The sequence below is a fragment of the Methylosinus sp. DMC45 genome, assembly GCF_056313885.1.
Map to the genome: position 1 here is coordinate 1 of NZ_JBQUZK010000033.1, position 56273 is coordinate 56273.

Sequence of the window (56273 nt, forward strand, 5' to 3'; positions counted from 1 at the left end):
GTTTCTTCTTCATCGTGTCCGTCCTGCAATCGGCCGGACTCTAATCGATGCTGGTGGGATTTTTCAGGGGCAGGTCACAAGTCATGCGATTGAGCCCAAGACGGCCATGGATCAGTCGGAAATCTTCGAGGAAAGGGCCGCCTAGTCCGACATAATGATAGGCCTCCAGCGCGAGCTTCGGAGCCAGTCGCATCAGAAGCGAAAGAAACAACTCGCGGTCAACCGCTTTGTTTGGCCGCAGTCGATAGGGGAGAGAAGAACCTGCGCTCATTGGTCTGGCATTCTATTTCTTTAGCTTTGGCGAGCGTCAACTCAAAGCATTTGTCCCCAACGACGCCAGGCTTCTCGTCTTCGACGTCAAACAGCATCTTAGAAACAAGACGAATGTCTTCGACTGGTCGCGAAAACACGATTCGGCGCGATGAGGGAGTTTTTTCCTTTGGCTCAGGAAGGACCTTTGATTTCAAAGGATTGAATTCCACGAAATTTTCCGCTCGTTTCGCCGCGCTACGGACTGCGACCGCGTCGATTGCATCATTGAGTGAAAGTGAACGCGCGTCCTCCCAATGATGGGATTGATCGGAGCGTGGATGATTTTTCCATTGATTGGTATACGAAACCCATATTCGCATACCTTCCTTCATTTTGACTAGCGCTTCTAGCCAAACGTTTGATGAGGTGTCGAGGGCACGCTTGGTTGTCGTGACAGGGAGCTTGTCTGCGTGTCTTGACCGGAATTCAATAATTCCGGTAATAACTGCAAATTGCGGATGATAGAGAGGGAGGCCATCGCCCCAACCCGTAAGTCGGCTCTTGTCACCAACAATAACTGCGCGGTCGTTACATAGGACGGTCCAACCAGCCGTTGCAGACGACCGATCGCGTTCAAAGCCCGCATCGTCCTCGTCGTCATTGCCAAGACTGCGGCCCGTGTTTAGCCCCACAGTAATCGAGACCAAAACTTCATCGATTTTCTTCTGAAAGATGAAGGGTGCCGGTCCATCTTCTCTTTTCGAAACAAGTACCTCTACCAGAACAGGTTGGACATCCGTACCGTTAAGCTCAATCTTAAGTCCCCATTGTAGGAACATCGTGAAGTGCTCAGATATCGCTGTGCGCACTTCATTTTCGAACGACGTATTATTGAAATGTCGTGAAACGCCGTCGTATAAGTCGCTGACGTATATTACTGTGCCTGGTTCGGTCAATTTTTCGTTAGCTCGCATAGGCTCGTTTATTGGCAGCGACGCCCAGTCCTTTGAATCGAGCCATGAGGACGTAATGGGAACTTCGAATGTATCGTTACCATGTCGTGTTCGGACGAGTGCTTCTCGGCCCATTTTGAAAATTGCGCGCTTCATACCTACGCCGTACATGCCGATTGTCTCGGTGTCGGAATCGCGCGTGTCGTCAGGCTCTCTGCCCATCTTGAATGCGTAATTTATCGCAATGTCACGAGGAATCCCGCCGCAGTTATCCGTGATAGAAAATTTGTCGGCGGTCATTTCAATTTTGACAAAGTGCAATGAATAGTCGACAGGGGAGCCTTTGGCGCTTCGAAGCGCGCCGTCAAGGCAATTGTCGAGGAGGTCAAGAATAGCATCAGCTAGGCTGATGTCGCGTGTGAGCATTGAGACGAAAAATTGTTTTGTCGGGATCGCGACGGCTTTGTCTTGAGTCATGCGATCATCCCTCTGATTTCTTTCTCTAAGTGGATGTCCGCTCGATCGGAACATTTAAGTCGCTACTGTTTCATCCCATTTTGAGGGGCCTTGGCGGAACAGAAGCGATCATGACATGACATGATATACGTATCTTTTCTGTAAAGCCCAGATGCTACCGAACGTCGGGCGCGACTGCCTGCTCGCGCTAATAAGCGCGAGCGATCAAAATCTCCTCCACCGCCGGCCGGCCGGTGAAGACGCAGACGCCCTTCGGCGCGCTCTGCTGGAGCGGAATATTGCGCAGCGTCAGCTTCAGCGCCTTCAGCCGCGTCTCCACTTCCTCGAGCTCGGCGCCGGTCGGCCGCGCCCAGGGCGCGCGCACCCAGCCTTTGAAAGCCGAGGCCGCTTCGTCGTCCTCGGCCGCCTTGCCGAAATAATCGGCGATCTCGGCGAAGCTCGTCAGATCGGAGCGGATGTTGGCTTCGAGCCGCGCCTTGGCCTCGGCGAACAGCGCCGCCTGGATTTCCGCCAGCAGGGCAGGGACCGCGCTCACGAATTCCGCGCGCGGCGTCGCGCTGGAGACGATCTTGTCGCCCTCGCGCAGCCGATCGCGGCGGATCAGCGTCACGACGTCATTGGCGGCGTCGCGCGGGCCGATCTCGAGGATGATCGGCGCGCCGCGGCGCACCCAGTCCCAGCGCTTATTGGCGGCGCGCGCCGGCTTCTTGTCGACGATGGCGCGCAAGGGGGCGCCGAGTGCGAAGAGCCCGTCCAGCTCGGCTTTCAGCCTGTCGCAGAAGGCCAGCACCTCGGCGTCCTCGGGCTTTTCGCGCAGCATGGGCACGATCACCACTTGGCGCGGCGCGATGGCGGGCGGCAGGCGCAGCCCGTCATCGTCGCCATGGGTCATGATCACGCCGCCGATGAGCCGCGTCGAGACGCCCCAGCTCGTCGTATGGCAATATTCCAGCTCGCCGCTCGCGCTCTGGAAGCGGATGTTCTGCGCATGGGCGAAATTGGTTCCGAGATAATGCGAGGTGCCGGCCTGCAAGGCCTTGCCGTCCTGCATCATCGCTTCGATGGAATAAGTGTTCACGGCGCCGGGGAAGCGCTCATTCTCGGGCTTCTCGCCGGCGATCACCGGCACGGCCAGCACATCCTCGACGATTTGCCGATAGACCTCGAGCATTTTGCGCGTTTCTTCCCGCGCGTCGGCCTCGTCGGCGTGGGCGGTGTGGCCCTCCTGCCAGAGGAATTCGCTCGTCCGCAAAAAGAGCCGCGTGCGCATCTCCCAGCGCACGACATTGGCCCATTGATTGATGAGCACGGGCAAATCGCGATGCGAGGAGACCCAGCGGCGGAAGGCGTCGCCGATGATCGTCTCCGAGGTCGGCCGCACGATCAGCGGCTCCTCGAGCTTGGAGTCGGGATCGACGACGAGCTTGCCGTCCACCGCCTTCAGCCGGTGATGGGTGACGACCGCCATCTCCTTGGCGAAGCCTTCGACATGGCTCGCCTCCTGAGCGATGAAGCTCATCGGGATGAACAGCGGAAAATAGCAATTATCGTGGCCGGTCTCTTTGATGCGCCGGTCGAGCGCGCCCTGGATCAGCTCCCAGACGCCATAGCCCCAGGGCTTGACGATCATGCAGCCGCGCACCGGGCTCGTCTCGGCCATATCGGCCTCGGCGACGATGGCCTGATACCATTGCGCGAAATTCTCTTCTCTCGTGACCGACAGAGCGCGTTTCATCTTTGCCCTTGGGGATTCGATTCCGGTGTTCGAGCGCAGAGATAGCCCAAGCCCGTCGTCATGGCGAGCGAGGCTGCGCTTTTCCGCCTATTCCGGCGCCGGGCGCGAGCAGGGACGTTGCCTTGCGCCGGCGTTCCGGTCGAAACTCCGCGCCGCGGACAAGAGTCCGGGGAGGGCGCGTTGGTCTATCCATTGGGCATGATCGGCATTGGGATAGGCCTCGCCTATCTCGCCGCCTTCGCTGCGGGCGGCCTCCTCCTTCGCTGCGGCTTTCCGCTTCCTTCGTCGTCCGGGCGGATCGGGCGAATAGATGGTCTGCGAGGCCTGCTGGCGCTCTCGGTGATGATGCATCATTTCGTGATCTGGATGCAGGCGACGAGGCTCGGCGGGAGCTGGGAGCGGCCGACGGTCCTGTTCCTCGAAAATCTCGGCGGCGGCAGCGTGTCGATATTCTTCATGATTACAGGGTTTCTATTTCATCGCGTCGCGCTGGAAGGATTTCACATTTCCAGAATAGCCGCTCTATGGCTCGGTCGTTTCTTCCGCTTGACGCCGATGGTCGCCGCTTCCGTCGTGGCGACATGCCTGATCATTCTGTGGACGCAGGATTATTCCATTCGGCCGGAAACGGTTTTCACGCCATTGTTCTCATGGGTGGCGGCCCTCGGCCAGCCTCCGCTTCTCGGCCATGCCGACAGCGGCCGCATCGACGCCTATGTGCTGTGGTCGCTGAAATATGAGTGGGCCTTCTATCTTTTCGGCCTGCCGCTGATGGCGATCACCTATGACCTTCTGCGCGGCAAGGCGCCGAATGCGACGCTTCCGCTGGCGCTCATTTTCGGCAGCCTGGCGATGGCGCGTCTGGCGGCGCTCGATTGGCTCGCGTTTCCGCCATTATTTGCGATGGGGATGCTGGCCAGCGAGGCGACGAAGCTCGAAAAGGCGCGGATTTGGTCGTCATCGCGCGGAGGAATGCTGGCGGCGTCGGCCTGTCTGCTCGCGGCCCTGGCTTGCGCGCCCAAGCCTTATGGGACGCCGTGGGATTTTCTTCTCGGACTCTTCTTCGCCTCTGTCGCCTGCGGCAATGATGTCTTCGGCATTTTGCGGAGGCGGGCGCTTCTGGCGCTCGGGGAATGCTCCTACGGAATATATTTATTCCATGGAGTCATTCTCTTTGTTCTCTTCTATTTCGGGGCGCCCGCGCTCGCGGCGCTCGACGCGGCCAGCCTGCCGCTGCTCTTGCCCTTGGTCGCGATCGTCGTCGTGGCGCTGACGGCGGCGACCTTCATCGTGATCGAGAAACCTGGGGTCGCTTTCGGTCGAGCGATTATCGCTTCATTTTCGTCCGCGGCCCCGGCGATGTCCAATGATAAGGCGATCGGGTGAAGCTTCGCCGACGCTCAGGCGACGGCGCGGGGCTTCAGCGCTTTCAGCTTCAAATGGAGCTCTAAAATCAATTTCTCGTTGTTTTGAATGAATTCCGGCGAAAGCATCAGCTGCTCGCGCAATGCGCGCGCATCGTCGAAGCTGCTCGCGCTGTCCAAATTCACTTCCTGTTCCGGGTCGCGGTCGAGAATGAGGCGGTAGCCCCAGAGCAAATGATCTTTCGTCAATGACATGCGCAGCCTCCCTGCATTCTGTCGCCTCAGTATTAGTTTTGTGCGCCGCACAAGGTCAACTGCCTTTTTTTCCGGCGGCGCGCTGTTCGGGCGCGCTGTTCGGCCGTCCTCGCGCGTGCATCGTTCGACCGAGCGATGAATTCGCCGCGCCAAGCCTTTAGGTATATAGTTCCGCGAGCGTCCCATTCGGTCCTTCGAGGGCGCGAAGAGGGAGTTTGGGCGCGAAGTGATCGACAAGCTGGAATTTTTCATCACCGTCGCCAAGGAGCGCAGCTTTTCCCGCGCCGCGGAACTCTGCGGGGTGACGCAGCCGACGCTCTCCGCCGGGATCAAGCAGCTCGAGGACAGTCTCGGCGTCCTGCTCGTCAATCGCTCCTCCCGCTTCCACAGCCTCACCGCCGAGGGCGAGCGCGTGCTGGAATGGGCCAAGCGCATCGTCGCCGACGCCCGCGCCATGCGGCAGGAGGTGCGCACGCTGAAGGAGGGGCTCGGCGGCCAGCTCAAGATCGCCGCCATTCCCACGGCGCTGACCATGATTCCCGCGCTGACCACGCCGTTTCGCGAGAAGCACCCCGGCGTGCGCTTCACCATTCTCACCAGCTCCTCGACCGAGATCTTGTCCATGCTGGACAATCTCGAGATCGACGCCGGCCTCACCTATCTCGACAATGAGCCGCTGGGGCGGGTGCGGACAGTGCCGCTCTTTTCCGAGCGCTATCGGCTGCTGACCGCGGCCGACAATCCGCTCGGCAATCGGGACAAGGTGACCTGGGCCGACGTCGGCCGCATCCCGCTCTGCCTGCTGACGCCGGACATGCAGAATCGCCGCATCGTCGAACGGCTGATCCGCGACGCCGGCGGCGAGCCCGAGCCCGCGCTCGAATCGAATTCGGTCATCGTGCTCTTCGCCCATGTGAAGACAGGGCGTTGGGCCACCATCCTACCCGAAAAGCTGGTCGACTCGCTGCGAGTCGCCGCCCCCTTGCGCTCTATTCCGATCGTCGAGCCGGAGGCCGTCCACGAGATCGGATTGGTCGTTCCGCTGCGCGAGCCGACCATCCCGCAGGTCGCCGCGCTCGTCGCCGAGGCGAAGAAGCTCGCAAAGAATCCGCTAGTTGGCGATCTATAGGATTCGCCTATCGTATAACCGTTCCAGATTATTGATCCCGCCGATTTTTTGGCGCACTGTTGGGGCAATTACCTAAAATGGGCGGCTGTCGCTCAGAAAGGCCCGCTCTCTAAGAACGGGCTCGCTCGATAAGAACGGGGAAGAAATGTCTGGCGCTGTTCCGTGGAACGAGGCGCGGGCGCAGGAGATCATCGACGCCCATCTCGGGCTCGAGGGTCCTGCCCTGCCTATCTTGCATGCTATCCAGGAAGAATTCGGCTATGTGCCCGAGGCCGTCGTGCCACAACTGGCGCAATCGCTGAACATCTCCCGGGCCGAGATGCATGGCGTCGTCACTTTCTACCATGATTTCCGTCATGCGCCGGCCGGCCGCCATGTGCTGAAGCTGTGCCGGGCGGAGTCCTGCCAGTCCATGGGGTCGGAGAAGATCGCCAAGGACTTCCTCGAGCGCATCAAGCTCGAATGGGGCGGGACCGCCAATGACGGCTCGCTGACGGTCGAGGCGATCTATTGCCTCGGCCTGTGCGCCCACAGCCCCGGCGCTCTCTACGACGGCGAGCCGATCGGCCGCGTCGATGCGGAGATTCTGGACGAGCTGGCGTCGGAGGCGCAGAAATCATGACCAAGGTTTATGTGCCCCGCGACATGGCCGCGCTCGCGGTGGGCGCCAAGCGCGTCCTCGCCGCCATAGAGAAAGAGGCCGCCGCGCGCGGCGAGACCATTCAGATCATCCGCAACGGCTCGCGCGGCCTGCTGTGGCTCGAGCCTCTGGTCGAGGTCGAGACGCCGGACGGCCGCATCGGCTACGGCAATGTGAAGCCCTCGGACGTTCCGTCGCTGTTCGACGCCGGCTTCCTGAAGGGCGGGGCGCATCCGCTCTCGATCGGCAAGGTCGAGGAGCATCCCTATTGGGCCAAGCAGACGCGCGTGACCTTCGAGCGCGTCGGAATTATCGACCCCGTGAATCTCGATGATTACGTCGCCCATGGCGGCGGGCAGGGCCTCGCCAAGGCCTTCGAGATCGGCCCGGCCAAGGTGATCGAGGAAGTCACCAAATCCGGCCTGCGCGGCCGCGGCGGCGCGGGCTTCCCGGCCGGCATCAAATGGAAGACGGTCGCCGACGCTCCGGCCGACCGCCGCTATGTCGTCACCAACGCCGACGAGGGCGATAGCGGCACTTTCGCCGATCGCATGGTGATGGAGGGCGATCCCTTCGTCCTCATCGAGGGCATGACGATCTGCGGCTACGCCATCGGCGCGAGCAAGGGCTTCATCTATCTGCGCGCGGAATATCCGCAATGCGCCGAGGTGCTGACCGAAGCGCTGGAGGCCGCCCGCAAGGGCGGCTGGCTCGGTCCGAATGTGCGCGGCTCCGGCTTCGCCTTCGACATAGAACTGCGCATCGGCGCCGGCGCCTATGTCTGCGGCGAGGAGACCTCGCTGCTGGAGAGCCTCGAGGGCCATCGTGGCATCGTGCGCGCCAAGCCGCCGCTGCCGGCGCATGTCGGCTTCATGGGGCGTCCGACGGTCGTCAACAATGTGCTGACGCTCGCCACCGCCCCGGCCATTCTCGCCAAGGGCGGCGAATATTACGCCTCTTTCGGCGTTGGCCGCTCGCGCGGCACCATGCCGCTGCAGATCGCCGGCAATGTGAAGTTCGGCGGCCTCTATGAGACGCCCTTCGGCCTGACGCTGGGCGAGATCGTCAACGACATCGGCGGCGGCACGCTGACCGGCCGTCCGGTGCGCGCCGTGCAATGCGGCGGCCCGCTCGGCGCCTATGTGCCTCCGTCGCTGTTCGACACGCCCTTCGACTATGAGGCTTTCCAAAAGCACGACAGCCTCATCGGCCATGGCGGCCTCGTCGTTTTCGACGACACCGTGGACATGGCGCAAATGGCGCGCTTCGGCATGGAGTTCTGCGCCATAGAGAGCTGCGGCAAATGCACGCCCTGCCGCATCGGCTCCACCCGCGGCGTCGAGACGATCGACAAGATCGTCGAAGGCGTCGATGTGGAGGCGAATATCGAGCTTTTGTCCGACCTCTGCAACACGATGAAGTTCGGCTCCCTCTGCGCGCTCGGAGGCTTCGCCCCATATCCGGTCGAGAGCGCCCTTCGTCATTATCCAGAAGATTTCCGCAAAGCGACGCTTCCCGCCGCCGCCGAGTGAGGAGCAAAGCCATGAGCCTCGTCAAAGAAATCGATTACGGCACGCCCGCGTCGAAGTCCGAGAAAGAAGTCACTCTGACGATCGACGGCGTATCGGTCACCGTGCCGGAAGGCACGTCCATCATGCGCGCCGCCATGGAGCTGGGGACGGAAATCCCCAAGCTCTGCGCCACCGACAGCCTGAAGGCTTTCGGTTCCTGTCGTCTCTGTGTCGTCGAGATCGACGGCCGTTTCGGCACGCCCGCCTCCTGCACCACGCCGGTGCTGCCGGGCATGAGCGTGCATACGCAGACGCCGCGCCTCAAGGCGATCCGCCGCGGCGTGATGGAGCTCTATATCTCCGACCATCCGCTCGACTGTCTGACTTGCGCCGCCAATGGCGATTGCGAGCTGCAGTCGATGGCGGGCGCGGTGGGCCTGCGCGACGTGCGCTACGGCTATGACGGCGCCAACCATGTGTTCGCCCGCAGCCGCGCCGACGGCAAGGCGAATTTCGATTGGATGCCGAAGGACGAGTCCAATCCCTATTTCACCTATGACCCGTCGAAATGCATCGTCTGCAATCGTTGCGTCCGCGCCTGCGAGGAGACTCAAGGCACTTTCGCGCTGACGATCGACGGTCGCGGCTTCGACAGCCGCGTCTCGCCCGGCATGGCCGAAGCCTTCATGGATTCGGAATGCGTCTCCTGCGGCGCCTGCGTGCAGGCCTGCCCGACCGCGACCTTGACCGAGAAGTCGGTGATCGCCGTGGGCCAGCCGGAGCATTCGGAAGTCACCACTTGCGCCTATTGCGGCGTCGGCTGCACCTTCAAGGCGGAAATGCGCGGCGAGGAGATCGTCCGCATGGTGCCGTGGAAGGACGGCAAGGCCAATCACGGCCACAGCTGCATAAAGGGCCGCTTCGCTTACGGCTATGCGCTGCACAAGGAGCGCGTCACCTCGCCGATGATCCGCGACAAGGCGACCGATCCCTGGCGCGTCGTGTCCTGGGACGAGGCCATAGCCTTCGCCGCCGATCGCTTCAAGAAGATCATCGAGAAGCATGGCAAGCGCTCGGTCGGCGTGATCACCTCCTCGCGTTGCTCGAATGAGGAGACCTATCTCGTCCAGAAGCTGACCCGCGCCGGCTTCGGCAACAACAACACCGACACTTGCGCGCGCGTCTGCCATTCGCCGACCGGCTATGGCCTCAACCAGGCTTTCGGCACCTCGGCCGGCACGCAGGATTTCGACTCGGTCGACGAGTCGGACGTCATTCTCGTCATCGGCGCCAATCCGACCGACGCGCATCCTGTGTTCGGCTCGCGCATGAAGAAGCGCCTGCGCGAGGGCGCCAAGCTGATCGTCGTCGATCCGCGCCGCATCGATCTGGTGCGCTCGCCCCACATCTCGGCCGATCATCATCTGGCCCTGAAGCCCGGCACCAATGTCGCCGTCGTCACCGCTCTGGCGCATGTGATCGTCAAGGAAGGCCTCGTCAATGAAGCCTTCGTGCGCGAGCGTTGCGATTGGGACGAGTTCCAGGATTGGGCGGCTTTCGTCTCCGACGATCGCAACAGCCCGGAAGAGGTCGAGAAGCTGTCGGGCGTCCCGGCGGAAGAGATTCGCGCCGCTGCGCGCCTCTACGCCACCGGCGGCCGCGCGGCCATCTATTACGGCCTCGGCGTCACCGAGCACAGCCAGGGCTCGACGACGGTCATGGCCATCGCCAATCTCGCAATGGCGACCGGCAATCTCGGCCGCCGCGGCGTCGGCGTGAACCCGCTGCGCGGACAGAACAATGTGCAGGGCTCCTGCGACATGGGCTCTTTCCCGCATGAGCTGCCGGGCTATCGCCACGTCTCCAACGACGATGTGCGTCACAGCTTCGAGCAGGCGTGGGGCGTCGAGCTCGACAATGAGCCGGGCCTGCGCATCCCGAACATGTTCGACGCGGCGATCGCCGGCGAGTTCATGGGCCTCTATTGCCAGGGCGAGGACATTCTGCAGTCCGACCCGGACACCAAGCATGTCAGCCGGGCGCTCGAGGCGATGGAATGCGTCATCGTGCAGGACCTTTTCCTGAACGAGACCGCGCATTACGCCCATGTCTTCCTGCCGGGCGCGAGCTTCCTCGAGAAGGACGGCACCTTCACCAACGCCGAGCGCCGCATTCAGCGCATTCGCAAGGTGATGAGCCCGAAGAACGGCTATGGCGATTGGGAGATCACCCAAATGCTCGCCAAGGCCTTCGGCCTCGATTGGAACTATTCGCATCCGAGCGAGATCATGGACGAGATCGCCGCTCTGACGCCGACCTTCAAGAATGTCTCTTACGAGAAGCTCGAGAAGGACGGCTCGGTGCAATGGCCGTGCAATGACGCGTCGCCGGAAGGCATGCCGATCATGCACATCGACGGCTTCACACGCGGCAAGGGCAAGTTCGTCATCACCGAATATGTCCCCACCGACGAGAAGACCGGGCCGCGCTTCCCGCTGCTGCTGACGACGGGCCGCATCCTGTCGCAGTACAATGTCGGCGCGCAGACTCGTCGCACCGAGAACAGCCGTTGGCACGAGGAGGACGTGCTCGAGATCCATCCGCATGACGCCGAGCTGCGCGGCGTGCGCGATGGGGATTGGGTGCGCATCGCCAGCCGCGCCGGCGAGATCACGCTGCACGCCAAGGTCACCGATCGTGTGGCGCCGGGCGTCGTCTACACCACCTTCCATCACCCGCTTTCGCAGGCGAATGTGGTCACCACCGACAATTCGGATTGGGCCACCAATTGCCCCGAATATAAGGTGACGGCGGTGCAGATCTCGCCCTCCAACGGTCCAACCGAGTGGCAGGAGCAATATCGCGAGCTTTCCGTGAGCGCCCGTCGCATCGCGACGGCTGCGGAGTAGGACAGGGCGGTATGGATGGGCGCGAATCCTTCTCCCGCTCGGCGGGAGAAGGTGGCCCCGCAAAGCGGGGGCGGATGAGGGCGCTCATCGTTTTGCGATTGTTTTGATCGGGCCGACGTCCAAATCGGCCGGTCATTTCCAGGGTCCCTCATCCGACCCGGCTGCGCCGGGCCACCCTCTCCCGCAAGCGGGAGAAGGGACGCGCGCTGGAGATAGAATCTGGATGAACGAGGACCTCCCCGCCGCCGGCATTCGCGTTCCGTGCATCGCACGGCGCAATGAGGCTCTGTCGGACAGCTCCCGCACCATCCCGGAAGAGACCCCCATCGCCTTCACCTATGGCGGCTCGACCCATGCGGTGATGATGGCGACGCCGGCCGATCTCGAGGATTTCTCGATCGGCTTCGCGCTCACCGAAGGCCTCATCGATTCGATCGACGAGGCCGGCGATTTCGAAATCGTCGCCTCCGAGGCCGGCATAGAGCTGCGCAGCTGGCTCGCCGGCGGACGGCAAGAGGTCTATGCGGCGCGCAAGCGCTCCATGGCCGGGCCGACCGGCTGCGGCCTCTGCGGCATAGAGAGCCTCGAGCAGGCGAGCCGGCCGCTGCCGGTTCTCGCCAATGCGCTGCGCGTCTCATCGACGGCGCTGATCGCCGCCATGGACCGCTTGCCCGGCGCGCAAACGCTCAATCGCGAGACGCGCGCCGTCCACGCCGCCGCCTTCTGGGCGCCGGAGTCGGACGCGCTGATCGTTCGCGAGGATGTCGGCCGGCACAATGCGCTGGACAAGCTCGCCGGCGCGCTGGCGCGCCAGGGCCTGCCCGCCTCGCAGGGCGTCGTGCTGATGACGAGCCGCATTTCCGTGGAACTCGTCCAAAAGGCCGCCCGCATCGGCGCGTCCATTATCGCCGCAGTCTCTGCGCCCACGGCTCTGGCCGTGCGCACGGCGGAGAAATGTGGCATGACCTTGGTGGCGGTCGTGCGCGGCCGCGACTTCGAAGTCTTCACCCACCCCGAACGCATTCTGGAACAGGTCTCTACCCATGTCGCATAATTCGGCCGACCGGCTCGTCAAAATGGCCAATCAGATCGGCAAGTTCTTCGCCGCGCAGAGGCATTCCGACGCGGTGGCCGGCACGGCCGAGCATTTGAAGAAGTTTTGGGATCCGCGCATGCGCGCCGGCATCATCGATCACGTCGCCCATGGCGGCTCCGGCCTCGACGAGGTGCCGCTGCAGGCGGTGCAGAAGCTCGCCGCAAAATAGAGCCGAGCGGCGGGCCGCCGCCGCGTCTTCTCCGCGAGAAGCTCTTCGGCTCAGGCGCCGACATCTTCCGTCGTTCTATTCCAGGCGACGGCTTCGAGCTGCTGCGTGTTCGCCTGACAGCGTCGAACGATCAGCCGAATGAGATAGAGCCCGAACTGTGGGTTCTGAAAATAAAGCTGCTCGAACTCCTCATAGGAGATCGACAGCAGCCGGCAATCGGTGAGCGCGCGCGCCGAGGCCGTGCGCAGGCCGTCCTCGGTGAACAGGGCCATTTCCCCGAACAGCGTTCCCGGCGGCAGCCGGATTCCCACTTCTGGAAGCTCGATCTCGCCTTCGATCAGCATATAGGCGCGGTCGGCCTCCTCGCCTTTGCGAAACAAAAGCGCGCCGGCCCTCACGTTGCTGGGATGCATGAAGGGCTTCAGCCATTCGACCTTCAGCTCCCCATCCGCCGCGCGCTTGACGCTGGCCACCAGCTTTCGCATCTCGCGCAGACGAATGAGGTCGAGCGGAAACAGAATGACGTGGCGGGTCAACACGGCCATGTTCCCGCTCGCAGCGCCGACGACGACGCCGAGAAAATTCGCGATCGTGGATGCGATCCGCAAGCGGATCATCGTCTTCGAATAGGCGGAAGCCACAGCCGCCACCGATTGCATCCACGAGGCCGCGATCACCAGATATAGAATATGATCGCTCGTCACTCGAGTTTCTCCAGGGAAGCGGAGCTTTTCTCGCCGATGACGAGCGGCTCGACGCCTCTTTGGCGTCACAGATAGCTCATTTCTCACGCGGAAGTCAGCAGCTACAGCGTTTCGTTCCGAGTATTGCCGCTGCGGCTCAGCGCGCGAGCCGCTGCAGCACGTCCTTGGTGGCGAAGCCGTCCGCCGGCTGCATGCCTTCGCTCAGCTGAAATGCGTGCACGGCGTTGCGGCTGGTGCGGCCGAGCTTGCCGTCTATGGCGCCGCGATAGAAGCCGCGCGCGGTGAGCAGGCGCTGCAACTCCTTGCAATCGGCCGTGGAGAGCGCCGCGATTTTCTTCGGCCAAGGGGCGACGGGCGCGCGCCGCCCGGCGATGCGGTCGGCGAGCAGGCCGATCGACAGCGCATAGGCGTCGGATGTGTTGTATTTGCGAATCACCTCGAAATTATCGGTGATGAGAAAGGCCGGGCCGGCCGCGCCGGCGGGCAGATAGAGGCTCGCCGGCCCGCTCGTCGGCAGCGCTTCGCCATTCGCCGCGACAACGCCCAGCGCCCGCCATTGCGCGAAGTCGAGATCGAAGTCCGCATAGTCGAAATTCTTGGGAAGGACGACCTCGACCGCCCAGGGCAGGCGCGGGTCCCAGCCTGAGAATTTCAGGAAATTGGCGATGGAGGCGAGCGAATCGAGCCGGTTCGTCCAAATGTCCGGCGCGGCGCCGCCCGCATAGCTCGCGGCGTATTTCAGATAGGCGGAGGGCAGGAATTGCGGCTGGCCCATCGCTCCCGCCCAGGAGCCGCGCAGCCGCGCGCGGGTGACGTCGCCCCTCTGCAGCATGACGAGCGCCGCGACGAATTCATCCGCGAAGATCGCGCCCCTATGGCCGGCATAGGCCAGCGTCGCCAGCACGCGCAAAGTGTCGGCGGCGCCGGTCGCGGAACCGAAATTGCTTTCCACCCCGAGTATGGCGAGAGCGATCTCGGAAGGGACGCCGCTGCGCTCCTCGATCGTCGCCAGCGGCGTCGAGAGCTCGCCGGCGAGCGCGCGGCCCCGCGCGACTCGCGCCGCGCTCACCGCGCCGGAGACATAGGAAGGGATGGAAATGGTGAACTCGGCTTGAGCCTGTGGGCGCCGCAGCAATCCGGGCTCGGGCGAGAGGCCGGCGATCGCCGAATCGAAAATCTCGCGCGAGACGCCGGCGTCCCGCGCCCGAGGCCATAATTGCTGCAGGAAAAGGTCGAGACCGGAACCGGCGACGTTTTCCTGCGCGAGCGCGCAAGGACTGAAAAAAGCCGTCAGGACAAAGAGTAGGAAAGTGACCGGCAATGTTTGGAACACATCGCGGCGATCGGCGCGAGCGTGGCCGAAAGCTTGTCGCAGAATTGCGCGCGAGCTTGGCCATTCTTTGGAATCTTTACACTTTTGGCCATTTTGTTTGACACTTCGCTGCGCTGCGTTTTCAATCGGCATGTCTCGACTTCCACAAGGAGCCGCGAGCAGGACAGGATCTGAGGCGAAACGGAAATGACGCATCACCCCATGATTACGAATTTTCGTGCGCCGATCCAACTCGGAAAAAAGGCGGCCCCCATCAAGGACGAGCATGAGCTGAAGGCCAAGCTGAGAGCCGCCGGCCTTCGTCCCACCTCGCAGCGCATCTCGCTCAGCAAGCTGCTCTATGGCAATGGCGACCGCCATGTGAGCGCCGAAGCGCTCCACGCCGAAGCGCACGAGGCCGGCCTGCAAATGTCGCTCTCGACGGTCTACAACACGCTCAATCAATTCGCCGACGCCGGCCTGCTGCGCGAGATCGCCGTGCAGGGTCCGCGCACCTATTTCCACACGCGCACCGCGCCGCATCACCATTTCATGGATGAGGTCAGCAAGCGCATGTTCGACGTGGTGGACGGCTCCATCGAATTCGCCAAGCTGCCCGCGCCGCCGGAGGGCATGGAGATCGTCGGCTGCGACGTCATCATTCGCCTGCGGCCGAAGCGGAAGGCGTAACTTTCGAGGCTGGGGGCGCCCCCCTCACCATCCCCCGCTCGCGCGGGAGAGGGAAGGCGGCGGGCGTTACGCGAAATCTCGATGTAACGCCGGGTCTGCCCCCTCTCCCGCGAAGCGGGGGAGGTTGGGGAGGGGGCCTTCCGATCAGCCGAGCAGCTTGGCGATCTCCGCCCTCAGCCCGTCGGCTATGTCGGGACGCGTCAGGCCGAAGGCGAGATTAGCGGCGAGGAAGCCGAGCTTCGATCCCGTGTCATAGGTCTTGCCGTCGAAGCGCACGCCATGGAAGGCCTGCGAAGCTGCGAGCGTCACCATGCCGTCGGTGAGCTGAATCTCCCCGCCCGCGCCCTTCTCGCCCTTGGCCAGAATGTCGAAAATCTCCGGCTGCAGAATATAGCGGCCCGAGATCATCAGATTGCTCGGCGCGGTTCCCTTCGGCGGCTTCTCCACCATTCCGGTGATCTCGAAAGCGGCGCCGAAATCCTTGCCGACCGAGACGATGCCATATTGATGCGTCTCCTCCGGCGGCACTTCCTCCACCGCGATGATATTGCCGCCATGCGCCTCATAGGCCGCGACGGCCTGGGCGAGGCAGCGGCTTTTCTGCGGGCCGTTGCCGAGCGTCACCATATCGGGCAGCAGCACGGCGAAGGGCTCGTCGCCGACGATCTCGCGCGCGCACCAGACCGCATGGCCGAGGCCGAGCGGCGCCTGCTGGCGGGTGAAGCTGGCCGCGCCGGCCGGCGGCAGATCGGCGATCAGCGCGTCATATTCCTTGATCTTGCCGCGCTTCTTCAGCGTGTCCTCGAGCTCATAGGCGATGTCGAAATGATCCTCGATGACGCCCTTGTTGCGCCCGGTCACGAAAATGAAATGCTCGATCCCGGCCTCGCGCGCCTCGTCCACCACATGCTGGAGCACGGGACGATCGACGACGGTCAGCATCTCCTTCGGCACCGCTTTGGTCGCCGGGAGGAAGCGCGTGCCGAGGCCGGCCACGGGAAAAACAGCCTTGCGAATGCGTTTGCTCATGATTAGTCCATTTCGAGCGAGTGTGACCCGAGCGCGAGAGCGCGACGCCCGAGCAGGGTTTCGGAAAGAGCGCCAGCGCTTTTCCGAGAATATCCCGCAATGGCGAAAGACCAACGCCTAGACCGAGCCGGGCCAGGAGTCGTCCTTAACCATTGCCCGTTAATTTCCCGTGATGACGTCTTCAGCAGGAAGGGCGCGGAATGACCATCCTCGTGACCGGCGGCGCCGGCTATATTGGAAGCCATATGACGCTGGAGCTGCTCGACGCCGGCGAGAAGGTCGTCGTGCTCGACGATCTCTCCACGGGGTTTCGCTGGGCGGTTCCGCAAGAGGTTCCGCTCATCGTGGGCGATTTCGGCGACGCCGCGCTGCTGCGCGATATTTTCGCGCGGCATGATATTCAGTCGATCATTCATTTCGCCGCCAAGATCGTGGTCCCCGAGTCCGTCGCCGATCCTCTCGGCTATTATCTGAACAATACGGCGAAAGCGCGGGCTCTGCTGGCGGCGGCGGTGGAAGCGGGCGTGAAGCGCTTCATCTTCTCCTCGACCGCGGCCGTCTATGGCGATCCCGAGCATAATCCGGTGACGGAGGACGAGAGCCTGAAGCCGGTCTCGCCCTATGGCCGCTCCAAGCTGATGGTCGAGTGGATGCTCGAGGATGTCTCGCGCGCGCATGATCTCTCCTATGTAGCGCTGCGCTACTTCAATGTCGCCGGCGCCGATCCTCTCGGCCGCTCCGGCCAATCGACGCCCAAGGCGACGCATCTCATCAAGGTGGCGGTGCAGGCGGCGCTGGGGCTGCGCCCCGGCATGCAGGTGTTCGGGACCGATTATCCGACGCCGGACGGCACCTGCCTGCGCGACTATATCCATGTCACCGACCTCGCCCGCGCCCATCTCGACGCGCTGCGCCATCTGCGCGGGGGCGGGGAGAGCCTCGTCTGCAATTGCGGCTATGCGCATGGCTTCTCGGTGCTCGAGGTGATCGAAACGGTCAAGCGCGTCTCCGGCGTCGATTTCAAGGTGGATTTCGCCGCGCGCCGGCCGGGCGATCCCGCCGCCATCGTCGCCGCCAATGACCGCATTCGCTCGCGCCTCGGCTGGACGCCGCGTCACGATGATCTCGAGACGATCGTGCGCCAAGCGCTGGATTGGGAGCGCAAGCTCGCGGCCCGCAACGAAAGTGGAGCATAGCGTATATATTATAGAAATATTCCGATACTCTTCGGATAAGGGGGTAAAGCTTCCGATCTTACAAGTATTTATCGGAAATTTAGCCTCCTGGCGGCGAGAATCGGCAAGTTTTGCGTAAGGCGGCGCGTGGACAGTCGCGTGCGTCCGCTCTCCGTTCAGGATACGCAGAATGTCCATATCGAGCCTCGCCTCCAGCGCGGTGCAGACCGCCTATCACCATCATTCCCGCCACACGAAAGACGTCGACGACACCACGGCGTCGACCGCCGCGAGCGCTTCGGCGACGACCGGCTCCACCTCCACGACGCAGACGAGCGCGGTCGATCCCAGCTCGGCGATCGATTTCCGCAGCCCGAGCTCCGGCCAACTCGCCTCGCTGCTCTTCGCCAGCGACTCCGGCTCGTCCAGCGACAGCGGCGATTTGACGTCCTCCTCATCGGATTCGGGCTTCGCCTCGACGGTCGCCAATCTGCTGAAGGCTGTCGACTCGGGCGATACGGACGCCGCTAAGACCGCAGCGTCGAGCCTTCAGAGCCTGTTGCAGCAATCGTCGTCGACATCGGATTCGTCGAGCGCGTCTTCCTCGTCGGACGGCAAATCCGGCTTCCTCTCCGATTTGCAGACGCTCGTCTCGGCGGTGCAGTCGGGCGACACGACGACCGCGCAATCGACGGCCAAGACGATCGAGAGCCATTTGAGCGCGCCGCCTCCGCCGCCCCCGCCGCCGTCTTCTTCCTCTTCCGACAGCTCGAATTCGACCGCGTCCTCCTTCGTCTCCGATCTGGCGACGCTGCTGAATGCGGTGCAATCGGGCGATACGACGACGCAGAAGAGCTCCGCCACGAGCCTCGAGAGCGATCTCAACTCGCTCTTGTCGACATCCTCGACCGATTCCACGTCATCGACCGGCTCGTCGTCCTCGACGACGACCGATTCTTCCTCTTCGTCTTCGACCATCGTCGACGATCTGAAGACGCTGATCACGGCCGCCAAGAGCGGCGATTCCAGCGCCGCGCAATCGAGCGTCGAGGCGCTGCTGAAGGATCTCGTCGCTCAGCAGGGTTCTCAGTCCTCGAGCGCTTCGCAGAACGCGTAAAAGAGCAGGGGCGGCCTCACCAGACCACTTTGAGGCCGCCTCGTCCCGCATAGGATTGCGTGCGCCCGCCATATTCGCCCTCGAAGGAGGCGAAGAGCGCGACAGAGGCGCTCACATCGAGGCGCAAGCCGCCTTTCACCTGCAGATAGTTCTCGTCGGGACGCGCGCCGGCGATAGTGAAAGCCGCCGAGGGCGTCGAGGCGAAGGAGGCGAGAAGCGCACGCGTCGGCTCGAACTCATGCACATAGGCGAGCGAGAGATCGGGCGTCAGCCGCCAGCCATTGTCGAGCGCGAAGCTGCGCTTGACGCGCGCGCCGAAATAGACGGGCAGGGACTCCGTCTCGCGCGCGGCGAAGGTCAGCGCGCCGAGGCCCGCAAAGCCGGGGAAAGCCGCCGTCGTCTCGGTGAATCCGTCGGTCCAAATATGCGCCGTCTCGACAGCCGCGAAGGGCGTCGCTCTCAGCCCGAGCAGATCGACGTCGCGTCCGATCTCGACGCGCGCGCGCAGCACGCGGCTCTCGAAATTCGCATTGGCGGTCTCGCCCGTCCCGAGGCCGAAGACCGAGCGGCGAGAGTAATTGTCGAAATCGGAGAAGGTGAGCGAGGCGGAGATATAATTGGGATCGAAGGTGAAGACGCCATAGCCGCCGATGTGCCAGCCATGTGTGTCCACATGGGTCGAGCGCAGATCGGTGGAGGCGTCGCCGGCGCTATAGCCGCCTGCGAAGCCGAGCAGAAGATTGGGAAGCACGACCGCATCGAGACCGATGGCGCCGCCGCCGAGGCTGGTGCGCTGCGTCGCCGAGCCCTGCGCCGCATCGCCGCCGAGGCGCGCGCTCTGGCCGAAGCCGGAGATCCACAGCCGCCAGAGTCGCGCCGGCTCCTGCGTCGGACGCAGGGCGATCGGACCCTTTTTCGATTCCAGCGACGCATAGCCGAGGGCCGGCGTCGTCGCGGAAATGGAAACGCCATTGGCGTCGCGCGTCTCGCCCGAGCGCCAGAACTGCCCCGCGTCTGCGAGCGTGGAGCCGAACAGGCGGTTCGATTCGAGGCCCGCGTTCAGCGCGCCCGTGACGCCTTCGCCGGAGAGTCCGTCGAATGCCGTGCGCGCGCCGGCCGCCGATTTGCCGACGATGGACAGGAAGAGCGGGCTCGCCGTCGGCGTCGTGTCGAGCGCCGCGGCGACTGCGCGCTGATTGCGATTGGCCGCGACGTTCTGGAAGAACAAGCCATTGCGCGCGAGCGTCAGATAGGCGTTTTTCGCATCATAGGAGAGCGAGGGCGTCAAAAAGGCGAGATCGGTGGAGACCGAGGCGAAGGAGCCGCTGACGCCGCCCGCCGCCTGCACGATCGCATAGCTCGTCGAAGGCGCGTAATTGCCGGACGCCGCCGTCACTTGCACCGCGCCGCCGAGCGCCGCCGTTCCGCCGACGACGATCTTATCCGCCGCGCCGGCGGCGTTGGCGTCGACCTGATAGACCGAGCCCGAGCGGAAAGTGGCGTTGCCCGTCACGGTTAGAGTCGAGATCGCGCCGGCGCCCGAGCCCGGCGAGACGACGCCGGAAAGATCGAGCGCGCCCAGCGTTCCGGCGCCGGAGACGCGGCCGCCCGCGGCGACGGCGACGAGATTGCCGATCGCGCCCGCCGCGACCAGTTCCGCGCCGCTCGCGACGCTGACGCCACTCGAATAGCTCTGCGTTCCGGTGAGCGTCCACACGCCATCGTCGACGCTCAGCGTCTCGAAATTGATAGCGCCGGCGAAAGTGCCCGTTCCAGAGAGCGAGATGCGATCGAAGCCGGCGCCGCCGTCCACCGTTCCATTGATGACCGAGCCGGTGCGAATGTTCAGCGTGTCGTCGCCGGAGCCGAAGACGATCGCCTGTCCGCCGCCGCCGGTGATGGTCCCGGAATTGGTGATCGTATTGTTCAGCGTGCTGTTGATATAGATTCCGTAGCGCGTCGTTCCCTCGATCGTGCCGGCGTTGGTGATCGTCACCGCGCCGAAGGCCGGCCCTTCCGAGCTATTGTCGACGAGAATGCCATCCGCTTGGCCGATGATGATCGCGCCGGCCTTATTGTCGATGACGCCGCCGCCGATGGCGACGCCCTGGCTGGTGTTGGTCTTGCCGTCGGAGCCGACGCCCTTCGCGCCCGTGCCGCGGATGATCCCGTAATTGGTGATGTTGCCGATGTAATCGATATCGACGCCATCGCCGTCGCCATTGGCGACGCCGGCGATATTGTCGATGTCGCCCGAGATGAGGCCGTAATTGATCACCGTCCCGCCGACGTCGGAGCCGACGCCCGAGCCGTTGCGGCCGATGATCTGACCGCCGGCGTAATTGGTGACGGTGATGGAGGAGGTCGTCGCATTCGCCGTCGGATCATAGCTGATGTTGATTCCGTGGCGCCCGCCGGAGATCAGGCCGCCGGCGTAATTATTGACCGTTCCGCCCGTGCTGGTCTGGAAATCGATTCCATCCGCGCCGCTGCTGGTCTGGAAATTATTGCCGATGATCTGGCCGTAATTATTCACCGTGGCTTTATTGCCGGGGCGTATGCCGTCGGCGTCGGCGGTCTGCAGCACGCCGGTCGAGAAATTATTGATTGTGATGGAGGCCGTTCCGGCGACGATATTGCCGAAGTCGATCGCCTGGCCATTGTTGGAGCCCGTGCCCGTCGCCTGGATCAGCCCGTAATTATTGACGGTGATCGTTCCCGAGGCGACGGCGGTTCCGACTTGCAGCGCGTCGTTCTGCGATTGGATCGTCGCGCCCGCCTCATTGGTGAGCGTGAAGCTCATCGCGGTTCCGCTGTTGAAGCGGATGGCGCGCGTTCCTGTTCCTGTCGATTCGATCGTGCCGAAATTGTCGATGGAGACGCCGGTGGAGGTCGACGTCTGATTCAGCGTCGGATTGGCGGAGGAGGTGAGCTTGCCGCCGGCGCCAACGGTGATCTTGTCAACGCCGCCGAATGTCTTCTGGCCGGAGACGGTCGTATTGGCCGGGACGTTGATGTCCGCTGCGATGGCCGCCGAGGAGAGCGAGAGAGAGGCGAGAAGCGCGAGAGGGCTGACGCGCGAGAGAAGAGGCGACATTGCGGTTCCGTTCCAGCTGGATCGGAACCCCTAATGGCGGCGGCGCATGACGGTTTGACGACGGCGCCGCAATGTCGCCCACTTCTGTTCACCCCGTGTTGCGCAGGCCCGCGGCGACGCCATTGATGGACATGAGAATGCCCTGGCGGATATCGTCGCCGGTCTGGCCGCCACGGAAACGACGAATGAGCTCCACCTGCAGATAGTTGAGCGGCGCGATGTAGGGGAAGCGATGATGCAGCGAGCGCGCCAGCGCCGGATTGTCGGCGAGACGCTCGCTCGATCCGGTGAGATCGGCGAGCGCGGCGTTGGCTCTGCTCCACTCCGCCTCTATCTCCCCATAGATACGGTCGGCGAGCGCGTGATCCTGCACCAGGCCCGCATAGTGACGCGCGATCGAGAGATCGGTCTTCGACAGGATCATGTCGATGTTCGACAGAAGCGTGCGGAAGAAGGGCCATTCGCGATACATGCGCTTCAGCAGCTCGAGCTTGGTTCCGTCGTCGCCCTCGCGGAAGCGCGCGATCGCCGAGCCGAAGCCGTACCAGCCGGGCAGGGCGAGACGCGCCTGACCCCAGGAGAAGCTCCACGGAATGGCGCGCAAATCCTCGATCTTGCGCGAGGGCTTGCGCGAGGCCGGCCGCGAGCCGATGTTGAGCGAGGCGATCTCGGAGATCGGCGTCGAGGCGAAGAAATAATCGACGAAGTCCGGCGTCTCGTAGACGAGGCCGCGATAGGCGTCCATGCCCCATTGCGCGAGCTGCTCCGCCACCTCGAGGAATTCCGGCGGCGGCGCCTTGCTGTGCGAGAGCAGCGTCGCCTCGAGCGTCGCGGCGACCAGCAGCTCGAGATTGATGCGGCCGATCTGCGGATTGGCGTATTTCGCCGCGATCACCTCGCCTTGCTCGGTGAGGCGGATTTGCCCGTTCACTGTCCCCGGCGGCTGCGCGAGAATAGCGTCATAGCTCGGTCCGCCGCCGCGTCCCACCGTGCCGCCGCGGCCGTGGAAGAGGCGCATGGCGATGGACGGCAGGCCCGAGAAGAAATCCGCGAGCGCGGTGGAGGCGCGATAGAGCTCCCAAATGCTGGCGAGAATGCCGCCGTCCTTGTTGCTGTCCGAATAGCCCAGCATGATGTCCTGCTGCGCGCCGGAATTGGTGACGAGCTTGACGATTCCGGGCAGCGCATAGAATTCGCGCATGATGACGGCGGCGTTGCGCAGATCGCCGATCGTCTCGAACAAAGGCACGATGATGAGATCGGCGGCGACGATATTGGCGTCGCGCGGATCGAGCGTGCCGCGCATCATGCCGCATTCCTTCTGCAGCAGCAGCACCTCGAGCAGATCGCTCACCGTCTCCGTATGGCTGACGATGTAATGGCGGATCGACTCGTGGCCATAGGTCTTGCGCATTTCCGCCGCGCGCTCGAAGATCGCCAGCTCGCTCGCCACATCTTCGGAATAGGCGGCGTCGACGAGCCGCACTGGCCGCGGATCGCTGAGCAGCTTCAGTAGCAGCGCGCGCTTCTCCTCTTCCGTCAAAGCGGCGTAGTCGGGCGCGACGCGCGCCTCGCGCAGCAGCGCGGCGATGGTCTCCTCGTGACGGTCGGAACTCTGGCGCAGATCGACCGTGGCGAGATGAAAGCCGAAGACTTCCGCCGCGCGGATCAGCGGCTCGAGCCGCTGCGTCGCGATCACATCGCTGTGGTGGCAGCGCAGCGAATCGTCGACGATCTCGAGATCGGCGAGAAATGCGCGCGCGTCGGAGTAGGGCGCGCCGGGCGCCCGCGCATGGCGCTGCGCCTGCTGGCCGGTCAGCTCCTCGAGCGTGGCGGCGAGGCGGGCGTAGACGCCGATCAGCGCGCGGCGATAGGGCTCGTCGTCGCGATGCGGATTATCGTCGCCGGAGCGCGCCGCGAGCTGCTCGAGCGCCTGGCTGCAGCCGGCGTAGCGGCGCGAGATGGACAGCTCGGCGCCGAGCTCATGCACCTCGGTGAGATAGAAGCGAAGCGCCGTCTCGCTCTGCATGCGCAGCGCATTGGCGAGCGATTCGGCGCGCACATTGGGATTGCCGTCGCGATCGCCGCCGACCCATGTGCCCATGCGCAGGAAGGGCGGAATGCGCAAGCCGCCGAGGCGCTCCTCTATGTCGGCGTAGAGCAGCGGAATCTGGCGCAGGAAGGTGCTGCGATAATAGCTCAACGTGTTGGCGATCTCGTCGCGCACGGTGAGCCGCGCCTGCCGCAGCAGCTCCGTCTGCCACAGCTGCGAGACGCGGGCGCGCAATTGCAGCTCGTTACGGGCCAGCTCGGCCTTGTTGCGCGCATGTGGGCGCGCCTGCAGCAGAGCGGAGATGGCGTGCTCGGCGTCGAGCAGGCTCTTGCGCCGCACCTCGGTCGGATGCGCGGTGAGCACGGGCGAGACCCAGCCGTTGGAGAGCACTTGCGCCACCTTGCCGGGGCCGATCGAGGCCTTGCGCAAATGGGCGAATGTGTTGGCGAGGCTCGGCGCGCCGGAGGCCTCGTCGCCCTGCAGCGGATGCAGATCCTCGGCGATATTGGCGAGATGCGAGAAATAGCTGAAGGCGCGGATGACCGTCACCGCCTCGCTGGCCGAGAGCGAGCGCAGCAGCGCATCGAGCTTGTGATCGGCCTCCATGTCGCCATTGCGGCTGACGGCCACGGAGAGGCGGCGGATCGTCTCTATGCGCTCGAAGGCGGCGACGCCCTCCTGCTCGCCCACCGTGTCGCCCAGCAGGCGGCCGAGCAGGCGAATATCGGCGAGCAGCGACTGATCGTCGAGCAGAGCGGAGGAGCTGGAATTGGCGGCGTCTGTTTCGACTTGCATATGGGGCGTCGATCCTCGAGCGGGGGCGCCGTGCGGCGCGGTAGGTCTGGCGAGCTATAGCAGATTTTGGACCGGAGGCGATGTGGGGCGAGGGGGAGGGCGAACCGGCCCGAGCTCGGCTTTCGAAACTAAGGCGGCGTTCGGGGCCGGGGCGCAGATCAAAGAGTCGAAAATCCCCCGTGCTCGGCGAGCGCAGCGGCGTCACGCGCGCCGTGCAGCACGCGCACGATGACGACCTCGGCCGTGGTCACGGCGTAATAGATCACATAATTGCCTTTGAACGTCGCACGGAGACCGCGCGCCAGTCGGTCGCGCGAAACTCCGGCGAAAGGAAAGTCGAGCAATCCAGAGCAGCTCGTCTCGATCTCCCGGAGCAGCCGTGTCGCTGAGGCTTCCGAGTCGGAAGCGATGTGAGCCCAGATTTCGGCGAGATCGGCTTCCGCCGCATCGGTCAGACGGAGGGAGAGCGGCTCGCCAATAATTTCCTCCCACGCGCAATGATGGAGTCTGCGTCGAATTTTTTCACCCGGCCTGCCGCGACGTCGGCGAGCCCTTTGTCTATCTCCGCCTTCAACGCGGCCAGCTCCTGAAGCTGCAGGGCGCGCTTTATTTTCCAGTCACGAATGGCTTCGCGGACGACCTCGCTGGTCGAGGCGTAATCGCCGACCGCGACCGCGCTCTTGACCACGGAGGCCATGTCGGACGGCAATGTAATGGTGAGACGTTCGATCTCGGCCACGGGCGCCTCCTTTTCGAGAGAGTCATACTTTATCATACCTTGCGCGGAAAACGAGGGGAGCGCCGGAGAGGCCGGCGTCCGACCCGGCCCGCCCCCTCCCTTGTCGCCTCCGCTCGTCCGACTTATAGACCTCGCTGCGGCCGTACCCTCAGTGAGCTCACGACCATGGAAGACGCGTCCTCGATTCTGATTCCCGCCGCTGTCGGCGCGCTCATCGGCGTGGCTTTCGCCTTTTTCGCGCGCTGGTCGGAGCGTTATCCGCAGGCGGGCTCCCGCCGCGCGCTGGCCTATGGGCTCATCGCCACGGCTGCGCTCTATGTCGGCTTCGCCTTCGCCTCGGACAATGCAAAGGCCTGGTTCGGCATAGAAATGACCGGCCTCGCTATTTTCGGCTCCTTCGGGCTGCTGGGCCTCGTCGGCTCGCCCTGGTGGCTCGCCATCGGCTTCGCTCTGCATCCCTTCTGGCATTTGCAGTTCCATTATCTCGGCACGGGCTCGGAGTTCACGCCGGCGTGGTTCACGCTCGGCCTCACCGGTTTCGATCTGGCCGTCGCCGCTTATGTCGTCTATGCCATTCTGCGCGGCGCCGATCCGCAGCTCCAGCGCAAGCCGCGGCCCTCCGCGCCTTCCGCCGCCGGCGGCGAGGAAGAGGAGCCGCAGCGTCCGCTCACGCGCAATGAGCGCCGCGTCGCCAAAAAGTCGCGCTGAAACCACGCCGCAGAGAGGCATTGATCGATGAACGCTCCCGCCGATTTCACTCTCCGTCACGATTGGACGCTGGAGGAGATCGTCGCCATCCACGACGCGCCTCTGCTCGAGCTGATCGCGCGGGCGAGCGCGCTGCACAGCCGCTTCTTCGATCCCAATGACGTGCAGAAGGCGGCGCTGCTCAGCATCAAGACAGGCGGCTGCCCGGAGAACTGCTCTTATTGCTCGCAATCTGCGCATCACCGCGAGGTCAAGCTCGATCGCGTCGAGCTGCTGCAGGTGGACGAGGTTCTGGACGCCGCCGCGCGCGCGAAGGAGGCGGGAGCCGATCGTTTCTGCATGGGCGCGGCCTGGCGGCAGGCGCCCAAGGGCGAGCGTTTCGACGCCGTGCTGGACATGGTGCGCGGCGTGCGGGCTCTCGGCATGGAGGCCTGCGTCACGCTCGGCATGTTGGACGACGGCCAGGCCGAGCGCCTCGTGGAGGCGGGTCTCACCGCCTATAATCATAATCTCGACACGGGGCCGGAATTCTACGGCGAGATCGTCACCACCCGGACCTATGAGGACCGGCTGCAGACGCTCGCCGCGGTGCGCCGCGCCGGCATAGAAATGTGCTGCGGCGGCATTATCGGCATGGGCGAGAGCGTGCGCGACCGCGCCCATATGCTGCAGGTTCTCGCTTCCTTCGATCCGCATCCCGAGAGCGTGCCGATCAATGCGCTGGCGGCCATAGAAGGCACGCCGCTCGAGGGCCGCCCGCCGGTGGATTCGCTGGAGCTGGTGCGCATGATCGCGACGACTCGCATCCTGATGCCGAAATCCCGCGTGCGCCTGTCTGCCGGCCGCTCCGGCCTCTCGCGCGAGGCGCAGATCTTGTGCCTCGTCGCCGGCGCCAACTCCATCTTCTATGGCGAGAAGCTGCTGACGGCCGGCAATCCCGGCCTCGACGCCGACGCCGCGCTCTTTTCGGCGCTCTCCGCGCAAGGGCAGGGGGCGCTTTCTGCGCAAGGGCAGGTGGCCTGCGCGGCGAAGCAATAGGCGCCGCGGGCGGGAGAAAGAGCGGGGAGAAGCAGATGCATGGGCAGGACCGCTTTCTCCTCGCCGGCGTGATGGGCTGGCCGATCTCGCATTCGCGCTCGCCCAAAATCCACAATTACTGGCTCGCCCGCTATGGCCTCGCCGGGACCTATGCGCCGCTCGCCATAGAGCCGGGGCGGCTCGCGGCGGCGCTTCGGGCTCTGCCGGCGCTGAACTTTTCCGGCTGCAATCTCACCATCCCGCATAAGGAGGCGGCGCTCGCCATCGTCGATGTCCTCGACGCCAGCGCGACGCGCATCGGCGCGGTCAATTGTGTGGTGGTGGAGGAGGACGGAACTCTCGTCGGCCGAAATTACGACGGTTTCGGCTTCACCGCCTCGCTGCGCGCCGCCGCGCCCATGTGGCGGGCGGACGCCGGACCTGCGGTGGTGATCGGCGCGGGTGGGGCGGCGCGGGCGGTCATCGCCGGGCTCATCGATTCCGGGGCGGCGGAGGTGCGGCTGTTCAATCGCACGCTCGAGCGGGCGCAGAAGATCGCCGCGGATTTCGGCGCTCCGGTCACGGCGCATCGCTGGGAGGAGCGCGCCGAGGGCCTCGCCGGCGCCGGCCTGCTGGTGAACACGACGAATCAGGGAATGGTGGGTGAGCCGCCGCTCGATCTGCCTTTGGATCGTCTGCCGGCGGAAGCGCTCGTCTCGGACATTGTCTATGCGCCCCTGGAGACGCCGCTGCTGGCCGCGGCCCGCGCCCGCGGCAATGTCGCGGTCGATGGGCTCGGCATGCTGATTCATCAGGCGCGGCCGGCGTTCCGCGACTGGTTCGGCGTCATGCCGGAGGCGACGCCGGAGCTGCGCGCGCTGATCGAGGCGACGCTTTAGAGATCAGAGCGCTCCGCCCGGCGCATTCGGCCGGGCGAGGAGCATTTTCGCGGGGCTCACGCCACAAAGGCGGAGACGGCGAAGCGGAAGGGCGACCAGCGGCTCGACAATTCCACCAGCTCATTGGCGCGCTTGAGGAAAGTCGTGTAGCGCTCGCTCGCGAAGCGCGATTGCGCCTCCAGCGCGTCGCCCACCGAGCGCGCCTGGCCGAGGGCCAGCGCCAGATCGAAGACGGCGGCGGCGTTCTCATTCACGAGATCGAAAGTCTTCAGCGACCAGAGGCTCGGGTCTAGCGGCTCGGCCTTGGCGGGCGCGGCTTCGATCGTCGCGGCGATAATGGCCACGGGCGCGGCCGGCGCCTCGGCGATCGGCTCTGCGACGACCTCGAGGACGGGCTCCGCGATCGTCTCGAGGACAGGCTCCGCCACAGTCTCGAGGACAGGCTCCGCCGCAATGTCGAAAACGGCCTCCGGCGCAGTCTCGGCGGGGACCTCGATGGCGGCGGGCTCCGCCGGCGTCAGCGCCAGCTCGACAGGCTCAAGCGCCGCGGTCACGGCCTCGATCTCGGCGGCCTCCAGAGCGGCGGCGACAGCGTCGATCTCGACGGGCGACGCAGCCTCCAGCGGGGCCGTCTCGGGCTCGTCGTCGTCCAGCGCGTCCTTGAGGGTGATCGGCGGCTCTTTCGGCGGCGCCGGGCGCTTGGAAGAACCTCTCGTATGGGTGGCCATCGCTTCGGGCTCCTTTCGTGCTGGTGTCGGCAGTTTGATGTCGCGCCCGAATCGCCTTCGGCGCTCGAAGCTCCGCGGAAACGCCGCTCTACTCGACGCTGCCTCTACTCACGACGCGCCGCAGCGCGCTGCGTCGAGGCGCCGCGCGCCGAAGGCGCGGCGCCGTCGGCAAATCACTTGCCGGTCGTCGCTTTTTGCAGCGCGGCGCCGAGATCCTTGGCCTGGGTCTGAATCGCCTCGACCTGGCTCTTCACATACTCCGCTTGCAGCTGGAGCACCTCCTGGGGGTCTTTCGCGCGCAGCAGCTTCTGCGCGAGGTCGAAAGCCGCGTTCACATTGGCTTCGGCGTAGCCGAGCGCCTTGGCGCTCACATCCTTGGCCCCGACCTGGAAGGTGGCGGTCGTCGTCTCGACGGAGCCGATCGCCTTATGCGCGGCTCCGGCGAATCCCTCGAACGCCTTGCGCGCCTGCTCGACGCTCTTCTCGGCGAAGTCGCGGACTTCGTTCGGTATCTGGTAGATCGGTTCGCTCACGAATGCTTCCTTCTGGTCGGGTCGGCTGCGCCGCCCGTCGGCCGAAGAAGGGGCGCCGGCCGACCGCCTGCGGCCGTCCATCGCGCATCGCGATCGGGACAGGCGCCGCCGAGCCGAATATGGCTCAACTCATGCTGCATTGCAACATAATTATGGTCTAGGGGCGGCGCGTCCGTTCATCATGAATCGCCGAAGCTTGTTAAAATGTCCTTCGCCGCATAGACCAAGCCGTAACGAACCTTTAAGTTTCATTTAACCGATCCTTCACCTTCGATCGGCCGCGACGCGCGTTCCGCGCCGTTTTGTTCCGCGCCGCTTCCGGCGCTTGTCGCGTCTGAAGAGGCGCTGTCGATATGAGCGAGCACGACAGGATCGAGAGCGAGGCGTTCGCCGCGCAGATCGGCGCCGATCCGGCCTTCGCCGCGCTCGAGGCGTCCGGCGCGCCGATCGTGGCCGCCGCGGGCGAGCCGCTGGCGATCGTCTACGCCAATGAAGCGGCGATTTCCGTCTTTGGCGGCGATCTGGTCGCGCTCGGCGACCGGCTGTTCCGTGGGAGCGAGCCCGGCGCGCGCCGGCTGCGCGAGCTCGCCGCGGCCGAGAGCCACGCCGCCGCGCCGCGGCTCGAGCGGCTGCGCTTCTCCTTCGGTCCCATCGCGCAGACGGCGACCGTTCTGTGCCGCAGGCTCACGGCCGAGGAGACGGGGCCGATCTTTCTGGTCGCAATGCTCGGCATGCGCTCCGCCGCGAGTGAGACGCCGCTGGTCCGGCCAGAAGAAGCTCCTGTCCCCGTGGCCGTGATCGCCGCGCCGGAGGCTGTGGCCGAACCTTTGGCCGCTCCATCTCCGGCCGCTCCTGCGATCGAGCCGCCGCCCGCCCGTCCGCCGCGGCCGGAACGCTTCCTCTGGCGCTCCGACGCGGAGGGACGCGTGCTCGACGTCACCGCCGCGCTCGCCGATGTGGTCGGGCGTGAGAATGGCGACATCGCCGGACGCTCGTTTCTCGAGCTGGCGAGCGGGCTGCGGCTGGCGCCGGATGATCGTCTCGCCGACGCCTTCGCCTCGCGCCGTTCTTGGAGCGGGGTCGAGCTCGATTGGCCGCTCGACGGCGGCGGCGCGCGCGTTCCGGTGACGCTCGGCGCTCTGCCGATCTTCGATGACGGCCGCCATTTCGGCGGCTATCAGGGCTATGGCGTGCTGCATGTGGATCGGCTGCGCCACGAGCCCGAAGCCAATTCCGAGCCAAAGCCCGAGCCGGATATTGCTCCGCCGGCGGAAGAGCCCGCCGCCGCGCTGGAGCCGCCGGCCGAGGCCGCGCCCCTGGCCGAGGCGGAGCAGACGTCGGCGCTCATCGGCGCCAAGATCGTGCCGCTGCGGCCGTTGCCGCGCCTCGAGGAGGCCGCCGCCTCCATCGGCGAGTCGCTGTCGCCGAGCGAGCGCACCGCCTTCGACGAGATCGCCCGCGCGCTCGCCTCCGCCGCGCAAAAGCCGGCCAAGGGCTCAGTGCGCGATTTGTTCGAGACGATCGAGCAGGCGACAGGGCAGCAAGCTTCCGGCGGGCAATCCGCGGGGCAGGCGGCCGCCGTCTCGGCGGAGCCCGAACCTGTCGAGGAGCATGAGGCTGCGCCGATCCACGAGGCTCTGCCCTCCAATGAGAATAGCGCCTTTCCCGGCGACCTCTCGCGCGCCGCGGCGCTGCTCGATCGCCTGCCGATAGGCGTGATGGTCGCGCGCGGCGCGGAAGTGCTCTACGCCAATCGCACGCTGCTCGATTATCTCGGCTATGGCGACGCCGCCGCTCTGGCGGGGGAGGGCGGCGCGACGCGGCTCTTCGCCGGCCGGCGTCCGCCGACCGCGGCGGACGGAACTGCCGCCGGCGTCGTCGAGGTGCTCGACTGCGACGGCGAGCCGCTGGAGGCGGATGCTCGGCTCGAGCCGATCCAATGGGACGGCGTGGCCGCCACCCTCGTCACGCTGCGCAGCGCGCAGCCGTCCATCGCCGCGCCGGAGAGCGCGCGCGCCGGCGCCCTGCGCAAGGAGCTGGAGAGTCGCCGCCATGAGGCGGAGGAGCTGCGCGCGACGCTGGATGCAATGGGCGACGCCGTCGTGGTCGTGGACGCCGAGGGCAGGCTGCGCAGCGTCAACGCCGCGCTCGGCCAGCTCATCGGCGGCGAGTCGCGCGCGCTGCTCGGCTCCGGCCTCGCCTCGCTGTTCTGTGACGGCGATCAAGGCGTGGTCGCTGATTTTCTCCGTCGCCCGACGAGCCGCGATCTCGGCGAAGGGCTGCAGGTGCAGGCGCGCGCGCGCAATGGTCAGCTCATTCCTGTGCAGCTGACGCTGGCGCCGCTCGGCCCGCCGCCGGAGCAGAGGCGTTGCGTCATTCTCCATGTGATCCGCCGCCGCAGCTCGGACGACGAGCTCGAGGCCGCGCGCCGCGAGGCGGAGCGCGCCAGCGCCGCCAAGACCGATTTCCTGGCCAAGGTCAGCCATGAGATCCGCACGCCGCTCAACGCCATCATCGGCTTCGCCGAGGTGATGATGGAGGAGCGCTTCGGCCCGCTCGGCAATGAGCGTTACAAGGAATATCTCAAGGACATCCACACATCGGGCGAGCATGTGCTGAGCCTCGTCAACGATCTGCTCGATCTCTCCAAGATCGAGGCGGGCAAGTTCGAGCTGGACGTCGAGCGCATAGACGCCAACGCCGTCATTTCCGAATGCGTGTCGATCATGCAGCCGCAGGCGAACCGCAGCCGTGTGGTGATCCGCCTGTCCTTGTGGCCGCGCCTGCCGCGCATCCTTGCCGACGGCAGGTCGCTGCGGCAGATATTGCTGAACCTTCTGTCCAATGCGGTGAAGTTCAACGAGGCGGGCGGGCAGGTGATCGTGTCGAGCGCCTTGACCGACGCCGGATATGTGGTGATCCGCGTGAAGGACACAGGGATCGGCATGTCCGAGACCGAGATCGAGACAGCGCTCGAGCCCTTCCGCCAGATCGGCTCGTCGCGCGGCGGCACGGGCCTCGGCCTGCCGGTGACGAAAGCGCTGATCGAGGCCAATCGCGCCTCCTTCTCGATCAAGAGCCGAAAGAACCAGGGGACGCTGATCGAGGTCGCCTTTCCGCCGCCGCAGGTGCTCGCGGCGGAATAGCGAGGCCCCGCCGGCGCCGGGCCGGAGAGGGGATTTCGATGAGAGCGTCGGATATCGTCTGCATGGATGAGGCGTTTCGCTTGGCGAAGAAGAGCTTCGACGAGGGCGGCTTGCCGATCGGCTCCGTTCTCGCCGAAGGGACGCGTATTTTGGGACGAGGCCATAATCGGCGCGTGCAGCAGGGCGATCCGATTCTGCATGGCGAGATGGATTGCCTGCGCGACGCCGGACGCCGCGCCTCCTATCGCGAGACGACGCTCTACACGACGCTCTCTCCCTGCATGATGTGCGCGGGGACGATCGTGCAGTTCAAAATTCCGCGCGTCATCGTCGGCGAGAACAGGAATTTCGGCGGCAATGAGCAGTTTCTCCGCGACCATGGCGTCGAGGTGATCCTGCTCGACGATGCGCGTTGCCGGGAATTGATGCGAGACTATATCGCGGCCAATCCGTCCGTCTGGAACGAGGACATCGCCGAGGACGCGCCGCGCGGGGGAGCCGGGGGACAGTGACAGTCGATCTCAACGCCGATCTCGGGGAAGGATTCGGAGCCTGGCGCATGGGCGACGACGAGGCGATGCTCGATCTCGTCACCTCCGCCAATGTCGCCTGCGGCTATCACGCCGGCGATCCCGACATAATGGCGCGCTGCTTCACGCTGGCGAAGGCGCGCGGCGTCGCCATTGGCGCGCATGTGTCCTTTCCCGATCTCGCGGGCTTCGGCCGCCGGCGCATTCCCTATTCCGCCTCGGAGGTGGAGCGTCTCGTCGCCTATCAGATCGGCGCGGCGCAGGCGCTCGCGCAATACAGCGGCCATCGCCTCACTTATGTGAAATGCCATGGCGCGCTCGCCAATGTCGCGGAGGTCGAGCCGGAGATCGCGCTCGCCGTGGCGCAGGCGACGCGCGCCGTCGACGCCAGCCTCACTCTGCTGGCCATCGCCTGCAGCGAGCAGGTGGCGGCGGCCGAGCACGCCGGCGTCGCCATCGCGCATGAGGTGTTCGCCGATCGCGCCTATCTCGATGACGGACGGCTGAAGCCGCGCGGCCAGAAGGGCGCCGTGATCGACGACCCGGACTGGGCCGCGGCGCGCGCGCTCAATATGTTGAACGAGCAGGCGATCGTCACCGAGAGCGGCAAGCGTCTGCCGACGCCGATCGACTCCATCTGCGTGCATGGCGACACGTCGCACGCCGTCGATATGACGCGGCGCCTGCGCGCGGCGCTGGAGCGCGCGGGCTATCAGCTCCTGCCTTTCGCGCCCTCGGAGACATGAGGCGATGCGTTACGACGCGCCGCGGTGTCTGGACGCCGGCGAGGCGGCGCTGGTGGTCGAGTTCGGCGACAGCGTCGATCCCGCGATCAGCGCCGAGGTGCTGGCGCTCGACGCCGCTCTGCGCGCCGCGCCGCTCACTGGAATCCTCGAGACGGTTCCGACCTATCGCTCGCTGATGATCCATTACGATCCGCTGGCGCTCGCCCGCGCCGCGCTCGTCGCTCATGTCGAGGCGCTGGAGAGAGCGGCGCAGGAGAGCGCCGCGCCGAGCGTCCGCTGGATCATTCCCTGCTGCTACGCCCCGCCGCATGGCGAGGATTTGGCCGCGGCGGGCGAAGTGTTGTCGCTTTCGCCCGAGCGCATTGTGGAGCTTCATTCGGGCACCGATTTTCGCGCCTATATGTATGGCTTCGCGCCGGGCTGGTGCTATCTCGGCGGCCTGCCTTCGGCGCTCGCCGTTCCGCGCCGCGCCTCCCCGCGCGGGCCGACGCCGCGCGGCGCGGTGCTCATCGGCGGCGGCCTCTCGCTCATCGGCGCCGATCCCATGCCGACCGGCTGGTATGTCCTCGGCCGCACGCCCGAGCGGCTCTTCGCGCCGAGTCGTGATCCCTCTTTTTTTGTCGAGGTCGGCGATGCGCTGCGCTTCGAGCCGATCGACGAAGCGACATTTCGCGCGCTCAAGGAGAAGAGCGCGCGCGGCGAGATGATCGCGCGGCGCGAGACCTCCGCATGAGCGCGCGGCTGATTATTCGCGCGGCGGGGCCGGGGGTGACGCTGCAGGACGCTGGGCGGCGCGGCAGCCTGCGCTTCGGCGTCACGCCGGCCGGGCCGATGGACGCCAGCGCCTTCGCCGCCGCCAATCTCGCGGCGGGCGTCGCCATGGGCGCAGCGGCGATCGAGGTCTCGCTCGGTGGATCGGAGCTGACGGCGGAAGGCGAGACGATCGGCCTCGCCATCGCCGGCGGCGCGTTCGATATTCGCCTCGATGGCGCGCCGCTTCCCGCCGCTTGCGCTCTCGCGCTGGAGCCCGGCGCGCGTCTCGTCATCCGCGCAGGGCGAAGCGGGGCGTGGTGCTATGTCGCCATTGCCGGCCGTATCGATCTGCCGCCGACGCTGGGCTCGCTCGCGACACATACGCGCTCTTTCATGGGCGGGCTCGAGGGGCGGGGATTGCGCGCCGGCGATGTTCTGCCGCTCGCCGATCTCGCCACGCCGCCGCGAGAATTGCAAGCGCTCGAGGCGCCCTGGCTCGCCTCTGGGGAGGAGAAGATCCGCGCCGTGCTCGGGCCGCAGGCGGATTATTTTTCGCAAGAGGCGATCGACGAATTTCTATCGGCGCGCTGGCGGGTGGGGCAGCGCAGCGACCGCATGGCCTATCGGCTGGAGGGCGCGCGCCTTTCCCATGCGAAAGAGCATGACATTGTCTCGGATGGCGTGGCGCTCGGCGCGATCCAGGTTCCGGGCGACGGCGCGCCGCTCGCGCTGATGGCCGATCGCCAGCCGACCGGCGGCTATCCGAAGATCGCCAATGTCATCGGCGCCGATATCGGCCGTCTCGCGCAGCGGCGGCCGGGGGATGCGTTCTCCTTTGCCGCGATATCGATCGAGCAGGCCGTCGCGGCGCGACGGGTGCTGAGCGAGGCGACGGCGCAGGGCGTGTCGTTGCGCGCGATCGGCGGAGGGCTGTCGACGGAAGTGCTGCTGTCGGCCAATTTGATCGGCGGGGTCACTGATGCGCGATGCGATTAGTCGGGGGCGTCAGCCGAGCCAAGCTGGCCGTTTTCTCTTTTCGCGCGGCGCCGAGCGGCAATAGCCATCGAACAAATGGCCGCCCAGCTGATCGAGTAGTCGTAGAAGCTCGGCGACACTTTCACCCGATACGCCATGAACATGGGCTTGAGCCACGACGCCTTCCAGCCGTTCTGCGAAGCCCGAGTCACACTCGCGCAGAGACCTCGCGAGATGCTTGCCTGCTGCAGAGAAGCGAGTCGACCGTCTCAGCCGCAGTTCGCCCATTTTCTGATAGAGCGCGTATAAGATCGACCTTTGCTCGTGTATCGGCCGGTCGGCGCGCAGATCGTCGACGAGGTCGCTGATCGAATATCGCAGATCGTCGATTGCCGCTTCGTCCAGCTTCTCGGGCCCATTGACGAGCAGTCCTCGCGCATAGTTCTTCAGGGCAAGCGAGCGTTCGCTTTCGACGGGAATGCTCACGCCTGTCGCCACCATGTCGATCATCGCGGCGTGAGCCGCAGCGTGATCGTCGTCGAGAAAGGCTTGGATCGTCTCCAGGTCATGGACGAAAGCTTCGATCGGAACGCCGTCGAACCAGAATGATTCGCGCCATGCCGATTCGAGGGAATCGAAGATGACAACGAGGTCGAGATCAGACCAAGGCGCGCCGCTCCCGCGAATAACGGAGCCTGCGGCGATGCAGAAGCTCGCGCCAGCATATCGCGACGCAAACAAAGCGTCGGCGACCGCGAGCGCCTTCTCTCGGGAAATCGCTTGCATTGCTATCCTCGACGAGCCTTTCGGGACGCTTCATTCCTGCAACGGCCCCCACGACGGATCGGACGCGTAGGACGGCGTCGGCACGGGGAATTCCGAGCGGCCGAAAATATCGACCATGAAAATCTTCGCGCCGCCGCTGCCGCCGGAATCGCGGAAGAACATCAGGAACAGCCCATTCGGCGCCCAGGTCGGGCCTTCGTTGTGAAAGCCTTCGGTGAGGATGCGCTCGCCGGAGCCGTCCGGCTTCATCACGCCAATTCCAAAGGAGCCGGAGGATTGCTTGGTGAAGGCGATGTAATCGCCCTTGGGCGACCACACCGGCGTCGAATAATGGCCCTGGCCGAAGGAGATGCGCCGCGCGCCGCCGCCGCCCGCGCCCATCACGTAAATCTGCTGCGAGCCGCCGCGGTCGGATTCGAAGACGATCTCGCCGCCGCTCGGCGAATAGGAGGGCGAGGTGTCGATGGCGTTGGTGTCGGTGAGCCGCGTCGTCGTGCGCGAGCGCAGATCCATGGCGTAGAGATTGGTGGCGGCGCCCTGCGACAGCGACATCACGATTTTCTGTCCGTCCGGCGAGAAGCGCGGCGAGAAGGTCATGCCCGGAAAATTGCCGACCACCTCGCGCTGGCCGCTCTCTATGTTGAGCAGCAGCACCTTCGGATCGGCGGAGCCGAAGGACATATAGGTGACGTCCTGCGAGGAGGGCGAGAAGCGCGGCGTGACGACGAGCTCCTCGCCGCGGGTCAGATAGCGCACATTGGCGCCGTCCTGATCCATTATTGCGAGGCGCTTGCGGCGATGCTCCTTCGGCCCGCTCTCGTCGACGAAGACCACGCGCGTGTCGAAGAACCCCTTTTCGCCGGTGATGCGCGTGAACACCGCATCCGAGACGAGATGCGCGACGCGGCGCATATTGGCGGAATCGGTGACATATTGCTGGCCGGCCGACTGCTCGCCGGTCGAGACGTCGAAGAGGCGGAACTCGGTCTTGAGCCGTCCGTCCGGGCTGCGCTGCGAGCGGCCGGTGACGACATATTGCGCATTGAGCGTGCGGAAGAGATCGAGATTGGGCGTGGCCTCGGAGCCGGCGGGCTCCGGGACGGCGCCCGGCTCGATAGGACGCAGGAAGACGGAGCGCTTGAAATTATTGACGACGACGCTCGTCACTATGCGCGCCGCCTCGTCGCCCGAGAAATTGGTCACCGCGACGGAGACCGGCTGAAAGCCGCCGCCCGCGCGCAGATCGAGCACGCGCGCCGCGCGCGCCGGCGCGGCGAGGAGAGGCGAGAGGCTCGCGCCGGCGAGAATATGGACGGCCGAGCGGCGGTCGATGTGAAACGTCATGAGAGGGTGGTCCTGGGCGTTTTCGAATTTTCGAAGGCGAAGAGAATGACCGTCGCTACATATCCTCCCTCATGTCCAATTCCGTGACGCGCCAATAATCGTAATAGGGCGCGAAGGCGGCCGGAATCGGCATGGGGCTGCAGCGGCGCACGGCGCCGAGCGCCTGCTCGCCGCGGCTGTGCTCGACGGGATCGGAGGAGGGGTTGAGCAGGCGCGGCGCGCCCTCCAGCGCACCCTCCCGCGACAGGCGGAATTCCACACGCGGCACATAGCTCTGCGCATTGATCGACAGCGCCGCCTGCCAGCAGCGGCGATAGTGATCGACTGTATAGGCGTCGATCTGCGCTTGCAGAGTCGGCGACATGCGCGGCGCGCTCGCCGTCGGCGCGCCGAGCGAGGCGGTCTTGGTCAGATCGGCGCCGGTCGCGGCGCGGCGTTGCGGCGCCTCATGGCTCAAGAGATTGGCGATATTGGCCGCGTCGAATTTCGATTTGGGCGCGGCCTCGTCGCCGGATTTCGGCTTGGCCGGCGGCTTGTCGGATTTCTTCTTCTCGTCGGAGTCGCTCGGCGCGCCCTTTTCGGCGGCCTTCTTCTTCTCGAGGAGCTTGGCCACCTCATCGACCTTCAATTGCTTGGTCGCCGGCTCCTTTGGCTTCGCCGCTTCCTTTTTGGGCTCGTCCTTGCTAGGCTCTTCCTTGGGCTTCGGCTTCTCGGGAGGCTGCGGCGTCTCCTTGGCCTCCTTCTCGGGCTTTGGACGCACAGGGGGCTTGGGCTTCACCACCTCGGCCTCTTCCGGCTCCTCGCGCTCGGGCGGCGTCGGCGCGGGCTTGGCGCGTTCCGGCTTTGGGGGCTCGGGCTTTGGAGGCTCCGCTTTGGCCGGCTGCGGCTTCGGCGGGGTCGGGCGGAGCGGCGGCTCCGGCGTCGGCGGCAGAGCGGCGAGACGCTTGGGCGGAGGCGGAGCTTCGGGCTTGTCCTCCGGCTCCTCGAGCCGCGGCTTCAGCGGCGGGGGCGGGGCGGCGACGTCCTTCTTGGCCTCGGCGAGCGGCGGCAGCGGCTTGGTCTCGTGCTGCTCGGCGATCTTGTCGGCGCGCTGAACGGGCTTGATCTCCTTCGCCGCCTTCTCGCCCTTCATCACCTGATTGAGCTGCGCATCCGTGACGATATCGACCGGCACGGTCTCCTGCGCGTCATCGAATTTCTTCGTGTCCGAAAAGGCGATGAGCGTCGCCAGCAGCAGTCCGGCATGGACGGCGGCCGATACGATGAGGCCAGGTTCGGAACGCGAGGGCTTCAACGCTTCCCCTCACTTCTTGTCCACTTCGGTCACGAGAGCGACCTTCTTGTAGCCGGCGCTCGTCACCATCGACATGATCTCGGCGACGCGGCCGTAATTCACCGTCTTCGAAGCGCGCATATAGATGCGCTCGTCGAAGCCCGCTTTGGCGGTCTCCTTCAGACGGTCCAGCAGCTGGCCGATCTCGATCGGCTGATCCATCAGAAAGATCTGCCCCTTGTCGTCCACGGCGATGGCCAGCGGCTTCTGATCGATATTGAGCGGCCCGGCCTTGGTCTGCGGCAGATCGACGGCGACGCCAGTGGCGAGCAAGGGCGCCGCCACCATGAAGATGATGAGCAGCACCAGCATCACGTCGATGAAGGGCGTCATATTGATCTCGGCCATGGCGCCATAGCGCGGCGTTCCGCGCCGGCGGCGTCCCGAGCCCTTGCGTCCTGCGGCGACCGACGCTCCCATTCTCGCCTCTCCCGCTCAGGCCGCGCGATCGCGGCCGGACTGTCCGGCGTGCTGATCGATCTGGCGCGACAGAATGGCGGAGAATTCGTCGGCGAAGCTCTCGAGCCGCGCCTGGGTGCGGGCGACGTCGCCCTGCAGCTTGTTATAGGCGACCAGCGCCGGAATGGCGGCGAAGAGGCCGATGGCGGTGGCGAGCAGCGCCTCCGCTATGCCGGGCGCGACGACGGCGAGCGAGGTGTTCTTGGAGGCGGCGATGGAGCGGAAGGAGGTCATAATGCCCCACACCGTGCCGAACAGTCCGACGAACGGGCCGGCCGAGGCGACCGTCGCCAGCACCAGGAGATTTGACTCGAGCTTCTCGACCTCGCGGGCGATGGAGACGTCCAGCACTTTGTCGATGCGCGCCTGCAAGCCCATGAAGGAGGCGCCGGCGTTCTGGAAGGAGCGCTTCCACTCGCGCATGGCGGCGATGAACAGGCTGCCCATGCCTGCGGCCGGGCGCTCCTGCAGCTTGGCGTAGAGATCCTCGAGCGAGGAGCCGGACCAGAACACTTCCTCGAAGCGGTCCATGGCGCGGCGCGTGCGCGAGAACAGCAGCGCCTTGTTGACGATGATCGCCCAGCACCAGACCGAGGCCAGCAGCAGGCCGACCATCACCAGCTTGACGACGATATGCGCGCCCCAGAACATGCCCCAGATGGACACCTCGGCGGCTGCGCCGGAGAGCGGGGCGGCGATTTCGGCTGGATTCATGAAAGTCGTCCTCGGAAGTCGCGGGGTCGGCGGCGAAACTCTGGCGGCGAGCGGCGGAAATCCTCGGCTCCCGCCCGCGCCGGGACTAGAGGCGCGGATAAAGGCCAATCACGTCGCGCTCGCTCCCGCAGCGCCGCGCCGAAGGCTGTGGGGCAAGAGCGGTATGGAGCGCGAATCCGCCGAGATTTTGTCCTGGATGCGCCGCACAATCGGAAAATATGAGTGGAAGGCTTAATGGACCGTAAAGGTCACGCGCCGCGCGGGCTGGCGACGGAGAGGAACTTCGCCCGCACATCGGCCGGCATGCGGCGCGGCCGGCCGCCTTCCACCGCGGCAATTCTCACTTGGGCCGAAACCAGCGGCTCCTCGCCTCGGATGACGCGCTGGTCGAGATCGAAGGAGGCGCCGGACACTTCGCGGACGATCGTTTCGACGATGAGGGAATCGTCCATTTGCGCAGGCTTGCGGAAATCGATCGTCAAGGCGCGCACGACAAAGAACAGTCCGCCTTGCGCCTCCAGCAGCTCGCGCTGGCCGAGGCCGAGATCGCGCAGCAGCTCGGTGCGGCCGCGCTCCATGAAGCGCAGATAAGAGGCGTGGTAGACGAGACCGGAGAAATCCGTGTCCTCGTAATAGACGCGGACGGCGAGAGTGTGAGTATGGGTCATTTCGCGCGCGCAGGATCGCTGGAGGCTCTGCTATACAGCAGGCGGCTGCGTCTCGCATCCCTCGCGATCGCGAGGCGGCGCGGTTCCGGTTTGCGGCGCAGCGAGCTGGTTGCGCTGCAATATGTAATTATGATACACAGCGAAACGTCGCAGGCGTGTCGAGGCTGAGAAGGGTCGATGAACAAAGAGCTTTGCATCCTCGTCTGCGGCGTCGGGGAAAGGGCCTCGGCGGTGGCGAGGCGTCTGATCGGCGAAGGCTACGCCACTGTGCTCCATCAGGAGCGGCCGCCGCGGGCGCTGAGGCGGCGCATGTGCTACGCCGACGCCTGGTTCGACGGCGTCGCCGCCCTGGGCGGCGTCGAGGCGCGCCGCGCCGACCGGCCGACGGAATTTCTCTGCGGCATGCAGACCCGGCAATTTCTGCCGCTTCTGCTGCGGCCTTTCGACGAGGTGGTGGAGCGCTGGCCCTGGGACGTCATTATCTCCGCGCCGGACCATGACGGCCGCCCGGCCCGCTCTATCGCCAATGTGGCCGAGCTGACGATCGGCGTCGGCTCCGGCTTCGTCGCCGGCGTGGATTGCGATCTCGTCATCGCGACCGAGGGGCTCGATCCGGGCGCCGTGCTGCGCGCCGGAGACGCGCCGCCGAGCCGCCGCGAGGCGGATCGCCTCGCGCTCGACTATTGGGAAGTGATCGCGATGTCGGAAGGCGCGCTCGCCGCGCGCAAGACGATCGGGGAGCGCGTCGAGGCGGAGGAGATTTTGGGCTTCATCGGCGAGGAGCCGGTGCGCGCCCCGGTCGCCGGCCGAATCAGCGGGCTGGCGCGGCCGGACCAGGCGGCGCCCGCGGGCGCGCCGATCGCAGAGATCGCGACATCGGACCGCGCGCCCGTCGCCGGCGTTTCCGACCGCAACAAGCTCATCGCCCGCGGCGTCTCCTTCGCCGTGGAGATGGAGGCGGGCGGCTGGACGCCGGTCTCGATCGGCTCGCGCTGACGTCTTTCCTGTAATAAGCTCCGGCGCATATTTTTTCGCGCCGGCGATCGATTTGGCGTTCAGCCGTCGAGAGGCGGCGCGCCGCGCGGATTTTTCGTCATGAGACCTTTTTTCTCGCTGACCTTGCTGGTCATCGTTACCCTCGCGCTCGGCGCGGCCCCGCGCCTGTGGAATTTCGCGCTGGCCGCGCTCAACGATCCGAAATGGCTGCCCGCGCTCGCCGCCGATTCGCCCGTGCATTTCGAGCCGGCGGCCGAGGGCTGCGCCACCATCGTCGGCCTCATGCTGCCGGAGGCGATTCGCAGCGTCGAGAATGCGCATGGACGCCCTTTCGCCCGAGCGCCCATCGTCGGCGTCTATGGCTCTTACGATAATTACGCCAAGGCCAATGGCGCGGGCGATCCCCGCATCGCCGCTGTCGCCTTGTCCGGCAGCGTCGTGCTCTCGCCGACCCTCTGCGGCGCCGAGAGCGCCCGCCTCGCGCCGGTGCTGACGCATGAGCTCTCGCACGCGCACTTCTTCGGCTGGCGGGGATTATGGGCGGAGCGTCCGCCGAGCTGGTTCGTGGAAGGCCTCGCTGTCATGATCTCGGGCGGCGCCGGCGCAGAGGAGATGAGCGAGGACGAGGCGAGGGCGCGCATTCGCGACGGACATGTGCTGGTCATGAGCGAGCAGGGCGTCTGGCGGGATTTTTCGTCCATCGCCTTCGCCGAGGAGCGCGGCGACAATTTCGCGCGATTCGATCTCGTCTATCGCCAGCGGCTGGCCTTCCGCCAAGCCGCGATGTTCGTGGCTTGGCTGAAGGCGCAGGATCAAGCGGGCTTCGCCGAGCTTTTGCGCGGGCTGGAGGAGGGGAAGGGATTCGCCTCGGCTTTCGCGGCGGCTTTCCGCGCCGATCTCCCGACGCTGTCGCGGAATTATCTCGCGACCATCGGCGGATGAGGCGCGCTCGGCGCGAGCCGAGTCGCTATACCCTTGAAGATCTGTGAAAATTTTGGTCGGAGTGAGAGGATTCGAACCTCCGACCCCCTCGTCCCGAACGAGGTGCGCTACCAGGCTGCGCTACACTCCGATCTGGCGTCCGCGAAGCGGTCGCCGCTGGTCGAGGCGGTTTATAGCTTCAGGTTCTCCGACCTGCAACAGCTGTTTGCGCACTATCTGCAGCCGATCGACCGCTCACCGGCGCTCGAGCCGAATATATTGGAAATCCGCCTCGTCCTCAGCCGTTCGCGGGGGCGTCTCGCGCTCCGTCTCACGCCATTCCGCCGGATCGAGCGTCGGAAACAGCGCGTCGCCGGCGACCGTCAGCGCCACCTCGGTGAGGTGAATCACATCCGCATGAGGCAGAAAGGCGGAGTAGATCTCCGCGCCGCCGGCGACGATGATCTCCGCCGCGCTCATGATTTCCGCCAGCTCGGCGGCGAGGCGGAGCGCCTCCGCCGGGCTGCGCGCCGCATAGGCGCCCTCGGGACGAAAGCGCGCGTCGCGCGACAGAGCGACGGTCTCGCGGCCGGGCAGGGCGCGCCCGATCGAATCGAATGTGCGCCGCCCCATGAGCATAGGCTTGCCCCAGGTGAGCGCGCGAAAGCGCGCGAGATCGCTCTTCAGCCGCCAGGGCGTGCGCTCTCCAGCGCCGATGACGCCATTGCGCGCCACGGCGGCGACGAAGATCAGTTTCGGCGTCACGCGCATCGAGCCTCCAGGTGCCGCGTTCGACGAGCCGCGTTCGAAGAGCCGCGTTCGACGGGCCGCGTTCGAAATTCGTTCTAAATGAAAAATTAGAACAGTTTCTGATTTCATGAGCGCGAAAGCCGATTTCGCCTTCCGGCCGCGCGGCCCTTTGCCGCAAGGTCGAGGCATTCCTATATAGATTGCGCCCGAGTGATTCCTCATCTCTGGGCGAACCGCTCGAGGATAGTCATGTCGACTTGGACATCGCATTCCAAATCTTTGCCGGCGCTCGCGCTCGCTCTGCTCATCGCTCTCGCCCCGGCGCTCGCCGAGGCCAAGATGGGCGGCGGGGCCAGCTCGGGAAGCCGCGGAACTCGGACCTTCTCCGCGCCGCCCGCGACGACGACGGCGCCGCGCCCTGCCGCCCCGATGGAGCGCAGCATCGCGCCGCAGCCGCAAGCGCAGCCTTCGCCCGCTGCGCCGCCGCGCCCGGCCGCCGCTCCCGCCGCCAGCCCGCTCGGCGGCTCCTTCGGCCGTGGATTGCTCGGCGGCCTCGCCGGCGGCCTGCTGGGCGCCGGCCTGTTCGGCCTTCTCTCGGGCAATGGCCTGATGGGCGGCCTCGGCGGCCTCGCCTCCATCATCGGCCTGCTGGTGCAGATCGCGATCATCGTCGTTCTGGCGCGGCTCGCCTTTCAATGGTTCGCCAATCGCCGCTTCGCCGGCGCGATGGGCGGTGCCGGGGGCGGCTCGCGTCCGGGCGCCTTCGCCTTCACCGGCGGCGGCACGGGCTTCGGCGGCGGCGCTCCCCAGCACCCGAAGAGCGAGCCTCTGAATCTGCGTCCAGAGGATTTCACCGCCTTCGAGCGCGTGCTCGCCGACGCCCAATCCGCCTATAGCCAGGAGGATATCGGCCGGCTGCACGATCTCGCAATGCCGGAAATGGTCTCCTATTTCTCCGACGATATTCGCGCCAATGCGCGCGAGGGAGTCATCAACCGCATCTCCGATGTGAAGCTGCTGCAGGGCGACCTCTCCGAGGCCTGGCGTGAGGGCTCGGACGACTATGCGACCGTGGCGATGCGCTTCTCGCTGATCGATCTCTTCATCGATCGCGCGACCGGCAAGATCGTCTCCGGCGACGCCGCCCAGCCGACGCAATCGACCGAAGTGTGGACCTTCCGCCGTCCCGCCGGCGAGGGACCGCAGGCCTGGAAGCTATCGGCGATCCAGCAGACCGCGTAAATCGCGCCGCTGCGCGAATGAGAAAAAGAAAAGCGCCCCCTCGAAAGGGGCGCTTTTTTTTATGGGGCTCGCCTCGAATTTCCACGGGCGAAGCCGTCTATCGAGCCGCACGGCATGCGTGTGGTCTCGAATTGAGACGCTGGCCCAATTAGCCAAACTTGACCAGAACATAGCTTCGATGCAAAACGCTCGCGCGGCGTCGACTCTCTTTCCGAGAGGCGGCTACGCGGCGCGGCGCCGGCGGACACGCTTTCGACGGAGCCGAGTTTTTCCAAGCCGCTTCCGCGCTGATTTCCTATCGAAATGCTCGCGCCGTGAGAAGGCGGGCGTCATGCTCGCCATTCGACGTCGGGGTAGATGCGCGCTGCCAGGGTCACGCGATGAAGATACTGATTGATCTGCAATGCTGTCAGACTGAGGCGCAATCCCGAGGCATGGGGCGCTATTCTCTCTCTCTCGCGAAAGAAATCGTCAGAATTGGCCGTGAGCATGACTTCATGTTTCTGCTCAACCGGCATTATCTGGACAAGTCCGCCGATCTGATCTCGGAAATCGCGAAGCTCGACGATCTCGGCAATCTGATTCTGCACGACTATCCCAGCGTGCAATATGATTGGCACGAACGGCAGAGGCGCGAGCAGGTCGCCAATGTGCTGCGCAATGATCGCATCGAGACGGTCAGTCCCGACGTCTATCACATTTCGAGCGTCTTCGAAGGCGAGAGCGTCTATGGCGCGGCGGCGGCTTTCATCGAGTTTCCCAAGCCGCCGATCATCCGATCCGCCACGCTCTATGATTTCATTCCGCTCCTCTATCCAGACAAATATCTCACCGACTGGCAGGTCGCCCTCTGGTACAAGCGCACGTCGAGCCTGGTCCCGCAGCTCGATGTCGGATTGGCCATATCGGATGCGACGAAGAAGGACGCCGAGCGGCTCTTTCACCTGAAGCCGGAGCGTGTCGTCAATATCTTCGGCAGCGTCGCGGATCACTTCCGCATCCTCTCCGCCTCCGAGGCGCATCGCGGGGCCATTTGGCGCCGCTTCGCCCCCGGGCAGAAATTCATCCTCTATGTGGGCGGGCCGGACTTCCGCAAGAATCTCGATGGGACTCTCGAGGCTTTCGCCATCGCCAACAAGGAGCTGGCGGATAAATACAAGCTCCTGATCGTTTATGACATCAAAAGCGCCGAAGCGCTCGCTCTACGCGAGAAGGCGGCGCGCCTCGGCGTGGCGCCGCTCGTCGTGACGACGGGCTTCGTGTCGGATGACGAGCTCGTCGAGCTCTACAACGCCGCTTCGCTCTTCGTCTTCCCCCCTCTCTATGAGGGGCTCGGTCTTCCGGTGATCGAAGCGATGCGCTGCGGCGCGCCCGTGCTCGTCGGCGACAATTCCAGCCTGACGGAGATCGTCGACGATCCGGCCTATCGCTTCGATGCGGAGAAGCCGGCGGATATGGCGAAATCAATGGTTCGCGCGCTCACCAAGGAGGGCGAGCTGCAGCGCATGCGCGCCTATTCTCGCGAGCGCGCCGCGCTCTTCACCTGGGAGAAGAGCGCCCGTCGCGCCCTCGACGCCTGGGAGGAGACCTTCGCCACGCGCAGCGGACGCAAGACGCCGAGCGTGGCGGGGCGGGCGCCCCGCATCGCGATGTTCACGCCGCTTCCTTTAGCGAAAACGGGGGTCGCCGATTACAGCGCCGAGTTTCTACCCGCGCTCTCTAAATTCGCGTCCTTCGAGATTTTTGTCGACGATGTGGCCGAGGTCGAGACCAATTTCGACGACATGCCGATCTGGCACCATTCGCAATTTCCGTTCAAGGCGCATCTCTACGACGCGATCGTCTATCAGCTCGGCAATTCGCCGTTTCACCACTATATGCTCCCTTATATCGAGAGCTTTCCGGGCGTCGTCGTCATTCACGACGCCTATCTCGGCTATTTGTCCTATGACCCCGGCAATCCCGACGCCTTCATCCGTCGCATGATCCAGGAGCATGGAGGTCCGGCGCGCGCCATCGTGCTCGCCGGCGAGGGCGGCGACCGCACGGCGCGCGCGCTCGTCGACGCTCTGCCTTGCAGCGCCACGGCGACGCATCGCAGCCTCGGCGTCATCGTTCACTCGCGCTTCGCGCATGATGTGCTGGTCGCCGCCTCGCGCCGCGCCGCCGCGCCCAAAATCGTCGTTCTGCCGCAATATCGCGCCGGGGTGGCGCGCGAAAGCGCGCCGAGCAGAGCCGAGGCGCGGGAGGCGCTCGCGATCCCGCCGGAGGCGCTCGTCATTATCTCGCTCGGTCACGTCGCTCATACGAAAGGCGTGCTCGAACTGATCGAAGGGTTCAAGCGGTCGATAGCGGGCCGATCTGGCGACGCACGGTTGCTTCTCGTCGGCGAGCTCGAAGGCGGCGTGAATCACGACTCGCCGTATGCGCGCGGGGTATTGCGCGCCATCGGCGGGCGGTCTGATATCCAAATCACCGGCTATGTCGAGAAGGAGATCTACGATCTCTACATTGTGGCCGCCGATATCGGCGTTCAATTGCGGACGCTGACCCGCGGCGAGACCTCGGGAGCGATTCTCAATCTGCTCATGAATGGGGCGCCTTTCATATATAATCGCATGGGGCCGTCTGCGGAGCTGCCTGCGCAGGTGGCTGTCGCGCTCGACAATTACCAGCCCGAATCCGTCGTCGAGGCGCTCGATGCGCTCGCGGGCGATCCTGCGCTGCGGCAGGCTTACGGCAAAGCGGCGCTCCGCTACTGCGAGGAAGTGCTGAATCCCGAAAAGATCGCCGAAAAATTCGTGCGATCCGTTGTCGCGATGACCGAGCACGCCGAGACTTGCGGTCCGAAGAAGGTCAGCAAGACGATCGCTCGTCTCTTGCGGGACGCGCCGATCACGCAGGAGTTCGTTCAGGAGATCGCGCGTTCTTATGTTCGGCAAGAGCGCTCCGAGCTCGCGCCGAGGCTGCTGATCGACGTGACCCATATCAGGGAGGGCGATCTCAAGACCGGAGTTCAGCGAGTCGTGCGTGAAATCACGCGCGCCGCGTATTCCTGGGACGATGCGCGTCTGCGGCCGCAGGCCTTCGCTTATACCGAGGCCGGCCTGATCTACGCCGACGACTATGCGCAGAGCTGCGGCGCTCGCGCTCCGGTCGAAGTAGAGGATGTGCGGTTCGGCGTCTTGGATCTTCGTCCTTTCGATAAAATTTTGATGGCCGACGGGACTTGGCATCTCGCCGACTGGATGCGAGAGCCGATCGATCGTCTCGATCAGATCGGCGGCGCGGCGTTCGGACTCGTTCACGACATCTTGCCGCTGCAACATCCCGATTTGTTTCTCGACCATGTAAAAATTTCGGTCACGAACTGGCTGACGCTGCTGCTCGAGAAGGGCGCCGGGCTGATCTGCACGTCGCAGAGCGGAGCCGATGGCCTCATCGAGTGGATCGAAGGCAGCGGGATCACGCCACGGTCGGGGTTGCGCATCGGCTACGCGCGGCTCGGCGCCGATTTCGCCTCGAAGGCGCAAGCGTCGGCTCCGGTCAAAGCGGTCACCGCCGATCTCGCCGACCGCGAGAATTTGTTCTTGATGGTCGGCACGATCGAGCCGCGCAAGGGGCACGATTATGTTCTCGACGCTTTCGAGCGGCTATGGGCGTCGGGCGTCGATGCGACGCTGGTCTTCGTCGGAAAGGCCGGCTGGAGCGTCGACGAGCTGCTGCGACGCTTTGACAGCCACGACGAGAAGGGAAAGCGCTTCTTCTACCTCGGCTTCATGCCAGAGGCCGACGTCGCGCGGCTCTATCAGAGCGCGACGGCGACCATTGTCGCCTCGATCGCGGAAGGTTTCGGCCTGCCGATATACGAGGCGGCGCATTTCGGCTCGCCTCTCCTGCTCAGCGACCTTCCGGTCTTCGCCGAACTCGGCGGCGAGCATGCGCGCTATTTTTCGGCCGGCTCGGCCTCGCAGCTCGCCGCCGCCGTGCGCGAGCAGCTCGCGAGCGGGCCTATACCCTCGAAAGGAATTGCTATGCCGTCGTGGAACGATTGCGCGCGCCGCATTTTCGAGTTCTTGGATGGCGAGCACACCTATCGGCAGTTCTGATCGCGCCCACGCGCAATCTTGACTGTCTCTGGCAAATTCGTTTTTCATTCGCCGAGAGCTACGGAGAGCGGCATGACATTGATCGAATGGCTGGGGCGGATGATTGCCGTTCGTACTTTTCGCGACAGGGAAGTCGCCGCGCATAGTCTTCGTTTCGGCGGCAGTCTCGCCGGCGTCGTCGACGAGGTGAGCGCCAAGCGTGTCCGTGGCTGGATCTATGACGCCAAACAGAATGAGCCGGTCGTGCTCGAAATTCTGCTCGACGGCGAGGTGGTTCAGAGGACCAAGGCAAATCTGTATCGGGACGATATCGCCCAGCGGCTCGGCGGCAATGGGCTTCATGGTTTCGACTGCGAGGTGGCCGCCTTTGCGACGCCGAGCGCGAAAATGCGTTCGGTGCAGGTGCGGGTGGCGGATCGGCCGCAATATCAGCTGGGGACTTTCGACCTCGAGCCGAACAGATCGCCTTTGGAAATGCCGTCGCCGGACGTCCCGCAGGCGCTGCATGATCGGCTCCAGCATATATTCAGCCATATCACCGCGGCGCACGAACACTCGCTGCGCCGTTTCGACGCGATTCAGGCGTCCTTCGACCGGCTGCAGTCGACGCCACGCGTCGCCTCGACGAGCGGGGGCGGCGGCGACGCCGACGGCGCTTCCTTGCTCTATCAATACCCGCGCAGCGCGATTTCGGGCGTCGGCCAATTCCGTCTGCCGCTCACCGACGACATCGAAACCACGCTGTTCCAAGCTCGGCTCGAGGTGGATTTGATGAAGGAGCGGCATTTTTCGTGAGGTCTTTCGCTGCATCGCAGCAAGCTGCCGGCTCCTTTATGAAGTCTCATCGCCGAGAGGGTTCTCTTCTCAGCGCGTTTGCGCCGTGATATTCAGGCGCCGATAGATGCAGCCGCTCCAGTGGCGAGCGCTCCTCCCCAAGTGGACGAAGGACATTCGGTAGATGGCCAGAACCGCAGTCAATTTGGGAGAAATCGATGTCTGCTTGATTGTCTTCAATGAGGAGCTTTTCCTGGAAAAGTGCTTGTTGAGGCTCGCGCCGTATTTTCAGCGAATTCATGTTCTCGACATGGGGTCGACCGATAGGACGATCGACATCGTTCGCGATATCTATGGCGACAGGGCGCAGGTCGTCGTTCAGCCCAGGAGCGATTTATTCGACAATGGCTTCGCCCATGCGCGCAACCGGGTGACGGAGGCCACGACCCGTCCTTGGGTGCTCCATATCGACGCGGATGAGCTTCTCGCTCCGCTCGACGCCGATGTGATCTCATTCGAATCGGCGCCGGAAGCCGCCACCGCCGCCAAGATTCTCCGCCACAATCTGATCGGCGACGTTCCGGCCGATTACGAGCCGGAGACATTGCGCGGCATGGCCAAGAGCACGACCGAGCACCAAGTGCGCTTGTTCAAGAAGCAGCCCGACGTTCGGTGGGAGAGCTTTCTGCACGAAGAAATTTGGATCGGCGATCGTCGCGCCCATGAAATCGTGGGCGAGGCCAATCTGGTCATCGATCATCTGTCCGCATTCCGGCCCCACGCCGACCGTGATGAAAAAGAGCTTTTTTACGCGTGGATACTCATGCGCGTTCACGACAATCCCGAGCTGCAGCGGCATATGCGCGAATTTTATACGCAGGAATACATTCCTCACAACCTCGAACGATTTCGCGCGATGGCGAAGATTTTCGCAGAAAAAAAGGGCCTTTGAGCTTTTGCTTCCTCGCGAGGGGGAGACGCGCATGGCGTCCCGGAAGGGATTCGAACCCCTGACCTACGGTTTAGGAAACCGTTGCTCTATCCTGCTGAGCTACCGGGACTTCGCCTCGATATCTACAAGAGCGCGGGGCGTTTGAAAAGGCGGGGCGTCGCTCACATGCGGCCGGCGGGCAGTCCTTGCCGGCGCGAGAAGATGCGGTCGATCTTCGTCGCCATGATGACGTCGTTCTCGTGCAGGCCGCCGATCTTCTTCGTCTGCAACGAGATCGTCGCATAGCCCCAGCCGAAGGCGATGTCCGGGTGATGGCCTTCGGCCTCGGCCAATTCGCCGATCTGGCGCACGAATTCGGCCGCCTCGCGGAAATTGCCGAAGCGGAAGCCGCGCTCGATGCGGCGCGCCTCGTCCATCAGCGTCCAGTCCGGCGCCGCGGCGAGCAGCGCCTCGGCCTCGGCGCGTCCGAGCGGCGGAACGCCGCCGCGGCAGGGCGTGCAGGTCTTTTCTGCGAGGGATGTTTTTTCTGCGAGGGTCGGCATTTTCATCCTCCTTGTCAGCGGTCGATTTCCCCGAAGACGATGTCCAGCGAGCCGACGATGGCGGCGACGTCGGCCAGCATATGGCCGGTCGAGAGCCGGTCGGTCGCCGCGAGATGGGCGAAGGAGGGCGGGCGCAGCTTGCAGCGATAGGGCTTGTTGAGCCCATGGGAGACGAGATAGACGCCGAACTCGCCCTTGGGCGCCTCCACCGCCGCATAGACCTCGCCGGCGGGCACGTGGATTCCCTCGCTATAGAGCTTGAACTGCTCGATCGTCGCCTCCATCGAGCGCTTCATCTGCTCGCGCCGCGGCGGCGTGATCTTGCCGTCGAGGACGGCGACGGCGCCCTGTCCGTCCGCGGCGCGCAGCTTCTGAACGCATTGCCGCATGATGCGGATCGATTGGCGCATTTCCTCCATGCGCACGCAATAGCGGTCGTAGCAATCGCCATGGCGTCCGACCGGAATGTCGAAATCCATCTCCTCGTAGCATTCATAAGGCTGCGCCTTGCGCAAATCCCACGGCGCGCCGCAAGCGCGCAGGAACACGCCGGAGAAGCCGAGGCCCCAGGCCTGCTCGAGCGTCACCGCGCCGATATCCACATTGCGCTCCTTGAAGATGCGATTGTCGGTGAGCAATCCTTCGAGATCGTCGCAGCTCTCGAGGAAGGGATCGCAAAAGGCCTCTATGTCGTCGATCAGCGCCGCCGGCAGATCCTGATGCACGCCGCCGAAGCGGAAATAATTGGCGTGCATGCGCGCGCCGGACGCGCGCTCGTAGAAGACCATCAGCTTCTCGCGCTCCTCGAAGCCCCAGAGATTGGGCGTCAGCGCGCCGCAATCGGAGGCCCAGCTGGTGATGTTGAGGAGATGCGAGAGCAGCCGTCCGATCTCGCAATAGAGCACGCGGATGAGCTGCGCGCGCCGCGGCGGGACGAGGCCGAGCAGGCGCTCGGCGGCGAGGCAGAAGGCGTGCTCCTGATTGATCGGCGCGACATAATCGAGGCGGTCGAAATAGGGCAGCGCCTGCAGATAGGTCTTGTCCTCGATCAGCTTCTCGGTGCCGCGATGCAGAAAGCCGATATGCGGATCGGCGTGGACGACGACCTCGCCGTCGAGCTCCAGCACCAGCCGCAGCACGCCATGCGCGGCCGGATGCACGGGGCCGAAATTCAGGGTGAAGCTGCGCTCCTCGCCGGGCCGGGGGCGGGGCTGCGTTCTCTGTCCGAGACTCATCTGCGCCTCCTTTCGGCGGGAAACCGGATCGGCGCGGCGGCGTTATCACCCATCATCCTCGGTTTCGGGAGAAAGAGATGAGCGATCTTCTGCGTTGGGCCGTCGTCTTTCTGGTGGTCGCGCTGATCGCGGCCTTCTTCGGCTTCGGCGGCGTCGCCGGCACGGCGATCGACGCTGCGCGCATATTGTTCTGGGTGGCGATCGTGCTCTTCATCGTCGCCCTCGTCGGCGGCGTGCTGCGGCGCGGCGTCTGAGCGGGCCGGCGGCGGCGCGGGAGCGTCGCCGCCGCTTCCCATCGTCAACGTGCCGCGGCGGCGAAAGTTGCCGCCTCGCGGATCGCGCGGCGCTATATTCCCTCGCGCGATCAGCGCGGGGAGCCGGCGCCTTGGACGATGTCGAGAAAGCCGTTTTCCAGCGCGCCCTCGGGCCGCTCGCCCCTTGGGCGGCGCGCCTGCCCGCGTTGCTGCGCGTCCCGCTCGACGCCTTCCTGCATTTCGTCGAGCGCGATGGCTTCGCCATTGCGAGCCATATCGCGCTCTCGACCTTGATGTCGCTGTTTCCCTTTCTCATCGTGGTGACGGCCTTCGCCGGCCTCATCGGCTCCAAGAGCCTCGCCGACGAGGCGGGGCGTCTGCTGCTCGACGCCTGGCCGCAGGAGGTCGCGGCGCCGATCGCGCGAGAGATCAAGCGCGTCGCGACGGAGCCGCAGGGCGGCAATCTCACCTTCGGCGCGCTCTTTGCCGTCTATTTCGCCTCCAGCGGCCTCGAGAGCCTGCGCATCGGCCTCAATCGCGCCTATGAGGCGCAGGAGACGCGCAGCTGGTGGCTGCTGCGGCTCGAGTCGATCGTCTATGTCGTCGGCAGCGCGGCGGCTCTGCTGGCGCTCTCCGTTCTCGTCGTGCTCGGACCGCTCATCACCGACGCCGCAGCGCGCTATCTCGATTGGTTCGCGCCCTTCGAGACGATGGTCACTCTGGCGCGCTATGGAGTCGCGACGCTCATTCTGGCGCTCACGCTCTTCGCCATACACGCCTGGCTGCCGGCGGGGCGTCGGCGCTTTGCGGACATGCTTCCCGGCGTGCTGGCGACGCTGCTGCTGTGGCTCGTCGCGGGCGCGGCCTTCGGCCGCTATCTCGCGGCCTTCTCGGAGCGCTATGCGCTGACCTACGCCGGCCTCGCCTCGGCGATGATCGCGCTCGTCTTCCTCTATTTCTCGGGAGTCATCTTCATCTATGGCGGCGAGCTCAACGCCGCCATCGTCCGCGCGCGCCGCGGCGCTAGATGAGAGCGCGAACAGCAAAGGGTACGACCTCATGGCTCCACGCGCGCGCGCTTATTGGCAAGGCTATCTGCGGCTTTCGCTCGTCTCCATCGGCGTCGAGCTCTATGCGGCGACATCGAGCGCCCAGGCGACGACGCTACATCAGATCCATAAGCCATCGGGCAAGCGCGTGCGCTATGAGAAGGTCGTGCCCGGCGTCGGCCCCATAGACACGGCCGATATCGTCAAAGGCTTCGAGATCGGCGACGATTCTTATGTCGTGCTGGAGCCGGACGAGCTGGACGAGATCAAGCTCGACAGCGGCAAGGCCATCGAGCTGGTGCAATTCGTCGGACGCGAGGAGATCGATCCGTGTTACTTCGACCGGCCCTATTATCTCGCGCCGGAAGGCGACGTCTCGACCGAAGGCTATGCGGTGATCCGCGAGGCGCTGCGCCGCGCCGGCAAGATCGGCATCGGCCGGCTCACCATGCGCGGGCGCGAGAGCATCGTCGCGGTGACGCCGCTCGGCAAGGGCCTGCTCGTCGAGACCTTGCGCTACGCCAATGAGCTGCGCGCCTATGAGCCTTATTTCGCCGAGATCGGCGAAGGCGAGAGCGACGCCGAGATGGTGGCGTTGGCGTCCGAGCTGATCGAGCGCAAGAGCGCGCCTTTCGACCCGAAAGCGTTCAAGGATTCCTACGCCGAGGCGTTGCGCGATCTCGTCGAGCGCAAGCGCGAGGGACAGGCGATCGTCACCACGGGCGAGGAGGAGCGTCGCGGTCCAGGCAAGGTGATCGATCTCATCGAGGCGCTGAAGCGCAGCGTCGGCGAGAGCGCGGCGCGGCCGGCGCACAAGGCGCGCGCCGCCGAGCCGGCGAAGAAAGCGAGCCGCGCGAAGCAGGCGGCGGCCAAGACCGCAGCAAAGACGGGAGCGGTCAAGAAGCGCGCGTGAGCGTGAAAGGAGCGCAAATTTGGGTCGATCGGCGCGCTCATCATCGGCTCATCCCGCTTCTCCCCGCGCGCGGCCGCTCGCGGCGAAGGACGAACGGCTCGCAGCCTATCGCGACAAGCGCGATTTTCACTGCACCGCCGAGCCGGAAGGCGCCGTGCGCGCGCAAGGGCAGGGCGCCTATGTCGTGCAGAAGCATCGCGCGCGCCGGCTGCATTTCGATCTGCGCCTCGAGCTGGATGGCGTGCTGAAGAGCTGGGCCGTCACGCGCGGCCCCAGCCTCGACCCGACCGAGAAGCGTCTCGCCGTGCGCACGGAGGATCATCCGCTCGATTATGGGAGCTTCGAGGGAACCATCCCCAAAGGCCAATATGGCGGCGGCGAGGTGATGCTGTGGGATCGCGGCCGCTGGGCGCCGAAGGGCGATCCGCATCGCGGCCTGGCGGATGGGCGTCTCGAGTTCACGCTGGAAGGCGAGCGGCTGAGAGGCGGCTTCGCGCTGGTGCGCATGCCGCGTCGCGCGAAAGAGCCCAAAGAAAATTGGCTGCTCGTCAAAATGAAGGATGGGCAGGCCGACGTCGATCTCGATCCGACGCGCGAATGGACGCGCAGCGTGACGACGGGCCGCAGCTTCGCGGAGATCGCCGAAGGAGAGGCCCATGCGCCGCGCTTGCCGAAATTTCGCGCGCCGCAGCTCGCGACGCAGGCCAACGAGCCGCCCGCCGGCGAGGACTGGCTGCATGAGATCAAATTCGACGGCTATCGCGCGCTCGTCGCGACGGCGGGCGGCGTGTGCCGCGTCTACACGCGCTCCGGCCTCGATTGGACCGCGAAATTTTCGGGTATCGCCGAAGCCGCCGCGCAATTGCCGATGAGAAGCGCGCTCATCGATGGCGAGATCGTCGCGCTGGAGGAGAATGGCCGCAGCGATTTTGGCCTGCTGCAGAAGACGCTGGAGGCGCGCCCGCGCGCGCTCGTCTTCTACGCCTTCGATCTGCTGGAGCTCGATGGCGAGGATGTTTCCAATGCGCCATTGCTCGAGCGCAAGAATCATCTCGCCGCGCTGCTCGCCGAGCCGCCGGCGGCGATACGCTACAGCGGCCATGTGATCGGCGCCGGAGCGCGCTTTCTCGCGGAATGCCGACGCATGGGGCTCGAGGGCGTCGTCTCCAAGCGCGTCGATCGCCCCTATCTCTCGCGGCGCACGCGCGCTTGGATCAAGGTCAAATGCCTCGGCCGCGACGAGTTCGTCGTCGGCGGCTATCGTCCTTCGACGAAGAAGGGCCGCGACTTCGCCTCTCTGCTGCTCGGTGAATTCGTCGATGGAGAATTGCGCTATCGCGGCCGCGTCGGCGCCGGCTTTTCCGATCGCGATCTCGCGCAGATCGGCGCCGCTCTGCGGGCGCATGCGCGCAAGACCGCGCCTTTCGCCGCCGTGCCGGCAGAGATCTCGCGTCATGCGCGCTATGTGGCGCCGCGGCTCGTCGTCGAGATCGATTACACGGAGCGCACCAAGGAGGGGCTGCTGCGCCATCCGACCTTCATCGGTCTGCGCGAGGACAAGCCGGCGAATGAGGTGAGTTCTCCAACGCCTCGCGAGCCGAAGCGAGGCCGGCGATGATCCGCCTCACCAACCCGGACAAGCCGCTCTATCCGGCGGCGCTTCATGTCACCAAGCAGAGGCTGGTCGATTATTGGCGCCGCGTCGCGCCTTTCGCTCTGCCGCATATCGCCGGGCGGCCGCTGTCGCTGCTGCGCTGTCCCAATGGCGCGGCGCATGGCTGCTTCTTCCAACGCCATCATCGGCGCGGCCTGCCCGCGGGACTCAAAGCCGCGCCACTCGCCGGGAGCGACGGCGAGACGGAAGAATTTCTCTTCCTCGACGATCTCTCCGGCCTGGAAGGCGCGGCGCAGATGGATGCGCTGGAGCTGCATATCTGGGGCGTGCGCTTCGATGCGCTGGAGCGTCCCGATCGTCTCGTCTTCGATCTCGATCCTG

General features: G+C 65.1%; 51 protein-coding genes and 2 tRNA genes (1 of these 53 running past the window's edge). 29 read left to right on the forward strand and 24 right to left on the reverse strand.

Annotated elements, in window-relative coordinates; translation table 11 throughout:
* Nucleotides 1–40: 40 nt before the first annotated feature.
* The 3 genes from ACT53T_RS06875 to proS form a co-directional block, all read right to left on the reverse strand.
* Nucleotides 41–271 (reverse strand): O-methyltransferase, encoded by a 231-nt coding sequence (locus ACT53T_RS06875; RefSeq protein ID WP_476160654.1) that lies wholly within the window; start codon nucleotides 269–271, stop codon nucleotides 41–43.
* Entirely contained in the window at nucleotides 219–1682 is a 1464-nt protein-coding gene (locus ACT53T_RS06880) for an ATP-binding protein (protein WP_476160655.1), read from the reverse strand. Before ACT53T_RS06880 ends, ACT53T_RS06875 begins: the two co-directional genes overlap by 53 nt.
* A gap of 187 nt (nucleotides 1683–1869) precedes the next feature.
* Entirely contained in the window at nucleotides 1870–3417 is a 1548-nt protein-coding gene (gene proS, locus ACT53T_RS06885; protein ID WP_476160656.1) for a proline--tRNA ligase, read from the reverse strand.
* A 180-nt stretch (nucleotides 3418–3597) separates the two neighbouring features.
* On the opposite strand from proS, the gene ACT53T_RS06890 reads away from it, so the two are divergent.
* Entirely contained in the window at nucleotides 3598–4803 is a 1206-nt protein-coding gene (locus ACT53T_RS06890) for an acyltransferase family protein (protein WP_476160657.1), read from the forward strand.
* Between the two features lie 14 nt (nucleotides 4804–4817).
* Here ACT53T_RS06890 and ACT53T_RS06895 read toward each other — a convergent pair whose 3' ends face one another.
* Nucleotides 4818–5222, reverse strand: a complete 405-nt coding sequence (locus tag ACT53T_RS06895) for a hypothetical protein (protein ID WP_476160658.1) — start codon at nucleotides 5220–5222, stop codon at nucleotides 4818–4820.
* A 40-nt stretch (nucleotides 5223–5262) separates the two neighbouring features.
* Here ACT53T_RS06895 and ACT53T_RS06900 point away from each other — a divergent pair, with 40 nt between their 5' ends.
* The 6 genes from ACT53T_RS06900 to ACT53T_RS06925 all read left to right on the forward strand — a co-directional run bounded on the left by ACT53T_RS06900 (nucleotide 5263) and on the right by ACT53T_RS06925 (nucleotide 12490).
* On the forward strand, nucleotides 5263–6165 hold the full coding sequence (locus ACT53T_RS06900) for a LysR family transcriptional regulator (protein ID WP_400768029.1): 903 nt from the start codon (nucleotides 5263–5265) through the stop codon (nucleotides 6163–6165).
* Nucleotides 6166–6310: 145 nt separating this feature from the next.
* Nucleotides 6311–6787, forward strand: coding sequence for a formate dehydrogenase subunit gamma (locus tag ACT53T_RS06905; RefSeq protein WP_018265615.1), 477 nt, complete (start codon nucleotides 6311–6313; stop codon nucleotides 6785–6787).
* Nucleotides 6784–8337 (forward strand): formate dehydrogenase beta subunit, encoded by a 1554-nt coding sequence (locus tag ACT53T_RS06910; RefSeq protein WP_018265614.1) that lies wholly within the window; start codon nucleotides 6784–6786, stop codon nucleotides 8335–8337. Before ACT53T_RS06905 ends, ACT53T_RS06910 begins: the two co-directional genes overlap by 4 nt.
* Before the next feature lie 11 nt (nucleotides 8338–8348).
* Nucleotides 8349–11225: a formate dehydrogenase subunit alpha gene (gene fdhF / locus ACT53T_RS06915; protein WP_476160659.1), complete on the forward strand. Its 2877-nt coding sequence runs from the start codon at nucleotides 8349–8351 to the stop codon at nucleotides 11223–11225.
* Between the two features lie 223 nt (nucleotides 11226–11448).
* Complete coding sequence (gene fdhD, locus ACT53T_RS06920; RefSeq protein WP_476160660.1) at nucleotides 11449–12279, forward strand: formate dehydrogenase accessory sulfurtransferase FdhD; 831 nt, start codon at nucleotides 11449–11451, stop codon at nucleotides 12277–12279.
* Entirely contained in the window at nucleotides 12269–12490 is a 222-nt protein-coding gene (locus ACT53T_RS06925) for a formate dehydrogenase subunit delta (RefSeq protein ID WP_018265611.1), read from the forward strand. The genes fdhD and ACT53T_RS06925 overlap by 11 nt, the downstream gene beginning before the upstream one ends.
* Before the next feature lie 50 nt (nucleotides 12491–12540).
* Here the strand turns inward: ACT53T_RS06925 and ACT53T_RS06930 are convergent, their stop codons facing one another.
* Both ACT53T_RS06930 and ACT53T_RS06935 read right to left on the reverse strand, forming a co-directional pair.
* Nucleotides 12541–13194 (reverse strand): Crp/Fnr family transcriptional regulator, encoded by a 654-nt coding sequence (locus ACT53T_RS06930; protein ID WP_476160661.1) that lies wholly within the window; start codon nucleotides 13192–13194, stop codon nucleotides 12541–12543.
* Nucleotides 13195–13330: 136 nt separating this feature from the next.
* Nucleotides 13331–14527: a lytic murein transglycosylase gene (locus ACT53T_RS06935; protein ID WP_476160662.1), complete on the reverse strand. Its 1197-nt coding sequence runs from the start codon at nucleotides 14525–14527 to the stop codon at nucleotides 13331–13333.
* A gap of 186 nt (nucleotides 14528–14713) precedes the next feature.
* Between ACT53T_RS06935 and irrA the strand changes: the two genes are divergently transcribed.
* Entirely contained in the window at nucleotides 14714–15196 is a 483-nt protein-coding gene (gene irrA, locus ACT53T_RS06940; RefSeq protein ID WP_476160663.1) for an iron response transcriptional regulator IrrA, read from the forward strand.
* Between the two features lie 144 nt (nucleotides 15197–15340).
* On the opposite strand, the gene ACT53T_RS06945 is transcribed toward irrA, so the two are convergent.
* A complete protein-coding gene (locus tag ACT53T_RS06945; RefSeq protein ID WP_018265605.1) occupies nucleotides 15341–16225 on the reverse strand; it encodes a UTP--glucose-1-phosphate uridylyltransferase in 885 nt (294 codons plus the stop codon).
* 200 nt (nucleotides 16226–16425) lie between these two features.
* Here ACT53T_RS06945 and galE point away from each other — a divergent pair, with 200 nt between their 5' ends.
* Together galE and ACT53T_RS06955 are read left to right on the forward strand one after the other, a co-directional pair.
* The gene (galE, locus tag ACT53T_RS06950; protein WP_400768016.1) at nucleotides 16426–17421 is read left to right on the forward strand and encodes a UDP-glucose 4-epimerase GalE; all 996 of its coding nucleotides are present in this window, start codon (nucleotides 16426–16428) and stop codon (nucleotides 17419–17421) included.
* A 169-nt stretch (nucleotides 17422–17590) separates the two neighbouring features.
* Complete coding sequence (locus ACT53T_RS06955; protein WP_476160664.1) at nucleotides 17591–18517, forward strand: hypothetical protein; 927 nt, start codon at nucleotides 17591–17593, stop codon at nucleotides 18515–18517.
* A gap of 16 nt (nucleotides 18518–18533) precedes the next feature.
* Here ACT53T_RS06955 and ACT53T_RS06960 read toward each other — a convergent pair whose 3' ends face one another.
* The 4 genes from ACT53T_RS06960 to ACT53T_RS06975 all read right to left on the reverse strand — a co-directional run bounded on the left by ACT53T_RS06960 (nucleotide 18534) and on the right by ACT53T_RS06975 (nucleotide 25201).
* The gene (locus ACT53T_RS06960; protein ID WP_476160665.1) at nucleotides 18534–21614 is read right to left on the reverse strand and encodes an autotransporter outer membrane beta-barrel domain-containing protein; all 3081 of its coding nucleotides are present in this window, start codon (nucleotides 21612–21614) and stop codon (nucleotides 18534–18536) included.
* An 88-nt stretch (nucleotides 21615–21702) separates the two neighbouring features.
* On the reverse strand, nucleotides 21703–24462 hold the full coding sequence (gene ppc, locus ACT53T_RS06965) for a phosphoenolpyruvate carboxylase (RefSeq protein ID WP_476160666.1): 2760 nt from the start codon (nucleotides 24460–24462) through the stop codon (nucleotides 21703–21705).
* 158 nt (nucleotides 24463–24620) lie between these two features.
* Nucleotides 24621–24980, reverse strand: coding sequence for a type II toxin-antitoxin system RelE/ParE family toxin (locus ACT53T_RS06970; RefSeq protein ID WP_476160828.1), 360 nt, complete (start codon nucleotides 24978–24980; stop codon nucleotides 24621–24623).
* Nucleotides 24914–25201 (reverse strand): ribbon-helix-helix domain-containing protein, encoded by a 288-nt coding sequence (locus tag ACT53T_RS06975; protein WP_476160667.1) that lies wholly within the window; start codon nucleotides 25199–25201, stop codon nucleotides 24914–24916. Before ACT53T_RS06975 ends, ACT53T_RS06970 begins: the two co-directional genes overlap by 67 nt.
* Before the next feature lie 165 nt (nucleotides 25202–25366).
* Between ACT53T_RS06975 and ACT53T_RS06980 the strand changes: the two genes are divergently transcribed.
* Genes ACT53T_RS06980 through ACT53T_RS06990 form a run of 3 tightly spaced genes read left to right on the forward strand, consistent with a single transcriptional unit; the run spans nucleotide 25367 to nucleotide 27825 of the window.
* Nucleotides 25367–25909, forward strand: a complete 543-nt coding sequence (locus ACT53T_RS06980; protein WP_476160668.1) for a hypothetical protein — start codon at nucleotides 25367–25369, stop codon at nucleotides 25907–25909.
* Nucleotides 25910–25936: 27 nt separating this feature from the next.
* A complete protein-coding gene (bioB, locus tag ACT53T_RS06985) occupies nucleotides 25937–26947 on the forward strand; it encodes a biotin synthase BioB (RefSeq protein WP_476160669.1) in 1011 nt (336 codons plus the stop codon).
* A gap of 35 nt (nucleotides 26948–26982) precedes the next feature.
* Entirely contained in the window at nucleotides 26983–27825 is an 843-nt protein-coding gene (locus ACT53T_RS06990; protein WP_400768001.1) for a shikimate dehydrogenase, read from the forward strand.
* A gap of 56 nt (nucleotides 27826–27881) precedes the next feature.
* Here ACT53T_RS06990 and ACT53T_RS06995 read toward each other — a convergent pair whose 3' ends face one another.
* Complete coding sequence (locus ACT53T_RS06995) at nucleotides 27882–28553, reverse strand: phasin family protein (RefSeq protein ID WP_476160670.1); 672 nt, start codon at nucleotides 28551–28553, stop codon at nucleotides 27882–27884.
* A gap of 173 nt (nucleotides 28554–28726) precedes the next feature.
* Entirely contained in the window at nucleotides 28727–29086 is a 360-nt protein-coding gene (locus tag ACT53T_RS07000; protein ID WP_026191334.1) for a phasin, read from the reverse strand.
* A 353-nt stretch (nucleotides 29087–29439) separates the two neighbouring features.
* On the opposite strand from ACT53T_RS07000, the gene ACT53T_RS07005 reads away from it, so the two are divergent.
* From ACT53T_RS07005 to ACT53T_RS07025, 5 genes are read left to right on the forward strand one after another with little or no spacing between them, the layout of a single operon-like run.
* Nucleotides 29440–32232 (forward strand): histidine kinase dimerization/phospho-acceptor domain-containing protein, encoded by a 2793-nt coding sequence (locus ACT53T_RS07005; protein WP_476160671.1) that lies wholly within the window; start codon nucleotides 29440–29442, stop codon nucleotides 32230–32232.
* 38 nt (nucleotides 32233–32270) lie between these two features.
* Nucleotides 32271–32744, forward strand: coding sequence for a nucleoside deaminase (locus ACT53T_RS07010; RefSeq protein WP_476160672.1), 474 nt, complete (start codon nucleotides 32271–32273; stop codon nucleotides 32742–32744).
* On the forward strand, nucleotides 32741–33508 hold the full coding sequence (locus ACT53T_RS07015) for a LamB/YcsF family protein (RefSeq protein ID WP_476160673.1): 768 nt from the start codon (nucleotides 32741–32743) through the stop codon (nucleotides 33506–33508). Before ACT53T_RS07010 ends, ACT53T_RS07015 begins: the two co-directional genes overlap by 4 nt.
* 4 nt (nucleotides 33509–33512) lie before the next feature.
* The gene (locus ACT53T_RS07020) at nucleotides 33513–34241 is read left to right on the forward strand and encodes a 5-oxoprolinase subunit B family protein (RefSeq protein ID WP_476160674.1); all 729 of its coding nucleotides are present in this window, start codon (nucleotides 33513–33515) and stop codon (nucleotides 34239–34241) included.
* Nucleotides 34238–35257, forward strand: a complete 1020-nt coding sequence (locus ACT53T_RS07025) for a 5-oxoprolinase subunit C family protein (RefSeq protein WP_476160675.1) — start codon at nucleotides 34238–34240, stop codon at nucleotides 35255–35257. The genes ACT53T_RS07020 and ACT53T_RS07025 overlap by 4 nt, the downstream gene beginning before the upstream one ends.
* 9 nt (nucleotides 35258–35266) lie before the next feature.
* On the opposite strand, the gene ACT53T_RS07030 is transcribed toward ACT53T_RS07025, so the two are convergent.
* The 6 genes from ACT53T_RS07030 to ybgC form a co-directional block, all read right to left on the reverse strand.
* Nucleotides 35267–35746, reverse strand: a complete 480-nt coding sequence (locus ACT53T_RS07030) for a hypothetical protein (protein ID WP_476160676.1) — start codon at nucleotides 35744–35746, stop codon at nucleotides 35267–35269.
* Between the two features lie 306 nt (nucleotides 35747–36052).
* Nucleotides 36053–37366, reverse strand: a complete 1314-nt coding sequence (tolB, locus tag ACT53T_RS07035; protein WP_476160677.1) for a Tol-Pal system beta propeller repeat protein TolB — start codon at nucleotides 37364–37366, stop codon at nucleotides 36053–36055.
* Nucleotides 37367–37421: 55 nt separating this feature from the next.
* Nucleotides 37422–38660, reverse strand: a complete 1239-nt coding sequence (locus tag ACT53T_RS07040) for a cell envelope biogenesis protein TolA (protein ID WP_476160678.1) — start codon at nucleotides 38658–38660, stop codon at nucleotides 37422–37424.
* Nucleotides 38661–38669: 9 nt separating this feature from the next.
* The gene (locus ACT53T_RS07045; protein ID WP_400767988.1) at nucleotides 38670–39119 is read right to left on the reverse strand and encodes an ExbD/TolR family protein; all 450 of its coding nucleotides are present in this window, start codon (nucleotides 39117–39119) and stop codon (nucleotides 38670–38672) included.
* Nucleotides 39120–39134: 15 nt separating this feature from the next.
* The gene (tolQ, locus tag ACT53T_RS07050; RefSeq protein ID WP_108918032.1) at nucleotides 39135–39872 is read right to left on the reverse strand and encodes a protein TolQ; all 738 of its coding nucleotides are present in this window, start codon (nucleotides 39870–39872) and stop codon (nucleotides 39135–39137) included.
* A gap of 248 nt (nucleotides 39873–40120) precedes the next feature.
* Complete coding sequence (gene ybgC, locus ACT53T_RS07055; protein WP_476160679.1) at nucleotides 40121–40540, reverse strand: tol-pal system-associated acyl-CoA thioesterase; 420 nt, start codon at nucleotides 40538–40540, stop codon at nucleotides 40121–40123.
* Nucleotides 40541–40717: 177 nt separating this feature from the next.
* Between ybgC and ACT53T_RS07060 the strand changes: the two genes are divergently transcribed.
* Both ACT53T_RS07060 and ACT53T_RS07065 read left to right on the forward strand, forming a co-directional pair.
* Entirely contained in the window at nucleotides 40718–41536 is an 819-nt protein-coding gene (locus ACT53T_RS07060) for a hypothetical protein (RefSeq protein WP_476160680.1), read from the forward strand.
* Between the two features lie 99 nt (nucleotides 41537–41635).
* Nucleotides 41636–42478: a hypothetical protein gene (locus ACT53T_RS07065; RefSeq protein WP_476160681.1), complete on the forward strand. Its 843-nt coding sequence runs from the start codon at nucleotides 41636–41638 to the stop codon at nucleotides 42476–42478.
* Nucleotides 42479–42531: 53 nt separating this feature from the next.
* Here the strand turns inward: ACT53T_RS07065 and ACT53T_RS07070 are convergent.
* Nucleotides 42532–42608: transfer RNA gene (locus ACT53T_RS07070), tRNA-Pro, on the reverse strand.
* 104 nt (nucleotides 42609–42712) lie between these two features.
* Entirely contained in the window at nucleotides 42713–43228 is a 516-nt protein-coding gene (locus ACT53T_RS07075; protein WP_476160682.1) for a dihydrofolate reductase, read from the reverse strand.
* A gap of 228 nt (nucleotides 43229–43456) precedes the next feature.
* Here ACT53T_RS07075 and ACT53T_RS07080 point away from each other — a divergent pair, with 228 nt between their 5' ends.
* From ACT53T_RS07080 to ACT53T_RS07095, 4 genes are all read left to right on the forward strand, one after another.
* Nucleotides 43457–44449, forward strand: coding sequence for a Tim44 domain-containing protein (locus ACT53T_RS07080; protein ID WP_476160683.1), 993 nt, complete (start codon nucleotides 43457–43459; stop codon nucleotides 44447–44449).
* A gap of 434 nt (nucleotides 44450–44883) precedes the next feature.
* Nucleotides 44884–48558 (forward strand): glycosyltransferase, encoded by a 3675-nt coding sequence (locus tag ACT53T_RS07085; protein WP_476160684.1) that lies wholly within the window; start codon nucleotides 44884–44886, stop codon nucleotides 48556–48558.
* A 72-nt stretch (nucleotides 48559–48630) separates the two neighbouring features.
* Entirely contained in the window at nucleotides 48631–49353 is a 723-nt protein-coding gene (locus tag ACT53T_RS07090; protein ID WP_476160685.1) for a hypothetical protein, read from the forward strand.
* 163 nt (nucleotides 49354–49516) lie between these two features.
* Nucleotides 49517–50284 carry a glycosyltransferase gene (locus ACT53T_RS07095; RefSeq protein ID WP_476160686.1) on the forward strand — a complete coding sequence of 256 codons (768 nt, stop codon included), beginning with the start codon at nucleotides 49517–49519 and terminating at the stop codon, nucleotides 50282–50284.
* 32 nt (nucleotides 50285–50316) lie between these two features.
* On the opposite strand, the gene ACT53T_RS07100 is transcribed toward ACT53T_RS07095, so the two are convergent.
* From ACT53T_RS07100 to ACT53T_RS07110, 3 genes are all read right to left on the reverse strand, one after another.
* Nucleotides 50317–50393: transfer RNA gene (locus ACT53T_RS07100), tRNA-Arg, on the reverse strand.
* Between the two features lie 52 nt (nucleotides 50394–50445).
* Nucleotides 50446–50832, reverse strand: coding sequence for a 4a-hydroxytetrahydrobiopterin dehydratase (locus ACT53T_RS07105; RefSeq protein ID WP_400767971.1), 387 nt, complete (start codon nucleotides 50830–50832; stop codon nucleotides 50446–50448).
* Nucleotides 50833–50840: 8 nt separating this feature from the next.
* Nucleotides 50841–52061: an NADH-quinone oxidoreductase subunit D gene (locus ACT53T_RS07110; RefSeq protein WP_476160687.1), complete on the reverse strand. Its 1221-nt coding sequence runs from the start codon at nucleotides 52059–52061 to the stop codon at nucleotides 50841–50843.
* 77 nt (nucleotides 52062–52138) lie between these two features.
* Here ACT53T_RS07110 and ACT53T_RS07115 point away from each other — a divergent pair, with 77 nt between their 5' ends.
* From ACT53T_RS07115 to ligD (ACT53T_RS07135), 5 genes are all read left to right on the forward strand, one after another.
* Nucleotides 52139–52315 (forward strand): DUF1328 domain-containing protein, encoded by a 177-nt coding sequence (locus tag ACT53T_RS07115; protein WP_018265491.1) that lies wholly within the window; start codon nucleotides 52139–52141, stop codon nucleotides 52313–52315.
* Between the two features lie 131 nt (nucleotides 52316–52446).
* Nucleotides 52447–53346, forward strand: a complete 900-nt coding sequence (locus ACT53T_RS07120) for a YihY/virulence factor BrkB family protein (RefSeq protein WP_476160688.1) — start codon at nucleotides 52447–52449, stop codon at nucleotides 53344–53346.
* A 28-nt stretch (nucleotides 53347–53374) separates the two neighbouring features.
* The gene (gene ku, locus ACT53T_RS07125) at nucleotides 53375–54277 is read left to right on the forward strand and encodes a non-homologous end joining protein Ku (RefSeq protein WP_476160689.1); all 903 of its coding nucleotides are present in this window, start codon (nucleotides 53375–53377) and stop codon (nucleotides 54275–54277) included.
* Nucleotides 54278–54296: 19 nt separating this feature from the next.
* On the forward strand, nucleotides 54297–55895 hold the full coding sequence (gene ligD / locus ACT53T_RS07130) for a non-homologous end-joining DNA ligase (protein ID WP_476160690.1): 1599 nt from the start codon (nucleotides 54297–54299) through the stop codon (nucleotides 55893–55895).
* A protein-coding gene (gene ligD / locus ACT53T_RS07135; protein ID WP_476160691.1) for a non-homologous end-joining DNA ligase crosses the window boundary here: on the forward strand, nucleotides 55892–56273 show its beginning. The gene runs 509 nt beyond the window's last position; the window shows 382 of its 891 coding nt (coding positions 1–382); it begins with the start codon at nucleotides 55892–55894; the stop codon falls past the right edge of the window. The genes ligD (ACT53T_RS07130) and ligD (ACT53T_RS07135) overlap by 4 nt, the downstream gene beginning before the upstream one ends.

Bases quoted from the DNA above. Each gene is read 5' to 3' on its own strand.
- ACT53T_RS07060 (WP_476160680.1), top strand. From the start codon at position 40,718: ATGAACAAAGAGCTTTGCATCCTCGTCTGCGGCGTCGGGGAAAGGGCC.
- ACT53T_RS07080 (WP_476160683.1), top strand. From the start codon at position 43,457: ATGTCGACTTGGACATCGCATTCCAAATCTTTGCCGGCGCTCGCGCTC.
- fdhF (WP_476160659.1), top strand. From the start codon at position 8,349: ATGAGCCTCGTCAAAGAAATCGATTACGGCACGCCCGCGTCGAAGTCC.
- ACT53T_RS07105 (WP_400767971.1), bottom strand. From the start codon at position 50,832: ATGAAAATGCCGACCCTCGCAGAAAAAACATCCCTCGCAGAAAAGACC.
- ACT53T_RS06925 (WP_018265611.1), top strand. From the start codon at position 12,269: ATGTCGCATAATTCGGCCGACCGGCTCGTCAAAATGGCCAATCAGATC.
- tolQ (WP_108918032.1), bottom strand. From the start codon at position 39,872: ATGAATCCAGCCGAAATCGCCGCCCCGCTCTCCGGCGCAGCCGCCGAG.
- ybgC (WP_476160679.1), bottom strand. From the start codon at position 40,540: ATGACCCATACTCACACTCTCGCCGTCCGCGTCTATTACGAGGACACG.
- bioB (WP_476160669.1), top strand. From the start codon at position 25,937: ATGAACGCTCCCGCCGATTTCACTCTCCGTCACGATTGGACGCTGGAG.
- ACT53T_RS07110 (WP_476160687.1), bottom strand. From the start codon at position 52,061: ATGAGTCTCGGACAGAGAACGCAGCCCCGCCCCCGGCCCGGCGAGGAG.
- ACT53T_RS07075 (WP_476160682.1), bottom strand. From the start codon at position 43,228: ATGCGCGTGACGCCGAAACTGATCTTCGTCGCCGCCGTGGCGCGCAAT.
- ACT53T_RS06905 (WP_018265615.1), top strand. From the start codon at position 6,311: ATGTCTGGCGCTGTTCCGTGGAACGAGGCGCGGGCGCAGGAGATCATC.
- ku (WP_476160689.1), top strand. From the start codon at position 53,375: ATGGCTCCACGCGCGCGCGCTTATTGGCAAGGCTATCTGCGGCTTTCG.
- ACT53T_RS07020 (WP_476160674.1), top strand. From the start codon at position 33,513: ATGCGTTACGACGCGCCGCGGTGTCTGGACGCCGGCGAGGCGGCGCTG.
- ACT53T_RS06895 (WP_476160658.1), bottom strand. From the start codon at position 5,222: ATGGGACGCTCGCGGAACTATATACCTAAAGGCTTGGCGCGGCGAATT.
- ACT53T_RS06910 (WP_018265614.1), top strand. From the start codon at position 6,784: ATGACCAAGGTTTATGTGCCCCGCGACATGGCCGCGCTCGCGGTGGGC.
- ACT53T_RS07045 (WP_400767988.1), bottom strand. From the start codon at position 39,119: ATGGGAGCGTCGGTCGCCGCAGGACGCAAGGGCTCGGGACGCCGCCGG.
- tolB (WP_476160677.1), bottom strand. From the start codon at position 37,366: ATGACGTTTCACATCGACCGCCGCTCGGCCGTCCATATTCTCGCCGGC.
- ACT53T_RS07090 (WP_476160685.1), top strand. From the start codon at position 48,631: ATGACATTGATCGAATGGCTGGGGCGGATGATTGCCGTTCGTACTTTT.
- ACT53T_RS07025 (WP_476160675.1), top strand. From the start codon at position 34,238: ATGAGCGCGCGGCTGATTATTCGCGCGGCGGGGCCGGGGGTGACGCTG.
- galE (WP_400768016.1), top strand. From the start codon at position 16,426: ATGACCATCCTCGTGACCGGCGGCGCCGGCTATATTGGAAGCCATATG.
- ACT53T_RS06960 (WP_476160665.1), bottom strand. From the start codon at position 21,614: ATGTCGCCTCTTCTCTCGCGCGTCAGCCCTCTCGCGCTTCTCGCCTCT.
- ACT53T_RS07085 (WP_476160684.1), top strand. From the start codon at position 44,884: ATGGGGCGCTATTCTCTCTCTCTCGCGAAAGAAATCGTCAGAATTGGC.
- fdhD (WP_476160660.1), top strand. From the start codon at position 11,449: ATGAACGAGGACCTCCCCGCCGCCGGCATTCGCGTTCCGTGCATCGCA.
- ACT53T_RS06990 (WP_400768001.1), top strand. From the start codon at position 26,983: ATGCATGGGCAGGACCGCTTTCTCCTCGCCGGCGTGATGGGCTGGCCG.
- ACT53T_RS07005 (WP_476160671.1), top strand. From the start codon at position 29,440: ATGAGCGAGCACGACAGGATCGAGAGCGAGGCGTTCGCCGCGCAGATC.
- ACT53T_RS06995 (WP_476160670.1), bottom strand. From the start codon at position 28,553: ATGGCCACCCATACGAGAGGTTCTTCCAAGCGCCCGGCGCCGCCGAAA.
- ACT53T_RS06955 (WP_476160664.1), top strand. From the start codon at position 17,591: ATGTCCATATCGAGCCTCGCCTCCAGCGCGGTGCAGACCGCCTATCAC.
- proS (WP_476160656.1), bottom strand. From the start codon at position 3,417: ATGAAACGCGCTCTGTCGGTCACGAGAGAAGAGAATTTCGCGCAATGG.
- ACT53T_RS07030 (WP_476160676.1), bottom strand. From the start codon at position 35,746: ATGATCGACATGGTGGCGACAGGCGTGAGCATTCCCGTCGAAAGCGAA.
- ACT53T_RS07115 (WP_018265491.1), top strand. From the start codon at position 52,139: ATGAGCGATCTTCTGCGTTGGGCCGTCGTCTTTCTGGTGGTCGCGCTG.
- ppc (WP_476160666.1), bottom strand. From the start codon at position 24,462: ATGCAAGTCGAAACAGACGCCGCCAATTCCAGCTCCTCCGCTCTGCTC.
- irrA (WP_476160663.1), top strand. From the start codon at position 14,714: ATGACGCATCACCCCATGATTACGAATTTTCGTGCGCCGATCCAACTC.
- ACT53T_RS07065 (WP_476160681.1), top strand. From the start codon at position 41,636: ATGAGACCTTTTTTCTCGCTGACCTTGCTGGTCATCGTTACCCTCGCG.
- ACT53T_RS06980 (WP_476160668.1), top strand. From the start codon at position 25,367: ATGGAAGACGCGTCCTCGATTCTGATTCCCGCCGCTGTCGGCGCGCTC.
- ACT53T_RS06875 (WP_476160654.1), bottom strand. From the start codon at position 271: ATGAGCGCAGGTTCTTCTCTCCCCTATCGACTGCGGCCAAACAAAGCG.
- ACT53T_RS07095 (WP_476160686.1), top strand. From the start codon at position 49,517: ATGGCCAGAACCGCAGTCAATTTGGGAGAAATCGATGTCTGCTTGATT.
- ACT53T_RS07010 (WP_476160672.1), top strand. From the start codon at position 32,271: ATGAGAGCGTCGGATATCGTCTGCATGGATGAGGCGTTTCGCTTGGCG.
- ACT53T_RS06880 (WP_476160655.1), bottom strand. From the start codon at position 1,682: ATGACTCAAGACAAAGCCGTCGCGATCCCGACAAAACAATTTTTCGTC.
- ACT53T_RS06945 (WP_018265605.1), bottom strand. From the start codon at position 16,225: ATGAGCAAACGCATTCGCAAGGCTGTTTTTCCCGTGGCCGGCCTCGGC.